This is a genomic window from Fimbriimonadaceae bacterium (assembly GCA_019638795.1).
Lineage (GTDB): Bacteria > Armatimonadota > Fimbriimonadia > Fimbriimonadales > Fimbriimonadaceae > JAHBTB01.
On the sequence record JAHBTB010000001.1, the window covers coordinates 339770 to 397440 of the forward strand.

Consider the following 57671-nt stretch of genomic DNA (forward strand, 5'->3'; position numbering starts at 1 on the left):
ACCCGACCCAGGGCGGTTACGAGTCCCTGTTGCTGGCTGGCGTCACGGACATCTCCTTTGAGTTCTGGGACGGGACGGAATGGACCGACACCTGGGACACCACCACCGGCGTCCGGCGCCTGCCCGCGGTCGTCCGCATCACATACACCCTTGACGGGGAGACGGACAGCCGCGTGATGACGGTGCGTCTGGAGCAGAGCGACGTCACCTCGACCAACCCGGTGGTGCAACTGTGAGGCCGCGGCGGAGCGGCGTGGCCTTCCTGATGGCCCTGCTCGTCGTCGTGGTCGCAGTGATCATCGTCTCGTCCGTCGGCGCCGCCGTCGGGTCGAAGATCTTGCGGGAGAGCACCCAGAACGAGGCGGCCGCGGCCGAAGCCGCCGCCCGGGGCGGCATTGAACGGGCCCTCGCCGCCCTCAGCAACCAGTCACTGACGGTGACGACCCAAGAGGACGACTGGTACACCCTGAGCCAGAACGGGGCCGTCGACTTCACTGTCGGCAGTGCCCACGTCCGCATCCAGATCGTCGACGCTTGCAGCAAGGTCGACATCAACACGGTGACGTCGGACTGGCTCCTGAACATGGGCCTGACCCAAGACCAGATCGACGCGATCATCGACTGGCGTTCGTCGGGGCCGACGCCCAGCGCCCAAGGGGCCAAAGACGAGTTCTACAACAGCCTGCCCGTCCCCTACAACACCAAGCTGCGCCGGTTCGACACCTTCGACGAACTCCTCTTGGTCAAGGGTGTCGACGCCCAGACCCTGTACGAACCGCCGACCAACGGCAGCAGCGCCCCGCTGGTCTCCGGGGTCGACACCGACCAACCGACCCTCTACGACCTTTGCACGTTTGAGAACCGGGCCACCGTCCAGAACCCGAGCGGGCAGTCGCGCACCAATGTCAACACGGCGAACGAACAACAGCTTGTCAGCCTCGGCCTACGCGCCCAAATCGCCACCGCCATCGTCCAGCGCCGCAACACGGTCAGCACGTTCACTAACTTGGGCGAGGTGTTCCAGGTGGCCGGGATCAACAACGCCGATGCCAAAGTCATCTTGGATAACCTCACGACCAACAACAGCCCGACGGCAGAGGGAAAGATCAACTTGAACACCGCCACCGAACCGGTGCTCAATTCCATCCCGAACATGCCCGCCGGGGTGGCCCAGGCGATCATCTCGCGCGGTGGGCAATTTAACTCACTTGGTGAACTTGCGGACCTCCCTGGCGTCACTCCCCAGACTTTGCGCGACATTGCGGACACGTTCACCGTCTCCAGCCAGTCGTTCCTTGTCCGGACCGTCGGCAGGGCCGGTTCGTCGCGCGTCGCCCTCGAGGCCCTCGTCGAATTCACCAACGGGCAACCCGTGGTCACCCGGGTCGTGCACCCGTGGTTCAGCGACGCTGAACGGCGGTGGGGGTGGGTCGACGAGACCACGTCCCAGACGACTCTGATGGAGGCGGCCCGATGAGCACGGTCGATGTCGTCCCCGTCCTTGAATGGTCAGGCGGCGCCGTGCGCGCCTTCGACCCGGTGCGCCACCAAACTTTCCTCGCCGAGAGCTTCGAAGACGCCATCACGACCTTGGGCAACCCCAAGACCGTCGGTCTGGCGATCGGCCGCCGGTCGTCGCTCGTCCGCCAACTCGTCCTGCCCGACGTCGGGGCCGAGCAAGCGCAGGCGATCGTCCGGGTACAACTTGACCAGCTCTTCCCTGTCTCGTCCGCCGAGCTCACCAGCGACTTCGCTTTCACCAACCGCCAGAACGGGACGGGAAAGAAGGTCGTCGTCTCCGCGATGCGTACCGAGCTGCTGAAGCAGGCCAAGGACGAACTGGCCCGCCTCGGCGTCCAGACCGCCTGGATCGCCCCGGTGAGCGCGGCGTCTGGCGGGATGGCCTTGGAGCACGGTCTTGACAGTGCGGTCATCATCGACGACTCTGTAGACGGCACCGGGATCGACATTGTTCAGAACGGCGACGTGTATTACTCCCGGTCCGCACCGGGCGGACTGGGCGAGCACGAACTGGAGATGGAGGTCCAGCGCACCTTGGCCAGCGCCAAGGTTCCGCCGAGCACACTTGTGCGGGCCGACCAGAACGGCAGTCTCGCCACCCTCGCCCGCCACCGGCCTGCCGTCAACCTTGAGTTGTGGGAGGACGTCAGCAAGCGCAGGGCCCAAGCGGTCAAGAGCCGCCGGACACTGGCCAGCTTGCTCGTCATGGTGTTCATTGTCTGTTGCGCGATGGTCTACTTCGATTTCGAAGACGCCGCCAAGCGGGTGAAGAAGAACACCGACTCGGGAGCCCGCCAGATCAAGACCTTGACCACGAACAAGGGGCTCCTGGACGGTCGCTTGCACCTGGTGAAAAACGCCGCCGACACCCTGGAGTCCTCGGCGCACCCCAAACAGCCCGTCTCCGACATCGTCTCCGTCGTCGCCGGCCACTGCCCCGCCGACCTCTGGCTGACGGGCCTGACCGTCGAGCGCGGACGCAACGTCCAGATCCGGGGGGACGCCAAGTCTAGTGCCGCGGTCTACGAGTTCATGCAGGCGCTGACCAGCGACCCGAGGTTCCGTGACGTCCGCCTTGTCTTTGCCAACGACGGCAAGATCGGCGAGACGCCGATCGTCCTCTTTGCCGCCACGGGACATGTGGTCGGCAACTATCCGACCTATATCCCGTCTGCCGTCAAGCCCAAGGCAGGAGCGAAGAAATGACCATCGGTGACAACATCCCGACCTGGAACTTTGTCTGCGGCCTCGCCATCGCCGGAGTGATCGGATGCGTCATCTTCGACCGTGTCGCCCCCCGGCCCAAGACCGGTCTTGCCCTCGCCAAGCAAGCCAAGCAGCAGGCCGACCTCACCAACCAGATCACGGGCCTCAAGGCTGACTTGGACAAAGCCCAGAAGGCGATGGGCAGTTACGCGTGGGCCAGCCCGGTGGCCGACGTCGGCCCCGCTGTGCTCGACCGGGTCAACCGAGCCGCGGCGGCGCGCAAGGTGAAGGTGAGCACGTTCCGGCCCCAGCGGGTGCAAGAAGTGACCCCGCTCAAGGCGGCTGAGTACTCCGTGAGCGTCCAGGGTCCGTTCTTGGCCGTGGTCTCGTTCGTCAAAGACTTGGAGGCACCCGGCACCAAGCTCGTCGTCTCGTCCGCCCAGGTCAGTTCGACCGACGCCTCGTCCAGCGCGGTCTCCGCTTCGGTCGGCGTCGTCGCCTTTGTCAACGAACCTGAGGTTCCCAAGGCCAAGGCAAAGGCACCGCAGGGGGTGAACAATGGCAAAGGGTAACCGTTTGTACTTGTATGGGGGTTTAGCCCTGGTGGTTGTCGCAGCCTTGATCCTGACTGAGCCTCAAAAGGTCCAGCGGCCGCCGCGCAAGTCGGCAGCCGTGACCCGGCCTGTCAAAACCGACAAGGCCTTGGAGGACTTCGACGAGCGGGACCAGAAGGCCACCTTCGAACCGGTCGCGCTCACAACCCGCGACGCGTTCAAGCCGCTTGTCGTCCGGGGCGAAGGCGTCGGCCCAGACAGTGCCGGACTCCCCAACCAGGTGCCGCCTTCCTTCGCCAGCGGCGAGGCCGGGTGGTTCTTCACCGGTGCCGCCGTCATCGACCAGGTGCCGACGGCGCTGATCGAGAACACCCAGACGGGCCAGGGACTTTATGTCAAGCAAGGCGACCTCTGGAAGAACTGCCGCGTCGAGCGCATCACCCCGACGAGCTTGTCCCTGGCGGCGGGCGACAGCGTCCGAACCCTGATGTTGCTCGCGGACGTCCCCCAACCGGAACCGAGCGGGGGGTCGACCCGGCCGCTGAACCCGTTGACCGGCCCGGTCGGGGTGCAGTCGCGACCGAACCCTCTGCCGGGGAACGTCCCGGCCCAACCGAACAACGGCCAGGTCAACGGCGGCCGGCCCACGGACCCACGCCGGTCCGGTCGGCGCGGCAACGGACAGCCCGCCGAGCCGTTCGGACCCCAAGGCGGGCCTCAGGGAGAGCCGGGCCCGTTCGACGAATTCGACCTGAACATCCCGACCCACGACGACCAGAACTTGAAGCACGAGGCAAACCTATGAGACTGAAGCGCACGTTGACCTGGACGGTTCTGATCGCCGCCGTCCTCCCGACCGCCGTATTCGCCCAGTTCAGCAACGGCGACGGGGTGGCCGCCAAGAAGGCTTGGGAGCAATTCAGCCTGCCCAAGACCAAAAAGGTGACCCTGAGCTTCCGCAACGCCAACGTCGACCTGGTGCTGGACCTCTTCATGAAGATCTCTGGCATCACGATCGTCAAAGACCCCGCGCTCAAGGACGCCATCACGGTCTCTTCGCCCAACCCGGTCTCGGTCAGCGACGCCTTCCGCATCCTCGACACCGCCCTCAGCCTGCGCAATTTCGAATTGCAGAAGGAGGGCAACCTCATGGTGATCCGTCAGAAGCGCCAACGCCAAGAGATGGACCGGGGCTCCGACTTTGGCCAGGGCAACTTCGACCCCAGCCAGTTCCAACAGCAACAAAACGAGGTCAAGGTCTACCGGATCAAGTACGCAAACGCCAGCGAGGTGGCCCGGGTGGTCAACGACGTCTTTGCCCCGACCCAGCAAGGTGGCTTTGGTGGTTTCAATCGGGGCAACTTCGGTCGCGGCGGCCTCACCCAGTTCGGCCGCCCTCAGGGCCGAGGCAACAACCGGTTTGGTGGGTTCAGCGGGTTCAACACGGGCCAGCAAGACTCCATGCGGGCGTCGTCGGACGATTACAGCAACACCGTCATCATCAACGGCCCGCGCAACATGTTCGATGAGATCGAGAAGCTGATCAAAGAAATCGACCAACAGACCGACGCGCCGCAGACCACCCAGGTCTACAAGCTGGAGTTCGCCTCGGCCAACGACATCCTGCCGACGATCCAAAACGTCTTGAGCACGAACGCGCCCAAGGGCCGGGGCGGCCAAGGCAACCAGACCATCGACCCCCGGCAGCAGTTCCGCCAGGCGTTTCGGACCGGGTCGTTCCAATCGGCCTTCGGCACCGTCACCGCGGACGTCCGGTCAAACAGCCTCGTCGTGACGGCGACGGCCGAAAACCACAAAGTCGTCGCCCAGGTGATCTCCGAGATCGACCAAAAGGTGCGGCTGGAAGACTCCACCGTCGTCATCCCCTTGATGAACGCCCGGGCGGACCAATTGGCGACGACCTTGCAGTCGGCGTTCGGCCAACGCACCGGCGTCAACACCTCGCGTAACACGACGGGCACCGGGTCGAACAGCAACCGCCGGACAAACAACAATAACAACCGGAACTCCAGCGGCCCGCCGAGCCTTGGCGGCAACAACCTGGGCAACGACTTGGCCGACGCGACAGCCCTCAACATCCCGCTTCAAGACCCTGACGCGGAAAGCGGTGAACTGCAAACGCAGATCCAGTTTGGAGGCGGCGGATTCGGCGGGGGCGGGTTCCGCGGCGGGCAGAACAACCAAAACCAGAACAACCAACTGGTGCGCGGCGCCGACGGGCGGCTCGTCAACATCCGTGACCTGACCAACCAAGTGTCGATCATCCCCGACACCAACACGAACAGTCTGATCGTCGTCGGTGCCCCCGACGCGGTGGACCTGGTCAAGAAAATCCTTCTCCAACTCGACTCGATCCCCGAGCAGGTGATGATCGAGACGATCATCATGGAGGCGACCCTGGACCGGACGAACAAGCTCGGTGTCGAGTGGAACTTGGTCCAAGCCAAGGCCTTCGGCCAAAACGGGGTCACCGGCAACGTCGGTGCCAACTTCGGCCTGCAGAACACCTCCCCGGCACTGCAAGGGTTCCGCTATACGATTGCGGGCGGCAACTTGGGTGGGTTCTTGAACGCCCTCCAGCAGGACGACAAGTTTGAAGTCCTCAGCACGCCGCGCATCTTCACGAGCAACAACGTGGAGGCCGAGATCAACATCAGCCAGAGCATCCCTTACGTCGTCAGCCAACGGGAAGACGCGAACGGCAACCTGACCTTCAACTATTCGTTCGTCGATGTGGGCATCATCCTGACCGTGACGCCTCGGATCACCGCAGGCGGCTACGTGACCCTGGACGTGACCCAGACCGCCAACGACCTCCAAGGCTACACGGAGTTCAACGCGCCGATCATCAACCAACGCGAAGCCCAGACCACCGTGAGCGTGAAGGACGGGGAGACGATGGTCCTCGGCGGCATCATGCGCAACACCGTCACCTCGTCGGTCCGCAAGGTGCCCTTGCTCGGCGACATCCCCATCCTCGGCCAGTTGTTCCGGTCGACAAGCCACGAAAAGCAGAAGACCGAGCTCCTTGTCATGCTGACGCCGCGCATCGTGCGCAGCCCCGACGACGCCGCCAAGATCCGCGAGAAAGCCCTCAAGGAGAACGGCAAGACGCTTCCCAACACGATCACGACCCCGGACCCCGCCCCCAAGAAGGACGAGGCCAAGAAAGACGGGGGAGGAAACTGAATGAAGACCAACCTAAAAACCCTCTTGACGATCGGTCTCGTCGTTGTTTCTGCCTATGCGATGGCACAAGGCGGAGGCGGCGGGCGGGGCCAGCGATTCGGCTTCGGATTCGGTGGCGGCATGCAGAACAACTCGTTCTTGCTGAGGCGTGAAGACGTCCAGAAGGACCTGAAGCTGACCACCGAGCAAAAGACCAAGCTGGACGAAATCCAGCAGGCCCAGCGCGAGAAGATGCGGGAGATGTTCCAGAACGGCGGCGGTGGCACAGACCGCCAGGCGATGATGGAAGCCATGCAGAAGATGCAGAAGGAGAACGACGAAGCCGTCAACAAGGTTCTCACCGCCGACCAGCAGAAGCGCCTGAAGCAGATCGGCATCCAGCTTGCTGGTGACCGGGCGATCCTGGACCCCGAGGTCCAGAAGGAACTTGGCATGACGGCGGAGCAGACCGACAAGATCAAGAAGCTCCAGTCGGACCAAATGACCGCCAACCAGGAACTGATGCGCAAGATGCGCGACCAAGAGATCGACCGTGACCAGTTCCAGGGCCTGATGGAGAAGAACAACAAGGCCCTCAACGACGAGATCGCCAAGATCATGACCGAGGAGCAAAAGGCGAAGCTGAAAGAGCTTGCCGGCCCGAAGTTTGAGGCCGACCCCAACATCCGCGGCGGATTTGGCGGTGGACGGCCCGGCGGCGGTGGTGGTCGCGGAGGCGGTGGCGGCGGCACCGGTGGTGGCACCGGCATCGGCGGCTGACCCCGCCCTTCACTAAGACCGGAGAGAGACCCCCCTGGGAACACCCGGGGGGGTCGGTCGTCTTAGGGGTTCATGATCCGAAAGATCGTGAACGCCACCACACCGAAAAAGGCGAGCCGGATGAAGCGCAGGGTCAAGAACACCTTGTTGCGTTCGGGTCCGCGGGCCGACAAAAACGCCAAGAACGAACCGGGCAAGTAGACGAACCCGCCGACAAAGACGAGGAGCGGCAACTCCCCGCGTTTGGTCAAGAGCAGACCCATCAACGCCACGGTCAACCCAGCCAAGCACAGGGTCACGCCGGTCTTGATCCTCAGGTCGGGGGACATCCACCTCAAGTTACCCCTCCTGGTACCCTAACCCCTGGCCATGGACTTCCCCGCCCTTCGCGCCGTCGCCATGCGGCTGGGCATTGGCTTGTCCCCTGACCAACTGGCGGCACTGCACCGCTACGTCGAGGCGTTGTACCAAGCCAACGAACGGGCCAACCTCACCCGGGTGCCGCGCGAAGCGGCTGACGTCTTCCACCTGGCGGACTCGTTGCTGGCCGCTGAGTTCGCCGCCCCCCACGCTCACGTCCTCGACCTCGGCCCCGGACCGGGCCTGCCCACTGTGCCCTTGGCCCTGTGCCGACCGGACATCCATGTCACCGCCGTCGAGGCCACCGAGAAGTTCGCCAAGTTCCTCGCCTCTCAAGCGCCAGCGAACGTCGAGGTTATCAACGGTCGCGCTGAGGAACTGGACGGACGAGAGACGACCGACCTTGTGACGGGGCGGGCCTGTGCGCCCCTTGGCGTCCAGCTCGAAATCAGCGCGGCATGGTGCCGGGTCGGCGGCCTCGTCGTTCCGTTTCGCACCCCCGCCGAGTTGGAGGAGTGCGAGTCTGTCCCGTGCGGCCAACTCGGCCTAGAACTTGTCGCCACCGAGCTCCGTGACATTCCCGGGACAGACGTCGTGCGCCTGTTTCCCGTGTACCGTAAGGTGCGGGCGACGCCGAACGAGTTTCCCCGCCCGTGGGCGCGGATCAAGGCTAAGCCTTTGCGGGGGCGTCCTTGTCGGCCGCCTGGATCATCTTGAGCATAGAAAGCGCCCGCGAGTTCTGCGGGTCGGCCTTCAGGGCGTTGGCCGCGCTCACCCGGGCCCCGTCGATGTCTTTCGCCTGGATTTGCACCGAGGCCTTGGTCACCAGGTAGCGCGGCTCAGTCGGGAAGAGCTTCAGGGCCTCGTCGACCTCCTTCCCACCCTCGACCCAACGCCCGTCGGAGACCGCCAGCCGCGCCAAGTCATGGTGCGCCTCCGCCTCCAACGCCGGGACGCTGGTGTGGTACTTCTGCTGGACCTCGATCGCCTTCTTCAGGTTGGCCTCCGCCTCGGCGTGATTGCCCAGCACCCATTCGGTGCGGGCGAGGAGCACATAGCTCTCGGGCTCGTTAGGGGAGAACTCAAGGACCTTCTTGACCAGAGGCAACGCCTTGGCCGCGTTCGCCCGGTCGGCGGCGTCCACCGGGTCGTCGGCGACCAGCTTGACAAAGGCCACCGTCGTCAGGGCCTTCACTTGGAGCACGGTCTGGTTGCGCTCGTCGAGGTTGCTGATCACCTCAGATTTACGCGGGGCCCCGCACCCCGAAAGGACGACAAGGCCAGCGACGAGAAGGATAGCGTTTTTCATGAGGCCACGATGTTGACGAGTTTGCCGGGCACGACGACGACCTTGCGGACCGTCTTGCCTTCAAGGAAGGGCTTGACCTTGTCCCGCGCCAGGGCGGCGTCCTCCAAGGAGTCGCCCGGGGCGTCGACGGCGGTTTCCATGGTGTCGCGCAGCTTGCCGTTGACTTGGATTGCGATCGTGACGGTGTCGTCGCGGGCGAGTTCGGGGTCATGCGCCGGCCAAGACAAGTTGTAGGTGAAGCCCTCCCCGCCCAGTCCTTCCCAGATCTCGTCGGCGGTGTGCGGCGCGACGGGAGCCAACACCTTGACCAAGCACTCCAGAGCCTCGCAAAAGGCAAGCCGTTCGGCCCCGACAGGCTCCTTGGTCGACTTGACCAAGTCGGTCAGCGTGTTGACCGTGATCATCGCCGACGAGATGTAGGTGTTGAAGGCAAAGCCCTCGATGTCGGCGGTGGCTTTGGCGACAAATTTGTGGGTGGCCCGCCGAACGGACTTGGAAACAACCGTGGGTGCCACGTCACCGATCCGCATCGACCAGAGGGGGTCCCAGTGCTCGGCCAGCTTGCCGGCGAGGTCAAGGACGCGGTTCAAGAACCGGACCGCCCCAGCCATCCCCTCGTTCGTCCATTGGACGTTCTGCTCAAAGGGGGCGACGAAGAGCTCGTACACACGCAGGGCGTCGGCACCGTAGTTCTCGACGGCCTCCTCGGGGGTGACGACATTGCCTTTGGACTTGCTCATGCGCACCCAACGCCACATCAGGTCGCTTTCGTCCATCTTGGCCGCTTCCTGGAAGCTGACCAAGACACCGTCCTCGCCCACCCCCAAGGTCTCGCCTTCTCTCGGCTGACGGTACGGCGTGTAGCCCAACACCTGGCCCTGGTTCATCAGGCGCTGGAACGGCTCCTTCACGCTCACCAGCCCGGCGTCATAAAAGACCTTTGTCCAGAACCGGGCGTAGAGGAGGTGCATGACGGCGTGTTCGGCGCCGCCGACGTAGCAGTCGACGGGCATCCAGTACTCGGCCCGTTTGAGATCCCATGCCTCCTTGTCGTTGTGGGGGTCGGCAAAGCGCAGGAAGTACCATGACGAGCAGGCAAACCCACCCATCGTGTCGGTCTCGCGCCGCCCCAGGGTGCCGTCCGGCGTCGTGCAGTTGACAAACTCGGCGATCCGCGAGAGCGGGCTGCTCCCGTCGTCGCTCGGTTCATAGTGGTCGACGTCGGGCAGTTCGACGGGGAGTTGGTTGTCGGGGACCAGGTCAAGGTCGCCGTCCTTGTCGTAGACGACCGGGATCGGACAACCCCAGTAACGCTGGCGGCTGATCAGCCAGTCTCTCAGCTTGTAATTGACCTTGCGCTCCCCGATGCCCTCGGCCTCGGCCCACTGCCCCAGCGAGGCGGCCGCCTCCGCCGGCGTCATGCCGTTGTGGCTTCCGCTGTTGACCAGGCGGGCGTCCTTGGAGACGAAGGGTGGGTAATAGCTGGTGGGTCCGGACAAGTACGCGGCCAAAGCCTGGCCATAGTCGAAGTCGCCGTCCTTGTGAAATCCGCGCAGGTACGCCTCGTCAGGCTGGATGACGGGGATCACGTCCAAGCCGTGCTTGACCGCAAAGTCAAAGTCGCGGTCGTCGTGGCCGGGGACGGCCATGATGGCCCCGGTGCCGTAGCCCATCAAGACGTAGTCGGCCACGTAGACGGGCACCCGCTTCTTGTTCACCGGATTGACGGCGTAGGCACCGGTGAAGACGCCGGTCTTCTCGCGGGTCGTCGCCTGCCGGTCGACGTCGCTCAAGGCTTTGGCCGAAGCCTGGTACTCGGCCACGGCCACCTGGTGGCCGGCGTCCACGTGCGCCTTGATCTTCTCCACCAGCGGGTGTTCGGGGGCAAGCACGCAGAACGTCATCCCGTAAACCGTGTCCATGCGGGTGGTGAAGACGCGGACCTTGGGAGCCCTTTCGACCACTTCGAACACCTCGGCCTGGTCGACGTCGGCGTCGAAGACGACGTCCATCTCGAACTCGACGCCTTCGCTACGGCCGATCCAGTTCCGCTGCATGTGCTTGATGCCTTCGGGCCAGTCGACGTCGTCGAGGTCGTCGATCAGCCGCTGGGCGTAGTCGGTGATCTTGAAGAACCATTGGGGGATGGCGCGCCTCTCCACCGGCGTGCCGCACCGTTCGCACAGGCCGCCGACGACCTCCTCGTTGGCCAACGCGGTCTTGTCCTTGGGGCACCAATTGACGTCGGCCAACCGCCGGTAGGCCAAGCCACGCTCGTAGAGAAGCTTGAAGCACCACTGCGTCCAGCGGTAATAGTCGGGGTCCGAGCTAAAGAACGACCGCGACCAATCGTAGCCGACGCCGATCAGTTCCATTTGGCGGCGGTAGGTGGCCCCGTATTCATGGACCATCGCCTCAGGCTTGCGCTTGTGCTTGATCGCCTCGTTCTCGGCGGGCAGGCCAAAGGCGTCAAAGCCCATCGGATGCAGAACGTTGTAGCCCTGCATCGCCTTCATGCGGCAGAGGACGTCGGTCGGGATGTAGTTGCGGCAATGCCCGACACTCAGGCCCGCCCCACTCGGATAGGGGAAGAAGTCGAGCCCGTAGAACTTGGGGCGCCCCGGCTCCTCGCGGGTCTTGAAGAGGTCGGCCGATTTCCACCGGTCGCGCCACTTCTGCTCAAAAGCCGCAGGTTCGTACCGTTCGCGCATGCGAGGGAGGTTGTACCCTTGGCGGTTGACTTACCGAGGGACGAACTCCCTCAGGGAGGCGGCACCCGGCCGGGCCTGCCCCGCTGCCGGACCTGGACGTTTTGACTCAGCTTCGCAAACGTCCGGTCATATTCGTCGCGGACGCCCTGGGGCAGGCCCTCGAAGGCCGTCACCTCGCTCCCGCCGATGGGCTCGTAGTCGGTCAGCAGGCGGGACATCGTGTATTGGCCCGCGAAGGAAAGGGTGACCATCACCCGACGCCTCGACATCAACTGGTACTTCGTGTCGGCCGAAGGCTTGTCGACGGCCCCTGGCCGTGTCTCGGCGACCGCCCTCGTCGCGGCGAGCTCTCGCGGCGAGTAGACCTGGGCGCGGTCCACCAACGGGTCCAGCACTCGCAAGACGTTCTCGGCGCTGTTCGTCACGAGGACCTGCGTCTGAGCGGGGACGGCACTAAAGACGTCGGTGCGTTCGAACGACCCGCCAGAGTTCGCCTGGAACTGCATGGCGTTGCCCGACCGGCCGGCCCGGAACGTCAGCTCCAGGGTCTGCGCCCGACGGGGCTGGCCGGACTTTTGCGGCCCGTCCGAACTCCAGAACAGGAGGTCGGCCACCGGCCCGACCGCACTGCCGACCGGGAAGGCGGCCCGAGGCTGGTTGCGCCCGTTCACCGGCAACGACCCATAGACTAACATCGCCTCGCGGTTGGAACCCCGTGTTTCAAGGAACTGTGACCGAAGCGTGTTGCCGCCAAGGGCCTGGGCATACGCGGTGTCCCACGAGTTCTCCGTGAGGGAGGGCGACGCCTGGGCATAGGGGACCAAGGCGTCCAAGGATGCGACACCCAAATGGCGTGACGAGTCCACCACCCGCTTGAACGCGGCCCGGTCGAGCCGGTGCCCCAAGTCACGGGTGATGTCCACCGGCCGCGCAGCGGCCCAACCGTCCTTCTCTTCCCACTCGTAACCGTCCCGCGACACGGCGTCTCGGACGGCGGCCACCGAGGCGTCTTTGTCGAACAGGACCTGCCGCACGGTCTCGAAGAGTTCGTCGCTCAGGAGGGCCACCGCCGGTTTGTCGGCCGGCATGGTCTGCCGCACCGCCTCCCCGACAAAGAAGCTGAGCGGGTCACGCGCCACCGGGTCGAGCATGAGGGAGGCGGCAGACTGGTCGACCTCCAGGTCGTCGGCCGGGAGCAACCTTGCCGACTCGAACCGCTGGAGACCAATGACGATCGCCTTGTCACCACCGCGGGCCTGGCGCCTCGTCCCCACCATCAGCCGCGCCTCGTCCGAAAGCTTGACCTTGGCCGCGGAGTCCCCCGCCCCCGATTCCGGAGCGGGTGTGGCCACGACTGCCGTGGACCCAAAGAGGAGCTGGTCGCCGGCCTGGTCAACCACCCGGACCGAGGCGGTGAGGACCGGGCTCCAGCCCGGTCGTTGGACCACAAGGTACGCCTTGGCATAGGTGCCCGTCCGCAGGCTCTCGTACCGCCGTTGGGCGGCACGGTCATTGGGCCGTGGCGCCGGGGTGGCCGCCAACTGGTCGGCCATCGCTTGGCGCACCGCGGTCAGGGCAGGTCCGGGCAAGGCGACCTGGACTCCGAAGGGCATGTTGGTGAAGACCACCCTGGCCCCCGGCGCGACCCTCGCCAGGGTGGCGGGAGGGACTTGGGACAGCACATGGGCGACGGCCCTTTGGGCGTCGCGCCAACGGGACGACCGCCCGCCTTGTTGGGGACTGGCCCCAGCTGGGGCCAACATCTTGTCGACCGCGTCCTTGAAGGCCGAGGTCTCCCGGGCGATCCTCGCGTTCACCGCGTTCTTTTGCTCGGTGTCCCGAAGCAGCAACTGGTACGACTCCCCGGACTTGGCCCATTCCGCGTGCATCACCCAGGCAAGTCGCGACATCAGTTCGTCGGCGGGGACTCCGTCGACGTCGACCAGCACGACTTCTTTGCCCAACTGGCTCGTGACACGGAGGTCGGTCTGGGTCAGGCCCCTCAGCTGTCGGACGACCTCGGCGACCGTCGTACCGTTGGTGTGCAGGCTCACCGGGGCCTTCAGGCCCGGGGCTGGGGCCACCGTCGCAACGAGCACCAGCGCGACTAATTGGATACCCATATCAATTCTGACGCCCGGGCGCACCACGCATTCCGTGGGGCACGGGCTCCCTTACCCATGGTGGACGTGTCCGCCGGGTCAAAGTTCAGAAGTCACCGCAACGACGGGTCAGGGTTGCGGTGGACGGACTCGCCCACCTGATTCGTCGAAGTGGACTTGGGCCTTGCTGTACATCTCCTTGGCGCGTTTGTACGAGGCGGCGATGCGGTCTTGGAGCTCCAGCGGAAGCTCGTTCCACGACACCAGCTTGGACTGGGCCTGCGGAGCGTAGTCGCTCAGGGAACGGGTCATCTGGTACCGCCCGCTGAAGTTGACCTGCATGTTCACCCGACGGCGCGAGAGGACCTGCACCTTCTTGCCTTCACCCACCGAGTCGCCCACGTACTGCCCCCATGACTGCTCGCTCATCGCCCGGTAGTCGCCGACTTGGTCGGGGCCCATGATCTGCGACTGGCCCGTCTTGGGGTCGTAGACGCGCAGGACGGTGTCTTCCTTCCCGTCCAACACCAATCCGGTGGGCGGGACGCCGACAAAGACGTCGGTCCGCTCGAAGGCGGGGCCAAACAGGTCCGAAGCGTCGGGTAGGTCCGGATTGGGGAACGAAGACGTCACCGAAACAGCCATGTTGACGTTTCGTGGGCCGCCCCGGCGGAACGGCTTCGGCCCGTCATGGCTACGGAAGACGAGGCTGGAAATGTCCCCGGTGTCCAGCCCACCCGGGGCCAATGTCCGCCCGTTGGCCCGCCGTTGCCCCTCGGGCAACCGAGCGTAGATCCGTAGGGCTTCGCGCAAGCGGCCACGGGTGTCCACGACTTCGTCGCCCGCCGCCGACCCGTATAGGGCGCTTGCGTAAGTCTGGTCCCACAAGGGCTCGTTGGTTTCCGGGGACGTCAAGGCGTACCGGGCCACAGAGTCCAGCGGTGCGGCCCCGATCGCCGCCGTCGCGTCGAGGAGGGCCTTGAACTCCTTCCGGTCGACGCGGTGCTTCTGGCACCGGTCAATGTCAAGCGGTTTCGCGACCTGCCACCCGTCCTTGTCGATGAACTCATAGCCGGCGTCGACAAGCGTCTTCGCCACCTGTCCTGTCGTGGCCGTCCCCCCCGCCACGACCGTGCGGATTTTTTCAAAGAGCTCGTCACTGAGGAGCGCGACCACCGGCCGGTCGGCGGGCATCACTTGCCGCACTGACTCACCGACAAAGTACGAAAGCGGCTCATGGGCGACAGGGTCGCGCATGAACCCCGCCGCCTTCCCGGCGGTGAGTTTGTTCGGGCCGGCGCTGGTGAAGGTCGCCCCGTCGTCGTCGCTCGTCCGGGCGACAAAGATGACGTCCATGACTTGCGCGCCTCCGTGCACCGGCGAGATGTCAGCGAGGTTCTTGGCGTCCTCGGAGAGCTCGACCTTCTTTCCCTCGGCCTCGGGCTTTTCGGCTTGTTGCACACCGTGGCCTGCCCCCGCCAAATCCAACCCCCGGGCCAAGGTGAACTCAGGCACACCGTCCGGGCCCAGCATCGTCGTCGCACTGACCATTCGTTCGCCTCGGGGGTCGACGACCGTGAACGTGGCGACAAAGTTTGGGTCCCATCCATTGCGGCGCACCACCAAGTACGCCTTGCCGTAGACCCCACGGCGGAGCGCCGCGAGCGACCGGTCGACCTTGTCGGGCCCGATGACGACCTGCGACCGTCCTCCTGTGCCCGCCTCGGCGGCCTTGAGCTCGTCAGCGATGGCCCTGCGGACCTCGGCGTCGGCGTTGCCCGGAATGGGCAGCTGCACCCCGGTCGGAGACGTGGCGAAGACGACCCGTCCTCCGGGGGCGATGGAGGCAAGGGTCAGCGGTGAAATGCCCGACAGGATGCGGGCCAGTTGTTTCTGGCCGGCCGTCGAACCGCCGGCGGACAGGAAGACTTGGGACACCCCTTCGTCCGAGACGATGCGGGGCCCCTCGCCCGGCGGTGGCGGCGTGAACGGCTCGTCGGGCTTGATCTGACCGACCATTTTGGCCAGTGCCTTCTTGACGGTGAGCGCGTCCGTGGCGGTCCGTTGGCTCACCGCCTTCCGGAGGGCCGTGTCACGGACGAGGAGTTGGTACATCGAGTCGGACTTCACCCACTCACCCCCCACCGCCGCGGCCAGCTTGGCCATCAGGTCGGACGCCTTGACGCCGTCGGCGTCGATCAAGACCACCTCCTTCCCTACGACTCCGGTGACGCGGAGGTCCGCTTTCGTCTCGGCGCGCAACTTGGCGACGACATCGGCGACCGACATACCCGTGGTCTTGAACGTGACCGCCTTGTCCAGATCCTGGGCCCAAGCCGCCGTCGTCGCCGCCAGGGCCACCAATGCAAGCGTCGTCGTCCTCATCTTCGTCTCCACTCCATCAACAATACCGACCCCGCCCCAAGTTCCGTCACCGCATCATCCATCGAGGCGTCTGCCAAACTGTCCACGTGCTCTTCGTCGCCGACAGCAAGGAACGGCTCGACACCTTCCTGGCCCGCATGATGCCGCACGAGAGCCGCACGCGCCTGGCCAAACTTGTCGAGGCGGGCGGAGTCCTCGTCGAGGGCGAGGCCGCCCCTAAGCCCGGAATGATGCTTCGGGCAGGCTGGTCGGTCCAATGCGACGAGGTGCCCGAGCCGAAGCCACACGATTTGACCCCGGTCGAGATACCGCTCGACGTGGTGTTTGAGGACGAGTCTTTGATCGTCGTCAACAAGCCCCGTGGCCTCGTTGTCCACCCGGGCCCCTCGGTGCGCGGGGCGACGCTGGTCCAGGCCCTGTTGGCCCGGGGGGGAGCCCTCTCGACGGGATCGGCGTCGTTCCGACCCGGAATCGTGCACCGGCTGGACAAGGAGACGACCGGTTTGATTGCCGTCGCCAAAGCGGACGCCGTCCACCGGTCCCTTGCCGAGCAACTGCGCGCCAAGACCGCCGAACGGCGCTACCTGACCGCGGTCAAGGGCGAACCCGCCCAGGCCCGGTTCACCGTCGAGGCCCCGATTGGCCGCGACCCTCGCCGGGCGACGAGAATGGCGGCGGTTGCGGGCGGCAAACCGGCGGTCACCCACTTCAAGGTGTTGGGCCGGATTGAGAAGGGCGCCTTGCTTGCTTGCCGCCTGGAAACGGGCCGCACCCACCAGGTGCGCGTCCACTTGTCGGCTGTCGGCTTCCCCGTCCTCGGAGACGACCTTTATGCCCCGCCGCCCTATGGCGACGGCCCCATGCAACTCCATGCCGGGTACCTCTCCTTCGTCCACCCCGTTACTGGTGCGACGATGGCGTTCTACGCCCCGCCGCCGCCCGACTTTGTCCAGTTGCCCGTCGACCCCCGCGAAGCGCTGGAGGCTTGGTGATGGCGGAAGAGTCGGCGTGGGACCGGGTTCAACGGCTCGGCGTCAAGGCGGCGAGCAACATCGACCTGCTCGCCATCGCCATGACGCGAGAACCGGGCGACCTGGAGAACGGTGAGGCCACTGCCCAAAGACTGGCCCGCCGCCTTGGGGCGGGCAGGCTGATCGATGTCAGCGCGGGTGACCTCAAGGACGCCGCCGGGCTGGAAGCCTATGAAGCCGCCCGCGTCCTATCGGCCATCGAGTTGGGCCGTCGACTGGCGGGCCAAGGCAAGGTGAAAACCGACGAGATCACCTCCAGCGAGGCGGCCTACGCCATGTTCGCCCATCTGGCCGACGAACCGGCCGAGAACTTCTGCGTGGGGTTCCTCGATGCCAAGGCCAAGCTCCTGAGTGTCGAGACGGTCCACAAGGGGACGCTGACCATGAGCGTCGTCGGGCCCCGCGAGGTGTTCCGCGCCGCGGTCCGCGAAAACGCGGCGATGATCGTATTGGCCCACAACCACCCCAGCGGTGACCCGACCCCCTCGCCCGAAGACGTGCGCGTGACCCACAAACTCGTGGAGGTCGGCGAGGCCCTGGAGATCACCGTCGTCGACCACATTGTCGTCGGTCACGACGGCAGGTACGTCAGCCTGCGCCAGAAAGGGATGATGTAGCATGGCCGGATGGGTTGGGACGAGATCGTCGGTTCCGTGAAAGCGGACATGGAGTTCAAGCACAAGGCGCGCGAGCAGGCGCTCCAACTGTGCCGGCAACTCATCCAATGTTGCAGCCGGTGCATCAAGCACGTCCACCGCGGTCAGTTCTCCGAAGCGGCCGCGATCCTAGCTGAAGCACGCGGCATCCGCGACACGTGCCGGGACGCCCTCCGACCGCACGGCGAACTGTTCTATGCGGGATACCTGCAAGACGCGGAGAAGGAGTTTGTCGAAGCCGCGGCCACGCTGGCCATCGTGACCGGTTGCCCCTGGCCCACGCCAGAGTCGCTTGAAGTGGGGTCGTCGGTCTATCTGAACGGTGCCGCCGAGGCGGCCAGCGAGTGTCGGCGCGCCGCACTTGACCGGATGCGGCACGGGCAGTTGGACGAGGCGGAGAGGTTGCTTGACGCCATGGTGACGGTGTACGAAGACTTGGCCACCTTCGACTTTCCGGACTCGCTGACCGGTGGCCTGCGCCGGACGAACGACGCGTTGCGGGCCGTGGTGGAGCGGACGCGGTCTGACCTGACGCTCACCCGGGTGCAGCACGACTTGATGGAAGAGTTGCGGGCGCGACGGCCAGACTGATTCTCCACGACCGAAGCTATGAAGGGTCTCGACCCGACCGGGTCCTGGTCATGACACCCTACCGCCAAAACCAAGGGGGCGAACACAAAATCTTGACGGCACCGCGACCGTCCCCCAGGTACGCTCCCCCTCACCATGGCCGTGATGACGGGGCTCAGCGGGAACGAGATCTATTGCCTCCACCAGAAGGGCTTCAAGCCCGGGGAGTTGACGATCGGCAACAGCGTCTACTCAATGGGGTTTGTCGGTGGCATCGGCGCGGGGATCAACACGTTCGTCGGCGGCGAAGTCAACCAGGTCACCGAGATCATCCACACGGGGCGGTTGCTCAGCTACAACCGCATGCTGGAGCACGCCGGACGCAACCAGGCGACCGGAATCACCGGCGTCAGCAGCGAGTTGATCCAGCACAGCGGAAACATCGAGTTCCTGAGCGTCGCCAGTTGCCTGCACCGCCAGAACGGCGACACCGCGTTTGAGTTCAGCACCAGCAGCGACGGTCAGGAGCTCTACTGCCTCATCGACGCCGGTTTCACGCCCAAGAAGTTCGTGTTTGGCAACGTCGCCTACTCGATCGGCATCGGCGGCGGCATCGGCGGCATGTTCCGCAGCCTCCAGCGGGGCGAGATACGCGAGTTCAGCGACATCTTCAACACGACCCGCCACATGGCGCTCCAACGCATCAAACACGAGGCGGCGGCGGCGGGGGCGAACGCCGTCGTCGGTATCCAGACGACCATCGTCCCGTTCCAGGGCATGCAAGAGATGCTCATGATCGGCACGGCCGCCCACCACCCTGCCGTCCCGCCCACCCCGGGAGGCGAACCCCTCACGAGCGACCTGACATGCGAGGAGATGTGGAACATGGTCAACCTCGGCTACATGCCCCTGGAGCTGGTGCTCGGCGTGTCCGTCTACTCCCTTGGCCTGGCCGGGGGCATCGCCGCCGCGATCAAGAGCTTCACCAAGGGTGAGATCAATGAAATGACGACGATGATCTACGAGGCCCGCGAGAACGCGGTCGCCCACCTCCAGCGCGACGCGGCCCGGGTCGGCGCCGACGACGTCGTCGGCATCAAGACGTATGTCTATGCCCTCGGGGGCGGCGTGATCGAGTTCATGGCCATCGGCACGGCGGTGAAGAGGTTCGACGGCCTGACCACGGTCAGTCCGACCCTGCCGCCGCAGGCGATCATCCGCGACAAAGACACCTTCTTCAACACCGCCGAACTGGCCCTCGGCAAGAACCTGAACGAAGGCAGTTGACGCCGGACGGAGAGAGCCTCCGACGGTCCCTCGCCGGACTCCCGGTCTGGGAATCGGCCCCGCTCTTGGTCGGCGCCGTGCTGGAGACTGCCGAGGTCCGGGCGCAGATCGTCGAGGTGGAGGCCTATGCCGGAAACATCGACCCCGGCAGTCACGCCTACCGTGGCCGGACACCACGCAACGCGGTGATGTACGGCCGGGCGGGGTCGGCCTACGTCTACTTCTGCTACGGGTGCCACTGGATGCTGAACGTGGTGGCCGGGCCGGAAGGAGTGCCTTGGGCCATCCTCGTGCGCGCCGCCATGCCCCTCGACGGGGTCGACCGGGTCCGGGCCCGACGCCCTAGGGCGCGCAACGACAAAGACTTGCTGTCGGGGCCTGGCAAACTCGCCCAAGGGTTGGCGGTCGGGCCAACCCTGAACGGGGCCGACCTCTTAAACGGTCGCTCGGCTCTCCGCCTCGTGCCTGGCGTCGAACGACGCGTCGTCTCCAGCACCCGGGTCGGCCTCGCCCCGGGCAAGGGAGAAGACCTCCCCTGGCGTTTCGTCGACGCCGAGCTGGGCGCGTGGGCCAGCCGTGGCTGACGACGGCTTGGTACGGCACGAGAGGATGTAGGCGACCCCCGCCACGGCGGTGACGGCGATGCTCACCGGGATCACGACCAACGTCGCCTTGCGCGTCCAAACCGGTCGAAGGGCGATGATGGAGACGGTGCTGAAAAACACGACGCAACTGACCGAGATCACCTTCACCCGGGCTGAAATCCACTTGTTCTCGTGCCAGTCACGAAGGATATGGCCGAAGAGGGGGTGGTTCAAAATCCACGCGACCTGCTTCTCGTTGGCTCCCTTCATGAACGCACCAAGGGCCAAGATCATGAAGACGGTCCCGGGCAGGCCAGGCACCCAGTAGCCCACGAGCCCCGCGCTCAAAAAGGTGAACCCGACCGCATTCCACATCCACCGCGGAACCATGATTCTCATGATGGGCGATCAGAAGCGCGAGTAGGCACAACGCCTGACGGCATCTTGACTTTTTTGATGATATTGACCGACAGGCCTAGGCACTCTCGGCTTCTTCGGGAGGCGGCAGGGCGGCGAGCACGTCCCGAGCGTCGGTCGGCGACTCGACCTTTTCGTCGCGCTGGACGCGACCGTCCCGGAACCGGATGATCCTTTTGCAGTGTCGGGCCACCTCTTCTTCGTGGGTGACAATGACGATGGTCTTCCCCGCTTGGTTGAGTTCCTGGAACAGGGCGAGGACCTCCTCGGTGGTCCGGGTGTCGAGGTTGCCGGTCGGCTCGTCGCCCAGGATGAGGACCGGGTTGTTGACGATCGCCCGGGCGATGGCGACCCTTTGTTGCTGGCCGCCCGAGAGCTCGTTGGGCTTATGCCCGATGCGTTGGGCCAGACCGACTTTGACCAAGGCTTCCTTGGCCTTCTCTGTGCGGTTCTTGGCCCCCGCGTACATGAGCGGAAGCTCAACGTTCTTCAGGGCGCTGGTCCGCGGCAAGAGGTTGTAGGACTGGAAAACGAACCCGATCGTCTTGTTCCGGACGTCGGCGAGTTGGTTGTCGGTCATCCGGCTGACGTCTTGGCCGTCCAAGATGTACTGGCCGTGCGACGGCCGGTCCAGGCACCCGATCAGGTTCATAAACGTGGACTTGCCCGAGCCCGACGGCCCCATGATCGCGACGAACTCGCCGGTGCCGATGGTGATGTCCACCTCACGCAAGGCATGGACGACCATCTCGCCCATCGTGTAGTCCTTGCTGAGCGCATGGGTCTGGATGACGTAGCTCATTCGTGTCTCAACGCCTCGATCGGGACGAGGTTACTGGCTCGGATCGCCGGGTACAGGCCAAAGAACACGCCGACCGCCACGGAAAAGCCGAAGGCCGCGGCGACTCCGGCCATGTTGAGGACCGGGGGCACCTGCAAGGCGGTGGCGACCAAGTTTGTGGCGAAGACACCGAGCACCATGCCGATCACCCCTCCCAAGAAGCACATCACGACGCTTTCATACAGAAACTGGGCGAGGATAGATTCACGCCTGGCCCCAATGGCCTTTCGCAACCCGATTTCGCGCGTCCGCTCGGTGACGCTGACCAGCATGATGTTCATGATGCCGATACCGCCGACTAGGAGCGATACCGAGGCGATGCCGGCAAGGAGCCAACTCAGAATCTGCGACTGGGTCTGGATCTGCTGCAACGTGTCGGCCTGGTTGAAGACGCGGAACAGTTCCTCACCAGTCGCGCTGACGCGGGTCTGCCACAAGACGTCTTCGACCTGGGACTGGGTCAACGGCAAGAACTCGCTGCTCATCGCCGTCATGGAGATCATCCGCACCCGGTCCTTGGTGCCCATCATGCGGTTTTGGGCGGTCTTCAGCGGGATGTACACCTGGTCGTCGGGGTTGTTCCACCCCGAGCCACCCTTGTAGTCCACGACGCCGACCACCGTGTAGTTTTGGGTGTCGATCTTCACCGTCGTGTCGATGGCGTTGTCGTTGCCGTAGAGTTCGGTGTAGACCTGGTAGCCCAAGACGACGACCCGGTTCTCCATGGCCTCGTCATTGTAGGTGTACCACTTGCCCTGGAGCATCTTGTTGGAGTTCATGATGTCCTTGATCACGGGCTCCGCTCCGGTGATGTTCGTCCGCTTGTCGTTGCCGCTGAAGCTCACCGTCCGGTTGCTGTTGACCATCCCGGTGATGTACTTGACCAGCGGCACGTTCTTGCGGATGCGCTCGACGTCGGACATGCGCAGGGTGCTGGCGTCGTCTTGGCCACGGCCGTGACCCCGGCCCCAGTTCGGCATGACGGTGATGCGGTTCGACCCCATGACCTCGAGTTCGGCGAGGGACTTCCGCTTCGTCCCCTCTCCGATGCCGATCATGGCGATGACCGAACCGACGCCGATGACGACGCCGAGCATCGTCAGGGCCGACCGAAGCTTGTTCGCACCGACGGCCCGGACCGCGCTATCGAAGCTGTCTCCAAAGTTCATGTCGTCTATCCTCCCGAACGGGCCCGTGGGGCCGCCGCACCAGCACGCGATCCGCTGGTCGCTTGGCTGCCTCCCCGGCTCGTGCTGGGGCCACCGCGTCGCTGCGTGCCAAACCCGCCGCCTTGCTCGGCCTGTTCGATGCGCTGCTGCCGGTCCCGAAGCTCGGCCAAGTTCAATTCGGCCACGACGACTTCGTCACCGTCTTTGATCCCGTCCGTGATCTCGACCATGTCGTTGCCGCGGTCGCCGACCTTCACCGACCGCCGTTCAGGTTTGAGCGGGTTGCTCGACCTGACGAGGACGTACGATCCTTGGTCGTCTTGCTTAAGCGCCTGTTGGGGCACCAGCATCACGTTCTCCTTCGCCAACTGGATGAACTCACAAGTGGCGTTCATGCCCGGGCGCAAGGGGGTCTTGGTCTGGTCGACCTGGTCGAGCCCGGTCAATTCGACGCGGACCTTGATCGACGTGATCGAATTGGCTGTCGTCGCGGCTGGGAAAATCTTGCGCACTTTGGCGGGGAACTTACGACCCGGATAGGCCTCGACGACGACGTTGACGTCCTGGTCTTCGTGGATGCTGGCGATGTCGGCCTCGTCGACCGCGCACTCGATAAAGAGTCTGGTGACGTCGCTCAACTGGACCAGGCTGGTGCCCTGGGAGAAGGTGCTCGTCCCCGGCGGGATGATCGTGCCCTCTTCGAGGTACTTGAGGGTCACCACGCCGTCACGCGGCGCGACGACCGTCGTGCTGTCGAGCTGGACTTTGGCGTTTTCGAGCGAGACGCGGCTGCGCACCATCGACGCCTTGGCGTTCTGGATGTCGATCCCTCGGGCCTTCACGGTGAGTTCCCGGTCTTGGGCCTGCTTGAGGGCGACCCGTGCCCCCGCGAGAGCCTGTTCGGCGTCGCGGACGGTCTGCTCGGCGAGGGCGACGTCCTTGCCGTTGGCCTGGGCTTGGCGTTGGGTCTGGACAGCCTGGCGCACACGGGCCTGGGCGGCGGCGGTCTCGCTGGTCAAGGCGGCCTCCAACGTCCGTTGGCGCTGGAGCGCCGAACCGTAGGCCGCCTGGGCCGAGGCGACTTCCGACTCGGCGGCTTCGACTGTGTTGAGGGCGGAGTACCCCTGGTCGACGAGAGCTTTTTGCCGGGTCAGGTTGGCTTTGGCGTTGTCCAGGTCGACCTTGGCCTTGTTGAGGGCGACCCGGGCGTCCTCACGCCGTTGGGGGGCGTCGACTTCGGTCAGTTGGCGCAACGCCTCCTGCTGGGTCCGCAAATTGGCGTCGGCGGCCCGTTGTTCGGCGTCGGTCAGGGTCGGCTGGACCCGGTTGTCGGTGCGGGCGCGCTCCAAGGCGATCTTCGCCTGGGCCAGACGGCGCTCGGCGTCCTGGACCCCCGTGACCATTCCCCTCTTTTCGATGGCGGCATTGGTCTCGGCGGTGGCGACCCTGGTCTGGGCGGAGGTCATGTCGGCGGAAGCCTGGTCGTAGGCGGCGCGGGTGTCGCGGGGGTCGATCTCGGCGATCTTGTCGCCCTTGTGGACGAAGTTGCCTTCCTCGACATACAGCCGGACGACCTCGCCGCCGGCCTTGGACTTGATATCGACTTGGGTCAGGGCGACGAGCGTGCCCGTGGACGATGTGGACCGGATCAGCTCACCCTTTTCGACCGGCGCGTACCGATATTCGACTTCTTGCCCTTTGTTCGTGCCCGCGAGCATCCACCAAACACCGGCCACGATCCCGACGACAACCGCCGTGATCCAGATCCACCTTCGATTCATCCTTCGTTCAGTCCTTTTCGCCCGGCATCGGTTGTCCGGTGGCGAGCCGGAACCGCACGTCGCTGGTCAAGAGATCATAGACCGCTTCGACGTAGTTCGACTCAGCCGTCGCCAAGCTGACCTGTGACGTCAAGAGGTCGATGAGCGTGGCGGCCTTCTCTTGGTAAGCCCCACGAGTCATCGTGTAGTTCTGGCGCGCCACCGTCCGAGCTTCCTCTGCCACCTTCAACCTGTCACGGTTCTGCTTGAGTTCCGCAAACGAGCCCTCGATGTCCGCCCGGGCGTCGAGCTCGCTCTGCCGCAGAGACGCCTCTGCGGACCGAAGGTTCAGTTCAGCCGACCGTAACAGGCTCTTTGACCTTTGGCCGTCATACAAGGGGACGGAAACTTGGAACTGCAGGAGGCGAGAGTCAAAGACGTCTTGCCCAAACGACTTCGTGAAGGAGGTCGACAGCGAAAGATTCGCCATTGAGTCGAGCTTGGCGGCCCGGACACGTTGCTTTTGCGCCTCGACCTGGCGGCGCGACGCCTGCAAGTCGGCACGGGCCTCAAGGCCTTCACGGATCGCTTGGTCGAGCTCTGGCTCGGCCCCGATGGCCGGCGGTTCGACCGCTTCCAGCTGAGGAGACGCGGCCTCGTCCCAGCCGATGATCGCCCGGAGGTTAGCGTCCGCGTTGGTCATGCGGTTCTTCGCCGCCAGAGAGCTTGCCTGCGCGTTGAGCATGTCGGTCTGGGCCTGGAGTTCCTCGCGCTTGGCCGCGTCACCCAGGCTGACCCGCACCTGGGTCGCCTTGAGCGACTCCGTCGCCCGGGAGTAGTTGGCTTCCTGCACCTTGAGCAATTCGCTGGCCCTCAGGGCCTCAAAGTAGCTCACATGGACGTTAGACAGCGTCACGCGGAGGGTTTGGAGAGCACTGAACTCGCTGGCGTCCAAGCCGTAGCGGGCGATGCGGTAACTCGTGTCGCGCCCCCCGTTGTCAAGGAGGAGCCAGCTCGCGGTGATCTCGGTCGAGGTGGACGAACTGTTCGTGCTCCCCCGGAACGGCCCCGTCGAGTTGTTGGTGCGCCCGTCACTGTAAAGGAAGCTCGGCGTCACGGTCGGGAGGAACGCGCTGTAGGCGGCGTCGACTCCTGCCTTGGCGTTCAAGTAGTCGAAGCGCGCCGCACGGACGAGGCCGTTGCGCTCCTTGGCCATTTTCAGCGCGTCAGCCAGCGATACCTGCTGGGCGCCTGCCCAACAGGCGAGCGCCAAGACTCCGGACATGATGACGGGTCGCCAGTTCTTCGTTCCCAAGGTGATTCCCCCACGGCTGTGGCCGGTCGGCCACGCCCAACCTTATACCAAGGTGACGCACTGCGCAGTTGCGCGGTGTCGCAATAGGCCCAGGCAGGTCTATCGGCCACAATCACGGTATGGCTTCGACCGCATCCAGCTCGATCGACCACATTGCCGCGACGTTGGGCAAAGAGGGCGAAGGGTTGCTCACCCACGTGTGCAAGACCGTCCCCAAGGAATCCTTGCACCTGCCTGGCGCCGACTTCGTCGACCGCGTCTGGGCCATGTCCGACCGGAACGTGCCGACCTTGCGCAGCATCCAGACCCTGTTCGGCCACGGCCGTCTGGCGGGCACGGGCTATCTGAGCATCCTCCCGGTGGACCAAGGCATCGAGCACTCGGCGGGAGCGAGCTTCGCCGCGAATCCAGCGTACTTTGACCCGGAGAACATCGTCAAACTCGCGATAGAGGGCGGGTGCAACGCGGTCGCTTCGACCCTCGGTGTCCTGGGTGCCTGCAGCCGGAAGTACGCCCACAAGATCCCGTTTGTCGTCAAGGTCAACCACAACGAGTTGCTCACCTACCCCAACAAGAGCGAACAGATCCTCTTCGGCCAGGTGGAACAGGCCTGGGAGATGGGCGCGGTCGCCATCGGCGCGACCATCTACTTTGGCAGTGACGACGCCACGCGGGAGATCGTCGAGGTCAGCCAGGCCTTTGCCCATGCCCACGAACTCGGGATGGCGACGATCCTTTGGTGCTACCTACGCAACAGCGCCTTCAAGAAGGGTTCGACCGACTACCACCTGAGCGCGGACCTCACCGGCCAGGCGAACCATTTGGGCGTCACGATCGAGGCCGACATCATCAAGCAGAAGATGCCCGAGTGCAATGGCGGGTTCACGGCGCTGAACTCGGGTTCGAGCAGCTACGGCAAGCTTGACGAACGGATCTACTCCCAGCTGACCAGCGACCACCCCATCGACCTGTGCCGGTATCAAGTCGCGAACTGCTACATGGGCCGAGCCGGGTTGATAAACAGCGGAGGCGCCAGCGGGGCCAACGACCTGCGAGACGCCGTGACGACCGCGGTCATCAACAAGCGGGCAGGTGGTATGGGCCTGATCTCGGGCCGCAAGGCGTTCCAAAAGCCGATGGCCGAAGGCGCCGCCCTGCTCCAGTCAATCCAAGACGTCTACCTCTGCGACGGCGTCACGATAGCTTGACCACTTCTTGTCATTGGTCCCCTGCCGTGGCCGGGGACTGATGACTGGTCGCCCGGCGAGATTTCCAGGTCAAATAGCGCCGTGAAAGCGCACCTGGTCGCCTTGGCCCTCCTTGCCCCTTGTTCGGCCCTGGCATGGCATGACACCGGCCACCGTCTGGTCGGGGAGATCGCCTGGAGGAGCCTGAGCGGCCCCGAACAGGCCAAGGTCCAGGCCATCCTCGACAAGCTGACTCCCAAATACCGGAGCCTTCAGGGCGCGTGTGTCCTGCCCGACGACGTCAAGCGGTTCCCCGAGTCCGAGACCGGCTACAAGCAGGACCGGTCGAAGTCGAACTGGCACTACTTTGACAAGTCGGTCTCACCGGGGCACGAAGTCACCGACGACGACGGTCAGTTGATGAGAAGGCTGCCCGAGCTCATCACCAGCTTGACCTTTGACCACGAGCCCACCGAAGCCAACGCCCTCAAGCTCGCCATGTTGGGGCACCTGGTCGGCGACATCCACCAACCCCTTCACACGAGCGCGTTCTATCTGCCCGAGACGGCCAAGTTCGACCGCGGCGGCAACGATTACAAGCTCCAAGACAACCAGCACAACCTCCACTACCTGTGGGACGCCCTGGCCACCGGTGACGTCGACCGGCTGGTCGAGAAGATCATGCGCGACCACCCGGAGAAGTCGTACTCCCACCGTCGACTGACGGTCGGCCCAGAGGTGTGGGCGGACGAGAGTTGGAAGATCAGCAAAAAGTTTGTGTACTCGACGCCCCGGGGTCAAAAGCCGAGCCAAGAGTATATGGACAAGGCCCAACGGATCGCTTATGACCAAATCGCCTTGGCGGGATACCGCTTGGCCGAAACGATCAAGACGATTCTGAAGGGTCGCTAAGGGCCAGACCTGGCAGCGCGTCGCCGATTAACTCCGCTGATTTCAGCACCCGGGTAGGTTTGTGGACGGGCCTGGGTTCGACGATAGGCTTCGTCGTCTGCACACCCGCGTCCTTGAACCGGCGGGCGGCAGGAAGGACGTTGCGCTCAAGCGAGCCGCCCAGCGCCTCGTAACTGTCGACCGCCTTCGACAGGTTCTTGCCCATGTCGTCGTAATAGGCGGTCATGTCGCCCAGGGACTTGTAGAGGCGTGCGGCGTCTTGTTGGATCTGCTTGGCCTCATTGGCCAACTTTTCCTGTTGCCAGCCATAGGAGACCGCGCGCAAGAGCGCCAAGAGGGTCGTCGGGGTCGCCACGACCACGTTGACCGCCATGCAGTCCTCGATCAGACTGGGCCGGGCCTCCACCGCCGAGCGGTACGAGGATTCCGAACTGACAAACATGACGCTGAAATCGACCGCCTCCGACTTGTGGGTGTAGTCCCTCTTTGCCAGCACCTTGGCATGCTCGTAGAGCTTGGCGGCGTGGTCGTTCACCAGCACCCGTGCCGATTCAGGGGAGTCGGCGTTCTGCGCCTCAAGGTAGGACTTCATCGGGGCCTTAGAGTCGACGACCAGTTCCCGCCCTCCCGGCATCTTGACGATGGCGTCGGGCCGCTTGCCGTCGTCGAGGGTCGGCTGGAGGACGTAGTCGACGTTCTCGGTCATGCCCGCCAGCTCGAACACGCGCTCCAGCACGAACTCGCCCCACTGACCGGCCTGACCCGAGTCTTGCAATGCCCGGACCAACCGCGTCGTCTCCGTCGAGAGCTTCACCTGGTTTTGGTCAAGTTCGGTGATCTTGTTGAACAGCGCGCCAAACGACGTGTTGCGGGCCTGTTCGAGTCGCTTCGTCTCTTCGTCCAACTTCGTCAGGCCGTCTTTGACCGGTTCAAGCAACCGTTCGATCCGCACGCGGCGTTGCTCGTCCTCCCCCTCCAAGGCCTTTTTGTAGCCGTCGAAGACGGCCTGGACGTCTTTCTGCAGGGCTTCGCGCGACTCGGTGAGGGCCTTGCCGGCAAGGTTGGCAAAGGAATCGGCCATGGCCTCGCGGGCCGTCTCATAGGCGGCGAGTTTCTCGCCGTGGGCCCTCTCCCGCTCGGCCAACTCGGTTTCCAAGCGGGTGACGGCGAACCCGTACTCGCTGAGTGAGTTTTGGGCTCCTTCCAAGTCTGCGGTCGCCTTCCGCAACTGCTCGTCCTGCTCGGCGGCCCGGCGACTGGCGGCGTCCAGCATGACTTGCAACGCGGACTGCCGGGCCCTCGCCAGAGTCCAGGCGAACGCCCCACCGACGACCAGACCGACGAACACGCCCACGACGATCCAGAGGCCGTCCATTTCAATTACAGTATATCCTTGTCTGGGTCTTTGCACGGGTAGGCTTCTCCCGTGATCCACGCCCCCCTCGACCGACCCGGGCAACAGCTGCGCGACATGATGGCCCGGGGCACCGTCGTGATGCCCGGAGCATTCAGCGCCCTGACCGCCTTGGCCGCCTACAAGCAAGGGGCAAAGGCCGTCTACCTGAGTGGCGGGGCGGTCACCAACAACCTGGTCGGCGTGCCCGACATTGCTCTGGTGACCTTGGAAGAGATGGCGGGCACCGCGGCCCGGGCCTGCCAGGTCGCCCCGGTGCCGGTGGTCTGCGACGCCGACACCGGCTTCGGCGAGGTCTGGAACGTCGTGCGAACGATCGTCGAGATGGAACGCGCCGGCTTGGCCGGGGTCCACCTGGAAGACCAGGTGAGCCCCAAGCGGTGCGGCCACTTGGACGGCAAGGACGTCGTGCCGCGCCAACAGATGGAAGCCAAACTACGGGCCGCCGCGTCGGCCAAGCGTGACCCGTCGTTCCTCGTCATCGCCCGCACCGACGCCCGGGGTGTCGAAGGGATGGACGGGGCGTTGGACCGCGCCAAAGCGTATGTCCAGGCCGGTGCGGACGCCGTGTTTCCTGAGGGCCTGACGAGCGAGGCAGAGTTCGCCGCGTTCCGCGAGGCCGTCGACGTGCCGTTGCTCGCCAACATGACCGAGTTCGGCAAGACGCCGTTGATCCCCGCGTCCCGGTTCGCCGAACTCGGCTACCAGATGGTCATCTTCCCGGTCACCGCGTTGCGAGTGATGTTGAAGGCGGTGGAGGACTTCTATGCGGAGTTGCTCGCCACCGGCACCCAGGCGGGGTGGATGGACAAGATGCGCACCCGGGCCGAACTGTACGACACGGTGGACTACGACGCCTTCACGCGGCAAGACGCTGAGTGGTCGCGACCGTAGGGGCCGGCTTCACCCAGCCCGAGACCGTGTTATAGAGCAGGTAGACGTTGAGCGCGATGATGACCGTCGCGACCGTCCAGCCCACCACTTTCGTGAGCGGCTTGTTCACAAAGGGCCCCATGAGCTTCTTGTCGCCGGTGAACTTGAGCAAGGGCACGATGGCAAACGGCAACTGGAGGCTCAGCACCACCTGGCTGAAGACGAGGAGGTCCATCGCCTTCCCTTCGCCATAGACGCCGATGATGAAGACGGTCGGCACAATGGCGACGACCCGGGTGATCAGCCTCCTCGCCCACCCCGGGATGCGGAGGTCGAGGAACCCTTCCATCACGATCTGCCCGGCCAACGTCCCCGTGATCGTCGCGTTCTGTCCGCTGGCGAGCAAGGCGACGGCAAAGAGCGTCGAGGCCGCCGTCACCCCCAGGACGGGGGCGAGGAGTTTGTACGCCTGGTCGATCTCGGTCACTTCGTGACGCCCGTGGAAGGCCGCCGCCGACACGATGAGGATCCCGGCGTTGACGAACAGGGCGAGAAGCAGCGCGATGTTCGAGTCCCACGTCGCGAACTTAAGGGCCTCACGTTTGGCGGGTTCGTCCTCGCCGACCGCGCGCGTCTGGACGATGCTCGAATGCAAGTACAGGTTGTGCGGCATCACTGTCGCGCCCAAGATGCCGATCGCGATGTACAGGGCGGTCGGGTTAGACACGATCTCGGGCGACGGGACGAACCCACGGGCGACCGCGGCCCAGTCGGGGTGCGCCCAGAAGACGACCAGGGCGAAGCACGCGCCGACGCCGAGCACCAGCAGGGTGACGAGCCCTTCTAGGACGCGGAACTTGCGCCCTTGCAGGAGCAGGACGACCAGCACGTCGGCAGCGGTCAAGACGACGCCCCACACCAGCGGGATGCCGAACAGCAATTTCAAGGCGATGGCCGAGCCCAGCAACTCGGCCAGGTCACAGGCGGTGATCGCCAGTTCGCACAGCACCCACAAGACCTTGGAGACCCACGGCGAGTATTGGTCGTGGCAAGCCTGGGCGAGGTCGCGGCCTGCGACGATCCCCAGCTTGGCGCACAGAGACTGCAGGAACATCGCCGCAAAGTTGCTGAGCAAGATGACGGCCAAGAGGAGATAGCCGAACTGGCTGCCACCGGCAAGGTCGGTCGCCCAGTTGCCCGGGTCCATGTAGCCGACCGCGACCAGGTAGCCCGGCCCGGCGAACGCCAAGAACCGCTTGAGGCCGCGGAGGCCGGAGACGCCGACCGTCCGGTGTGACTCGGGCAAAGACGGCATGGACGGCTTCCGCCGCCAACCGTCAAGTAGGCCCGAGTTCCATGTCATGGTTCGATCTTACCATTGGCTAAATCTCTTTGCCACACCTATTCTCGGAAATATGGGGCCAGGGACTCACATTTGGCCAGCAGGTAAGATCATTTCGATAAATGAGTGGTCCGGCGACCGGACCGCATGTGGAGCGGCACATGCCGCGATGTGGGGTCGCCCGGCCAGTTTCAACGGCGAATGGCCATGAGCGCGACGACATACCCGAATTACAGCCCCGGACTCGAAGGCGTGATCGGTGGCATCACCACCATCAGCGACATCATCAGCGAGACAAGCACCCTCGTCTACCGTGGTTACAACGTCCACGACTTGGCGAGTAACGGCTCGTTTGAGGAGACCGCTTACCTCCTGCTCTTCGGCCACCTGCCGAACCGGACCGAGCTTGACGGCTTCAAGGCGACCTTGGCCGCGGAGCGCGAGGTGCCCGCCCAGGTCTACACGGCCCTGCAGCAGCTGCCTCCCACCACCCACCCGATGGACATCGCCCGGCTTGGCTTCGCCGCGTATGCCCCGTTCGACCCCGACTATGCGGCACCGTCCACCGACCACGAGGCCAACCTCCGCAAGGCGGTCCGCATCGTCGCCAAGGCCAGCACCATCGTCGGCAACGGGCACCGCATCCGGACGGGCAAGGCTCCCCTGGCGCCCCAGGCCGGCCACAGCGTCGCCGAGAACTTCCTCTATCTGGCCAACGGCACAGAGCCGGACGCGGACACGGCCCACGTCATGGACTCGTCACTCACCCTCTATGCCGAGCACGGGTTCAACGCGTCCACCTTCGCCTGCCGGGTCTGCGTCGCGACCCTCAGCGACCTCTACAGCGGCGTCTGCGCCGGCATCGGCACCCTGCGCGGGCCTCTCCACGGCGGCGCCAACGAAGAGGCGATGAGGATGCTTCAGGAGATCGGCACCCCCGAGAACGCCGAACCCTGGATCCGCGACGCCCTGGCCAACAAGAAGAAGATCATGGGCTTCGGTCACCGCGAGTACAAGAAGCGTGACCCGCGCGCCATCTACATGACCAAGGTCGCCAAGGATCTCGGCGAGAAGACCGGCGACACCAAGTGGGGCAAGATCGCCGACACGCTGGAGCACATCATGGAGACGGAGAAGAACATCCACCCCAACGTGGACTTCCCCGCCGCCTACGCTTACTACCTGCTCGGCATCCCCGTCGACCTCTACACACCCATCTTCGTCATGGCCCGCGTGTCCGGCTGGACGGCGCATATGGTGGAACAGTTGGCCAACAACCGCCTGATCCGGCCGAAGTGCATCTATGAAGGCCCGACCCACGCGACGTGGGTCCCCGTGGACGAGCGCTGAACACCGTGAAGGGCCCCTGCGAAAAGCTAGGGCCCTTTTTGTGTCTGACCGGCCACAATGTCCGACATGAAGCCGATTCTGCTGGCCGCCGCGCTCATCGCCATCGCCCCGGCCGCCGAACAAGTCCCGCCCGCGAGTGCGGACTACCTGCGGGCCCACGAGAAGTTCCTTGCCAGCGACCTGCTCGAAGGCCGAGGGACGCCGAGTCGGGGGCTCGACATCGCCGCCCAGTACATCGCGAGCGAATTTGAGAAGTACGGCCTGAAGCCGGCCGTCGGCGACAGCTACTTTCAGGAGACGACCTACAAGAGCCGCCAAGGCGTCGAGGGCAAGGTCCGTAACGTCGTCGGCGTGCTACCGGGCAGCGACCCCAAACTCAAGGACACCTACGTCCTCGTCACCGCCCACTACGACCACCTGGGCGTCCGCAAGAAGGAGAACCCCGAGCCCGGTGAGGACCTCATCTTCAACGGGGCCAACGACGACGGGAGCGGCACCGCCGGGGTGATGGAGTGCGCCCGTATCCTCAGCCAGATGAAGACCCGGCCCAAGCGGTCGATCGTCTTCATGTGTTTCTGGGGGGAGGAGCAGGGTCTGCGCGGAAGCGCCTATTACGGCAAGAACCCCGTGTTCCCCCTGGCGGCGACGACCGCCCAGATCAACCTGGAACAGATCGGCCGGAGCGACAGCGACGAAGGAGTCAAGAAAGCCGGGTTCAATATCACCGGCGCGACCTACAGCGACCTCCCCCAGATGATCGCCAAGGCGGCCGCGACCGTAGGCGTCAAGTACATCGAAGACCCGCAGCACAGCGACCCCTACTTCATGGCGAGCGACAACGGCGCCCTCGCCATGGTCGGTGTCCCCGCCCACACCATCAGCGTCGCATACAGCTATTCCGACTACCACCGGGTCGGCGACCATTGGGACAAGCTGGACTATCCGAACTTCGCGTTGGTCGTCCGGGCGGCCGCGACCGCAGCCTACGCGGTGGCCGACTCCACTGCCGAGCCGAAGTGGAACACCGAAAACCCGAGGGCGAAGCGCTATGCCGAGGCCCGGGCAAAAGGCGGCGGCTAGGGTTCAATCGGCCCGTGCCCCGCGTCCTTGACTACCCGATCCGTAGCGGCTACTTTGCCCACCGCGTCCAAGTCGAGGAGACTGTCTGCGACGTCCAGACAGAGTTTCAGCGGGTCGAGGTCGTCGAGACGGTCGAGTTTGGGCGGATGCTCTTGCTTGACGGTCACATCCAACTGGCGACCCGCGACGAGCACGCCTACCACGAGGCCCTCGTCCAAGTGCCCCTTCTGAGCGTCAGGGAGCCGAAGACAGCCCTCGTGGTCGGCGGCGGTGACGGTGGGGTCGTCCGCGAGATCTGCCGCCACGACAGCGTCCACAGGGTTGACATGGTCGAAATCGACGGCCAAGTCGTCGAACTGGCCAAGAAGCATTTGCCCTCCCTCAGCGCCGGGGCGTTCGACGACCCCCGGGTGAACCTGGTCGTCGGCGACGCCTTCCCCTGGGTCGCGGCATGCGAGCACCAATACGACTTGGTCGTCGTCGACGCCACCGACACCTACGAGGACGAGGAGGGCGAGCTGAGCGAGATGCTCTTCACCCAGCCGTTCTACCGCGACTGCCTGCGCTTACTGGCACCGGGCGGATTCGTCGTCACTCAAGCCGACAACCCGATGTACTGCCCCTACAGCCTGGACGCGGTCGTCCGCTCGTTCGAGGAGGTCTTTCCCCGTGTCGGCCACTACTGGGGCCTCGTCCCCTCGTTCGGCGGCTTCTCGGCGTACTGCTGGGCCAGCAAGGGCGCATTGCCCGCCGACGACCTGCCGCCCCACTCCCTTGGGCTCCGCTACCTAGACCAGACCACGTACCGGCTTGGCCTTGGCCCGCTACCTTTCTAGCTAGGGACCGGACCAGTTTCGTCTCCGGCACGGTGCGCTTACCTGGCCCGCCGGACCGCTCGCACGGCACAAGCCCAACCAGGTGCGAGCATGAAGCGCGCGTTTGTTTGTTTAGCCCTCCTCGTCAGCGGTCTGGCCACCGCAGCCTCGACGGGCAGCGAAGCCCTGCCCTCGATGACCCACCCGTCGTGGGTCAAGTCGTTCGACCGCGCTTCGGAGGCGGTCGCCAAGAAGGAGTACAACAAGGCCCTCGCGTTCTTGACCGGCGCGGTCTATGAGCATGGGGTCACGGTCTCCCTGGACACTTCGTCCTGCCCGGGCGAGGTCGAGCGGGTGAGCAAAGCGGCCCGGCGCGCCCACGCCGCGTGGGAACGTGTCCTAGGGTCTGACTGTCCGATCCGCCTCCTGCCTAACGACCAGGCCGCCGACCTGACGATCGTCGTGGTCAGGTCGATCCCCCAAGAAGGGGACGCCTTGGGCCTGATCGACATGAAGAAGACTTATGCTTGGGGCGTCGGGAGCCACCGGTCCACCAGCACGGGCAAGATCAAGGTCATGACGTCCTTTCAGGGGAGCGGTTTGGACGACGACGAGCTCACCGAGGTCGTCTGCCACGAGATGGGCCACCTGCTCGGCTTGGCCGACCTTGACCACACCGGTTTCCTGATGGGCCCCCTGGTGCGCCACGACTCGGTGACCGCTCCGACCCCCGAGGAAGCGCGCGCCGTGCTCCAGATCCGCAAGAAGTTCCGGACGATGATCGACGACGTCCGGGAGACGGCGAGGCGGGCCGCGTGAACGAAGGCGGTGCGCCGAACCTCGCCAAGACGTTGGACAGCCTCCGGCGTCTGGAGGCACGGATCCTCAGCGCCATCGAAGCGGCTGAAGGCGGCCCGCCGGGTGAGGAGGGTGGAGGAGAAGACCGTCGGACCCTCGGGACCGCGCCATGGTCTCCGGCCCGGTCTGAAGGCCCCATCGACATCTCCGCATGATCTTCTTGCTTCCTAAGGATTTGGTAACCTGACCTCCATGCCCGAAACCCTGGGTCCACGCGTCGCCACGGTCTACGAACTGCAGTCCGCTTGGCTGAGCCCCCGCCTCAAGGCGAAGGGGATCAGCTGGACGACGTTCCAATTGATCGCCGCGGTCCACGCGGCAGGGGACGACGCTTCGCAAGTCGAAGTGTCGAGGCGCTTGGGCGTCTCGGCGGCGACCCTGAGCGAGTCCGTGCGCGACCATGTGGCGAAGGGGATCCTTGAACAGGTGCCGTCGCAGCAGGACCGACGGGTGAAAGTCTTGCGCCTGACGAGCCGGGCAACCGGATTCTACCGCGACATCTCTTCCCTGGTGAACGAGTGCGAGGCACTGATGAGCGCCGGACTGTCTGCAAAAGATGTGGAGAGTTGCGCGAAAACCTTAGATCAAATGATCCAAAAGCTCGAACGCGCCGTCGACGCTTGACCTACAATGGCTTTACCCCTGACGGCCCAGTGTTTTTATGAGTCTCATGGGGTTTTCCACACGTCTCTTTTCGTAGCAGGTCTGATCCTATGGTCCGAATCGTCGGTGTGCAAAGGTCCCAGGATGTCGCGCAGGAGTTCGTCCTCCTGCAGAACCAAGGCGCCATGCGTGTCTGCCTGAGAGGCCATGCGGTCGTCGCGGAAAGCGCCCACGGGGCTGCTTGTCCGTCGGCCGCGTTCGTGTTGCCCGACTGCGTCGATTTGATGCCCGGCCAGTACGCCCTGCTCCGTTCCGGCCGAGGGACGCCCCGCTGGTGCCACACCGAAGACGGCTTGCACATCTTCTACACCTATCTGGGTCGCGAGACGCCGGTCTGGGCGGACCAGACCGGGCCGTTCCACTTGCTCGCCCCCCAGCACTCCTACATCGAGTGCCAGCGCGAGGTCGTCGCGGTCTAGCCGCCTGGCTCGCCGGAATTGGCGACCAAGGCCGCCGCTTCGTATCCGTCGGCCAACCAGACCTCCACCGCCTTCACGCACTTGGCGACGGCGTCGTCGATCAGGGCGCGCTCGTCCTTGTGAAACCGGCTCAGCACATGGTCCACCGTGGCGTCGTCCGACCTTCCGATCCCGATCTTCAGGCGCGGGTACTCGGTGGTGCCCAGTGCCTCGATCATGGATTTGTGGCCGTTGTGGCCTCCTGAGCTACCCTTGGCCCGCATTCGGACCTTCCCGGTCGGCAGGTCCAAGTCATCGGCCACGACGAGGATGTCCTCCGGCTTGACGCCGTAGTGCCTTGCAACCGGGCCCACGGCCCGGCCACTCAGGTTCATGTAGGTGAGCGGCTTGAGCAGGGCGACGGCCACGCCAGCGACTTCGCCCAGGCCGATCTGGGCTTGGTGCCGCATCAGGTCCATCTTGACCTTGTGCCGGTCGGCCAGCGCCTCGACGACGTCAAAGCCGACATTGTGCCGGGTGCGCCGGTACTGCGGGCCAGGGTTCCCCAAGCCGACGACCAACCGCACGGGGTGGACGACCGGCTGCTTCTTCCTCAAGAACGACATGGTCCGCCTCGATTCCGTCAGGCCGGGGCCCGGAGCCACAGGAGGATCGCCACGCCCAGGGCGATCCGGTAGACGACGAAGACGTACATCGGCTGGGTGCGCACAAACTTCATAAGGAAGGACACCGCGAACCAACCGACGAAGAAGGACACCACGGTGGCGACGACTGTCTGCCCGACCCCGGCGGCGACCAGTTCATGTCGGGCGTCGAAGAGTTCGTAGAGCCCGGCGGCGGTCACGGCCGGGATCGACATGAGGAAGCTCAGCCGGGCGGCGGCGTCCCGCTCGAACCCTTGGAACAAGCCGCCGCTGATCGACGTGCCGCTCCGGCTTCCTCCGGGCACCAGGGCGATGGCCTGCCACACGCCCATGACGAGGCCGTCGAGGGGCTTCACGTCGGCGAGGGCGCGCCGGCGCTTGCCCAAGAGCTCGGCGACGCCCAGGACGACAGCGAAGGCGATCAGCATCCACGCGGTCAAGGTCAGGTCGCGGGCTTGGCCCTTGATGAAGTGCTTGCACGCCCAGCCGATGGCGATGATCGGGAACGTCGCGACGAACGTGGCCCACCCGGCCCGGGCTTCCGGAGTGTCGCGGAGCGCTTTGTCCTTGAGCGACCGGGCCCAACCGGTGAACGAAGACTTGATGTCCGACCAGAAATAGAGGAACGTCGCGACGACGGTACCGAGTTGGATGACCGCCGTGAACCCCGCGCCGGGGTCGTTCCAGTGGAAGAGGTGCGGCAGGATGTTGAGATGTCCGCTGCTACTGACAGGGAGAAACTCGGTCAGCCCTTGGACGATGCCATAGACTATCGCCTGAATCCAGTCCACATGCCCTCTTCGGGGGAGTCCACCCCCAGTTCGCGGAGGGCAAGGTACCTGATCCTCAGGGCTGCCTTGCCGTCACCGTAGGGACTGGTCGGGTGCGGGTCCCGGGCGCCGGACAGGGCGACGGCAGCTTCCCTGACGATGGTCTGCGGGTCGGTACCGACCAACTTGGCCGCCCCAGCCTCTACACCTTCGGGCCGTTCGGTCGTGTGCCGCAACACCAAGACGGGCACCCCGAAGGCGGGGGCCTCCTCTTGCACGCCGCCGGAGTCGGTCAAGATGAGAGCGCTTCTTTGCATCAATTTGACGAAGTCGGCGTAGTCGGGGGGCTCGACCAAATCGACCCGTGGTTGCCCGCCGAGGACTTTGACGAGCGTCTCGCGCACGGCCGGGTTGCGGTGCATCGGCACGACAAGCATGACGTCAGGATGGGTTCGGGCGACCTCAAGGGCCGCCCGGGCGATGTCGGCCTGGGGCTCGCCCAGGTTCTCGCGGCGGTGGGTCGTCAGGACGACGACCCGGCCCGGCCACTCGGCGTAGCAGGTCAGGGTGGTCTGCTCGGCCACGTGCCGCACCGCGTCGATGCCGGTGTTGCCGGTCACAAAGACGGTGTGCCCGAGGTGCCCTTCCCGGATCAGGTTCTCCGCCGCCCACGGGGTCGGGGCGTAGTGCTGGGCGGCGACCAAGGCGGTGGCCCGGCGGTTGAACTCCTCGGGAAACGGCTCGGCGACCGACTCGGTACGCAGGCCGGCCTCGATGTGCCCGAACTTCACCCGGCGGTAGAACGCAGCCAACGAGGCGACGAAGGTCGTCGTCGTGTCCCCCTGGGCGAGCACCAGGTCGGGGCGCAGGCGTTCGACCAAGGGGTCGAGCCCCTCCAAGACCCGACGGGACATGTCGGCCAGGGTCTGGCCATGCTGCATGATCCCCAGGTCGTGGTCGGGCGCCAGGTCGAAGGCCGCCAGGGCCTGGGCGAGCATCTCGCGGTGCTGGCCCGTGCTGACCAGGATGGTCTCGACTTCGTCGTACCGCCGGAGTTCACGGACGACCGGCGCGGTCTTGATCGCGTCGGGGCGGGTGCCGACGACCGCGACGACCTTAGGCTTTGCCACGGCTCCTCACCAGGACCAAGAGGGTACCGCTCAGAGCCATCGCGACAAGGTAAAGGATCCATACGGTCTGCTTTTGGGTGAACCCCCGGCTGAGCAAAGTGTGATGGACATGCCGCTTGTCCGCCTTGGCGATGGGTTGGCGGTTCTTGATCCGGCGGAACACGACAAAGAAAGCGTCGAAGAGGGGCACGGCGAAGGGCAGCACGGGCAGCAGCATGGAGAGGGTCGCCGCCGTCTTCACCGTGGCCACGACGCTGAGGCTGGCGAGCAGGAACCCGATCACCTGGGCCCCGCCGGCCAAGAAGATCCGCGCCGGATTGTAGTTGTAGCGAAGGAAACCGAGGCAGGCGCCGCCGACGGCCCCCGCCGCCAGGGCCACCCACCGGTGCCCGCCAAAAATGGCCAGGGTCATGATGGTGCCGGCGGCGATCGCGGCGATGCCGCTGGCCAGGCCGTCGACCCCGTCGATCGTGTCCATCGTCTTGGTGACGACGAAGATGTAGACCGCCGTCAGGCTGACCGCCACCCAGGCGGGAAAGCTCACCCAACCGACGCCGGGAAGGGTCATGCCGAGCACCTGGACGTGCCCTAAAGCGTCGCTGAAGAACTGCACGGCGACACCCGCGGCGAGGAGGTACAGCAGCTGCATCTTCGCCGACAACTGCTTGACGTCGTCCACCATGCCCATGACGAGCAAGCCGACCCCGCACACCAGCATGCCGACGAGGAACATCGGGAACGAGCCCCGTGGCCAAGCGAAGGCGACGGACACGAGGACGGCGGCGAGGAAGCCGGGGAAGACCGCCAGCCCACCCCATCGGGGGGTCGGTTCCGTGTGGACGCGCCGGTCGTCGCGGGTCGGGTCGTCCATCGCCCCCTTGTTCTTGGCAAACTGGATGACCCAGGGTGTCACCGCGATCGTCGAGACAAAGGCGACGAACGCGGACGCCAGGGGCGCGCGAAAACCAGCCAGGGCCTGCCAGGGGTTCATGCGGTCTCCTCCACCGGCACGAGGGCCCCGTCACGATAGATGTCGACGGTGACGTGGGAGAGGCCGAACAGTTCAAGGGAGAACGGGTCGGGGTAGTCGCCTTCGTACACCACGTGCCGCACTCCGGCGTTGATGATCATTTTCGCGCAGGTGTTGCACGGCTGGCACGTGACGTACATCGTGGAGCCCTCGCAGGGGACGCCGATCATCGCGGCCTGGAGCAGGGCGTTTTGCTCCGCGTGGAGGGAGCGGGCGCAGTGGCCCGCCATGAGACAACCGTCGGGCCAGGGCAGGTTCTCGCCGTCGGGCGGACAGTGGGGGAGGCCTCGCGGCGCCCCGTTGTAGCCGGTGGCAAGGATGCGACGGTCACGGACGATGACGGCCCCCACCTGCCGGCGCGGGCAAGTGGCCCGCGTCTTCACCAGATGCGCGATCTGCATGAAGTAGGCGTCCCAACTGGGGCGTTCCGTCATCGGGCCTGATTATGGAGCCTGTCTGCCCTCGCACAACTACCGATCAGCCCAGATCGGCCCAAACACCCTCAGACGCGCGCCACTGCTGTCCGCTTGCGCCCAGGCACCAGGCCGTTGACCCACGTCTGGACCGGGCCCTCGACGACAAACGAGACGATAAAGAGGACGGCGGCATAAGCCGGCAAGGCGACCGCCGCGGGGAGAAAATCGAGGTAGGCCGCGTGGACGACCAGGGGCATGTGAAGGACGTAGATGGCGTACGACGCCGGAGCCAGCTTCGTGAAGGGTCTTAGGACACGGTCGAGGCCGGCCTTCCCCTTCGCCGACACCATGCTGGCGACCACCACGATGGCCAAGGCGCTGCCGAAGTGCCGGGCCTCAAGAAACGGATGGAACCCGAGCTTGATCGGTTGGCCCTGGCCCTTGGCGACGGCCGTCCAAACCAGGAACACCGCGCTCGAGGCCGCGAGCATCGCGACACCGGGCCACTGGCGGGCCAGACTCAGCCGCTCGCCCCGCCGGTTGGCCCGGGCGATCTCGACACCGGTCCACCAGATCGCGAAGTAGGCGAGAAACAGGCTGATCTGGTTGGGCACCACGACGTAGAGCGCGAGCCCCGCCGCGGCCAACGAATAGGCGACGACCCGTTGCTTCGCGTCGGGGACGAAGCGGTAGATCGGGAAGAACAGCATGTAGAACCACCACTCGTAGGACAACGACCACAGGGCGCTGTTACCGCCGAGGGTGGCGAACCACACCCCAGGCTTGGCGGTCTTGAAGTCCTGGAGCATGAGGAGGTTCGCCCATAGCTCGCCGTTCTTTGGGGTCAGGAACAGGGTCAGGACAAGGGCAAGGACATAGATCGGATAGATCCGCAAGAACCGTTTGCGAAAATATTCGCCAAAAGCGATCTTGGGCTTGTTCGCCACTGAGTAGTAAATGACAAACCCCGAAAGCAGGAAGAAGACCATGACGGCCTCCTGCCCGAACTGGAAAAGCGGGGCGAACTTTGTGTCGCGGAATCCAAACCGCTCCAAGAAGAGGTGGCCGATGAAGACATAGACCGCCGCCAAGCCCCGCATGCCTTCCAGCAATTGGATCTTCGCGCTTCCCTTGGGCTTAGCCGCTTCGGACGGTTTGTCCATTCCCCGTGATTCTTCCCGGTCCCGGCCTCAGGCCGGGGACTCCTGCAATTTTCGGTTCGACCTTGACACATAGTCAGCCCCCGGCCGACGATCGTCTGCCGGGGGCTGGTCACTCATGGAGCCCGTCTCAGTGCTTTTTCCACCACGACGGTGCGCTGAAGAACTCGCACCCGTCCCCGTCCTGCGGGGCGACGAGATCGTCGATCCCAAGCCGGACGACGTTTGTCGCCGGGGCGGGCGGGGGCTCGGGATGGTCGAACGCCGACTGGATGACCTGGTTCAGATCGTCCAAGTGGGCCCTCGTCACCGCGTCGGCGGCCCTCAGCGACGCCTTCTTGAGGAATTCCTGGGCAAGGTGCAGTTCGCCGCTCGCATAGGCCCGGATGTCCGAACTGGTCTGGGGCAGTTTGGCGATCAGGGCGGTGACATACGCCCTCTGCAGACTGCGCCGGTAGACGTCGACGCTCACCTTCGGGGCGAACAACTCGCGCCAAACGTTGCCGCGCACGTCGGCCATCAGCTGGCCGACGCTATAGGCGTTGGAGCCGTTGACCGCCTCGTTCTCCAGCATCCGCGCGAGACGCCCAGAGTTCAGGAGCGTGTTGACGCCTTGGCCTTGGAGGCTCTGGACGCCAGTCAGGACCGTCGACGGGCCCAGCTTCTGGGTGATCGAGGCGGGCAGGTACCAAGTCGGCGTCTCGAACACCGTGTCCATGATCCATTTGGCCGCCCTTCGCTGTTGGTCCTTGGGCACATGGGTGTACTGCTCCTTGCCTCGTCCGCCCAGATAGTTGGTCTCCACGATGCCGCCGACAAGAGCGCCGACATGACCCACGTACTGACGGAGCTGGCCGCCGACCGCGCCGTACATGTCGCCCAAGACATCGTATTCCTCGCCGAGGCGGACGGTCGCAGGCTCCAGGTAACCCATCACGCGCTTGAGGTTGAGCACACCGAGCCGTGACGCCTCGACCGCGTCGTCGCCGAGGGCCTCGGAAAGGGCAGTGGGGTCATAGCCAGCGAAGCCGTTCCGTGCCCTGAGCATCGGCTCGTCCACCTGGCGGGCCGCCCACAGGTCCAGGGTCGCCTTCTCCATCCACGGGTTGGTGGCGAAGGGGATCGGCGTGTAAGCCCACATGCAAGCGAACTTGTCGTAGATCGAGACTTGGGGGATCAGGGCCGCGCCGTCGCCAGGTTGGGCGACGTAGTTGAACCGGGCATAGTCCATGATGCTGGGGCACGTCCCGTTCTCTTTCGTCCACTTGGCGTCACGCAGGAGGCGGATCGGCACCGTCGACGACGACTTGCCGTTGTGGACGAAGCCTAGGGTGTGGCCGACCTCGTGGGCGGCGACGAACTCCAAGCAACGTTCCATCACGTCGTCGGGCAACGGCAGGTTCTGGCTCCGAGGGTCGTTGGGCGACGCCTGGACGAAGTACCACTCGGTCTGGAGCTTGAGGATGTCGTGCCAGAAAATGATGTGGTTGGACATCACCTCGCCGCTCCGTGGGTCGACCGTGCTGGGGCCAAGCGCGTTGGCGATGGGGAGGGCGGCCCACCGGATCACGTTGGTGTTGGCGTCCTCGGCACTCCAGTTCGGGTCTTCCTCGGGTGTCGGGGCGTCTAGGCACTTGACCGCGTTGGTGAAGCCCGCCGCCTCAAAGGCGACGTTCCAGTCTTCGACGCCCCGGCGGATCGATTCGCGCCACTTCTTGGGTATTTCCCGCCCCAGGTAGTAGATGATCGGCTGGACGGGGTCGGACATTTTCGCGTCGGGATCCTTCTTCTCCAGCCGGTGGCGGCTGACGAAGGAATACTCCTTGACCCCCAATTTGGAGATGCCAAAGTCTTGGAACCCGGTCGAGAAGAGGGGCACCCGCGAGTCGTAGAGCCGGCCCATCATCGGCTTTTCGGGCAAGAGGACAAGGCTGTGGCTGATGACCGCGCTGTTTGACGGGCCACCAGACACGGCCCCGAACCCGCCGCGTCGGCCGCCCGCCGCCTGGGCCGCGCCGACATAGGTGGCGAAGACCTCGACGTTGACGTTCGACTTAAAGACGTTGACCTTGTCAAGGAACGTCCGGCTCGCGTCCATGCTGCCCCCGCCGAGGCTGCCGCGGGCGCTCAGCTCGGGCACGTCGGTCTTGTAGAGCCTGGTCACATCGACAAGGAGTCCGCCGTCTTTCGACTTGGCCTTGACATCAAGCGCCGCGATCACCGGCATGACATTGCCCTGCCGCACCGCGACCTCGGCGTCGGCCCCTTCTCCCGTGGCGGTGACGGTGTAGTCGACGAGCCGGAGCAGGACCTTGTCGCCACGCTGTTCAAAGCGGACGACCCGCTCACCCGCCGCAGAGCCGTTGTAGCCACCGTTGGGGCTCTCCTTGATGTTCGTCACCCACAGAAAGTCACGCCCCAAGAGCTTGGGCGGTATCTCAAACTGGAGGGTCTCGTCTTTGACGTAGGCATTGAGGACACCCGACTTCTTCTTGAAGTCCTTGACCGATGAATCAAAGTCGGCTGGCTTGGCCGGTTGCTGGGCCTGGTTGGGGCCGCCGGCCTGGCCCCCGGGCCCACGTTGGGCACGCTGCCCCTGGGCCTGTTGGAGTGCTGTGACAGCCGTTTCCAGGCTGGTGGCGACTCCAGTCCCCGGGACGACGGCTGCTGAGACAAGCAGGGTGGTGATGAATGACATAGAGTGTAGGTCTCCCTCAGTTCCACGGGCGTCGAAGCATGCCCGGTTCGTCAATCTTGACCGACTACGGGACTTTCTCGCCCGTTTTGACCGCAGAATCTGTCCGTCCTTGGACCGCCGGACGCCACAGGTATCCTGACCGAAGCGTCAAGACCCTTGGCTGACGCTTTGCACAAGGAACCATCTATGGCCGCGCCCCAGACCCTCGAAAAGCCGCTTTCCAACGACAATTTCGACGCTGATGTCGTCGTCATTGGGGCCGGGCCCGGCGGTTATGTCACGGCGATCCGGTGCGCCCAGCTTGGGGCGCGGGTCACCTGCATCGAGAAGGAGTACCTCGGTGGCACCTGCCTCAACTGGGGGTGTATCCCGAGCAAGGCGATGATCGCCAGTGTCGAGCGGATGCACGACGTCAACCACGCCGGCGACTTCGGCGTCAACCTTCCCAAGGGCGACGTCACGATGGACTTCGAGAAGATGATGGCCCGCAAGGAGAAGATCGTCCAGACCCAGCGCGGAGGGGTCGGCTATCTCTTCAAGAAGAACAAGGTCACCCACGTCGAGGGCTTCGCCAAGTTCCTCGACCAGCACACTGTGGAGGTCGAGAAGGACGGCAAGAAGACCAAGGTCCGGGGGAAGAACTTCATCCTCGCCATGGGCTCGTCGGTCATCTACCTGCCGATCAACGGCCTCAAGGGCGGGCGCGACGAGGGCGTCTGGACCAGTGACGACGCCGTCACCGCCCCGTTTGTGCCGAAGCGGATGCTCGTCGTCGGCGGGGGTGCCGTCGGCGTCGAGTTCAGCTACGTATTCAATGGACTTGGCACCAAGGTCACCCTCGTCGAGATGCTCCCCAACCTCATCCCGATGATGGACGAAGAGCTGGGCAAGGAACTCGGCAAGCTTTTGGCCCGGCAGGGCGTCGACGTCCGCACCGGGGCGATGACCGAAAAGGTCGAGAAAACCAAGAACGGGTGGAAGTGCACGGTCAACCAGTCCGGCAAGGTCGAAGAGATCGAGGTGGACGTCATCTTGCTCGGCGTCGGCCGCAAGGCGAACACCGACGGGATGAACCTGGAAAAGGTCGGCGTCAAGCTGCACAAGCGCGGGGTCGAGGTCGTCGACGACACCTTGAAGACCCACGCCCCCAACGTCTGGGCGATCGGCGACGTGACCGGCCGGATCCAACTCGCCCACACCGCCATGTACGAGGGACAGGTCGTCGCCGCCAACATCGTGCAGGGCAAGAGCGAGAAGGCCGACTACAAGGCGGTGCCCAACTGCGTCTACACCGTGCCCGAGGTGGCGGGGGTCGGGTTGACCGAGTCGGAGGCGATCGGCAAAGGATACGAGGTGAAGATCGGCAAGGCCCAGTTCCGCCCGTTCGGCAAGCCGATGGCGACGGGCCACCAAGACGGCTTCGTCAAGGTCGTCATCGACAAGAAGTACGGCGAAGTGCTCGGCCTGCACATGATCGGCGCCCACGTGACCGACATGGTCCACGAGGGGGTCGTCGCCCTCAACCTCGAAGCCACTCTTGAGTCCATGGTGACCAGCATCCATGCCCACCCGACGATGTCGGAGGCGATCCTCGAGGCCTTTGAGGACGCCCATGGGCTGGCGATCCACAAGGCGTAAGTCCCGGGCCGCTTGGCCCTGGACCGAGGTTGAGTTAAGGTACAAGGCACTTAGGTTCCCTTGATGCAGAGCGACACGCGCCTTGTGCTCATGCCCGGTCTTGGTGCCGACCACCGTCTGTTCGTCGAGCAGACCCGCCGGTTTCCGGACGCTCACACGTGCGAGTGGATCACTCCGCATCCGGACGAAAACTTGCGGACCTATGCGGCCCGGTGGGCTGCCACGCAGGATTGGGAAAAGCCGACACTTTTGGTCGGCTTTGCTTTTGGCGCGATGGTCGCCCTTGAGGCCTTGGAACACTGCCCGCAGGCCCGTGCCTCGGCCCGTGGCGTCGTCATCATCTCCGGTTGCCGGAGCGGCGCGGCCGTCTCCGAGGCGTTCCGCCGCCAAGTGGCCATGTCGCGGATGGTCCCCCACGCGATCCTCCGCCAGGGGCTCCTTTGCTTTGCCGAGCGGTTCTCTGAACGAGACGACTTGGCCGACGGCCATCGCCGCCTCCTCAAGGACATGGCCACCGAGATTGACATCGACCTGTTCCGCTGGTCGACGGCGGCCTGCGCCGAGTGGGACTACCGTGGGCCTGTCGAACTGAGCAAAGAGGTACCGGTGTTCCAAATCCACGGCGAGCGCGACCAAGTTGTCCCGCTCGTGCCGGGCGACCCCGACACCGTTTTGCCCAATGCCGGCCACCTGATCCAATTCACCCACGCAGGCGAGGTGAACGCCTACATCGCCCGATGCGCGAAGCAGGTCGGTGCGCGGGTCGCCGTGAAGTCGGTCGTCTGACCGCTCTATCGTTCCGTCAGTTCGCGGCCATAGCCGTCGTACTTCACACCGCCGCCCATGATGTAGAGGCCGTCAATGAACGACCATATCCAGCCGACGCCACAGAACACGGCGGTCATCAGTTGCAAGGCGCCGTGGGCCGAGTACCCCAAATAAAACCGGCCGAAACCTGGCAGGATGTTCAGCAGACCGGCGACCATGCGCTTCTTGTCGCTCTTGGGAACGTTGAAGGGCGTCAGCTGCACGGGAGGGACGCCGGGGCCGAATCCCCACAGGCCTTGGACGGGATCGACGACCGGCGGCTGGTAGCCAGAGTTGACCGGGGCCGTCGGCGCCTGGGGCGGCAGGGTCTGGCCGAACACGGGCGGAGTGAGGTGCGTCTGGGGGGGCAGTTGGGGAGCCAACTGCGGGAGGAACTGCTGCAACTCCGCCGTTGTCTGCGCCATCTGCCACGCGGACATCCCCGCCTTCCAGACGTAGGTGTCGCGGTCGATGACCCCGTCCCGGCACAACTCACCCATTTGGTCAAGCGTCAAGGGACCGAGCTGGCCGTAGTGGCCAACGTAAAACCATTCTGCAGTCTCTGGTGTGCTGCCCATGCCTTCCAAATCCTGCCGGGGTCTTAAGATTCTAAACGGTAGCGCCCGCCCAAGGATGCAGGGACCCAGCGAATTCCACCCTATTCCACCCGCACAAGAGCGTCTCGGGCATGTCCCGGGAACCCTTCGGCGTTGGCCAGGGCCGTGATCGTGGGGGCCAGCTTGTGGATGTCTTCGCTGGTCAGCATGGTCACGGACTGGACCTTGAGAAAATCGAGCACGTTCACGGGGGACCCGAACCGGGCCGCCCCCGACGTCGGCAAGGTGTGGGAGGGGCCGCTGCAGTAGTCGCCCGCGCTCTGAGGCGTGTTCGGGCCGACTAGGACACAACCGCAATTGACGACCTGCTGGGCCACCGACCCCGCGTTGGCGACCATCAACGTGCAATGCTCGGGGGCGAACCGGTTGATGATCTCCACCGCCTCGGACTCCGTGGCCGCGACCACCGCGCAAGACCGCTCCGAGAGCGACCGTCTCAGCACGTCTTGCCGAGGTGAGTCGGCGACCAGGGCCTCGACCTGATTGGTGACGGCGTCGAGCGTCGTCCGGTCTCGGGCCACCAAGAGCCCGACGTTGTCGGGCGCGTGCTCCAGCTGGCACAGCAGGCTCGCCGCCGCCCACCTAGGGTCGGCGCTGGCGTCGGCGTACACCGCCACTTCGCTTGGGCCGGCATATCCGTCCAAGCCGACCGTCCCCCACACCTGACGCTTCGCCTCGTTGACGTAGGCGTTGCCCGGCCCCACGACCTTGTCGACGCGGGTCATCCCCTCGATTCCGAAGGCCATCGCCGCCACCGCGCTGGCGCCTCCCGCTTTGAGGACCAGGTCGACGTCCAGTTCCCGGCACGCCACAAGCACTTCCGGGCAGACTGTGCCGTCCTTCCGGACCGGCGTCGCGACGACGACGAACGGGACGCCGGCGACCTGCGCCGGCACGACGTTCATGACGACCGAACTGGGATATGAGGCCAAGCCCCCGGGGACGTAGACCCCGACCCGGGCGAGGGGGAGATACCTCTGGCCCTCGAAACCGGTGTCATCGGCGTCGGTCGCGTCAGTACGCCAACCCCAGCCCGGTTCAAGCTCGTCCATGTCCTCGGTGAGCACTTGCAACTGCAGTTCATGGAAGTCCTGCACGCGCTGGATTGCGGTTTTGATCGCAAAGTGGACTTCCGGGTCTACCGTGGCTTCCGCGAGTTCCTCGTCGGTGACATAGAGGCTCTTGATGTCGGGTGAGTCGAACGCCACTGCCGACGACAGCACCGCCTCGGCTCCCCGCGAGCGCACGTCGGCGACGATCGCCGCCACCGTCGCGACCAGGCCGGGGTCAAATGAGGGCGACCGGTCGAGGAACCGCACCATCTCCGGATGGCCGTACTCGACGACGGGGAGAAGGCTCACCGAAGCATCCCCTTGGCCCGTTGGAGCCGGGCCGACATGCGCGCCGGGCCGAGGACACTCATCAGTTCGAAGAGCCCAGGGCCGGCCGTCTTGCCCGTCAGGGCGACGCGGGTGGGGTGGACGACCGGCCCGAGCTTCTCGATGGCGTTGGCCGCCGCGTAGCCTCGGACGAGGTTTTCGCACCAGTCCGGGCTTACGGCCGACTCTCCGGACAAGGCCGTCAAGAAGGAGTCGAACATCGGGCCGACGTGCGCCTCACCAAACCACTTCTCCACCGCCTTGGGGTCGAACTGGACTTCGTCCACCATGAAGAACTCGCAGGCCGGGCCGAAGTCCGCGAGCGTGGTCACGCGCTCCTGCTCCAGCACCACGGCGGCGAGGGCGTACTCACGGTCTGCGCGCGCCCGGTCGGCAAGGGCCACGAGAGCGTTCCACGTCTTTTCGGGAGTCGTCTTGCCCAATTCTTCGTCCACCTCGGACCAGTACTGTTGGGCGTGCACCGACTCGGTCAAAGAGACGATCGCGTCCAAGAGTTCCGGTGGGGACATCGACCGGATCGCGACACCGTTCATCCAGGTCAACTTGGCCATATCAAACCGGCCGGGGGACGCCTGAAGGCCCTTGACGTCGAACGTCTCGACAAGTTCGGTCGGCGTCATCACTTCCCTGTCCTCGCCCGGGGCCCAACCGATCAGGGCGACAAAGTTTTTGAGCGGGTCGGGCAGGATGCCCATGGCGGCGTAGTCCAGGACGCGCGTCGCCCCGTGCCGCTTGCTCAGCTTCTTTCCGTCCGCCCCGGTGATGACGCTGCAGTGGACCCATACCGGTTGCTCCCAGCCAAAGGCCGCGATCAGGGCGGCGTGCTTCGGTGCGCTGGGAATCCATTCCTCGCCCCGGAAGACGTGGGTGATCCCCATCAGGTGGTCGTCGACGATCGCGGCGAAATGGTAGGTGGGCATACCGTCGGCCTTGATGAGCACGGGGTCGTCGACGACGTCGGAGTCCCATTCCAGCCTGCCCCGGACGGCGTCCTCGACGGCGATCTTCTGCCCGCGGGGCACCCGGAGGCGGAGCACCGACCTCCGCCCCTCGGCTTCCGCCTGGGCGACCTTCTCCGGCGATGCGTCGCGCCAGTCACCGCCAAAGTAGCCTGTCGGTAGCTTGTTCACTTGCTGGAACGTCCGCATCTCGTCCAGTTCCTCGGGGGTGTCGTAGGCTCGGTAGGCGTGCCCGGACTCAAGGAGGCGGTCGATCCACGGTTGGTAAAGCCCGGCGGCCTGTCGCTCGCTCTGTCGGTACGGGCCGTGGGGTCCGCCCACATGGGGGCCCTCGTCGAACTCGATGCCGACCCACGCGAGGGTGCTGACGAACTCCTCCTCCGACTCGGGGTTATAGCGCGTCCGGTCGGTGTCTTCGATCCGCAGGATGTTCTGGCCCCCGTGCCGCCGACTGAACAGGTGGTCGAAGAGCGCCGTCCTCAGGGCACCGACGTGGAGAAGGCCGGTGGGCGAGGGAGCAAATCGGACGCGGACGGACATCGGCAGTGATTGTAGCGGTTCTGGCGTTGCGTCCCGGCGACGAGGGCTGTAAGATAGACCCATGGACTGGATCCGCACCGGCGCGGTGGCGACGGCGGCCTTCGCCGCGGGCACATACGTCACTCTCCTACAGGCCGAGCAAAGTCCGGCCCTGGACATCGCTGGGCTGAAGACGATGGTGCAAGGCCTGGGTTACGAGACCAAGGACATCAACAAGGAGCCCGGCAAAGAGAAGTTCGAGTTTGTGACCAAGTCCGCCAACTTCAACGTGCCGATCGGGGTGGAGATCAGCCCCAGCAAGAACTACGTGTGGCTGACCGTCTTTCTCGGGGCCAATTCACCGACCAAGAAGCATGAGGCCCTCTTGAAGGAAAACGCCAATATCCAACCCAGTTTCTTCTACATCACATCAAGCGGGAACTTGATGATGGCGGAAGCGATGGACAACCGCGGGATCACCGCCCCCATCATGAAGCGGTGCGTTGAGAAGCTCATCAAGGACGTCGACCGGACATCGACGTCATGGAAGGACTGAGTCGGGCAGTTCGCCGATCATTTGGCCCCGCCGCTTGGAGACCGTGCGGCGGGGCCAAAATTCGTTGCTTGGGTGACTTCTATTTCTTGCGGCGACGCAAGAGGGCCAGCCCACCGACCGCCATGACCGACAGACTGGCGGGCTCGGGAACCGACTCGACACCGTATTCAAAGTTGTCGAGCCCCCAACCACCGACACCCGACCCATCGAATTGGATCTTCGTGAAGTTCAGGCCGTTCTCGGCGACCAAACCGAAGAACTCCGCTGAGTCACCCGAGGCCCCGGTCGATTCGGTTGAGAACACGTGCGTCGAGCCGTCCGAAAAGGTGACCTTGATGTCGGTTCCCGAGGAGTCAATGTCATACGCCCCGAAGTAGAGGGCGGGGGTTGCAAAGTTCAAATCCACGTACGACGATTCGTTATGGAAAAGCCCGCGGTCACCGATGGGGTTGGAACCACCAAAGGCGCCAGCACCCTTGATCAGGAGGCCTCCCGTACCCGAGTTGTGCAGGGTCGCCCCACCTCCGATTGCCGCCCCTTCCATATCCGTGTCCAAGTCGTAGGACTCAAAGTCCTGCAGATACTGCCCGTTGGCCACTCCGGCCGCAGCCAAAAAGGCGGTGCGACTGGAGGCATTGTTGGCAGGTTCAATGGCGTTGAAGAACTGCGTGGCGTTGGCCGACGCACAGACGACTAAGGTTATTCCCGTTAATGTTAGTTTTGCTTGCATCATCGCTCTCCCGAACTGACAAAGCAAGGTTAATTTACTACAAGAATCGTCTCGGGATGGCCCGCAAATTCACTGGGTCTGCCGCCGCCGTCGGCGCTCGCTCGCGCCGGGCGTCCGACCGGGTAAAAAACGCAGACCATATGGCGCGGGTCGGCTTTGTCGGATTGGGGGTGATGGGCGGGCCGATGGCCGCCCACCTGGCACGGGCCGGACACCAGGTGACGGTATGGAACCGCACCGCCGGCAAAGCGTCTTTGGCCATCGAAGCGGGTGCCCGTGAGTCCGAAAGCCTGGCCAAGTTGCCGAAGGACTGCGACATCGTCTGCATCTGCGTGGGCCGGACCGAGGACGTCCAGGAGGTCTTGGCCCAGATGCTCCCCGCCTCCGCACCCGGCACGCTGTTCATCGACCATTCCACGATCTCGCCGAAGGGCGCCCAGCAGATCCACTCCCACCTCGCCGCCCGGGAGCGCAGGTTCCTCGACGCTCCGATCACGGGCGGCTCGATGGGAGCCCAGAAGGGTCAACTGACCATCTTTGTCGGTGGGGCCCAAAAGGACTTCGACGAAGCGGCCCCGGTCCTTGACGCTTATGCCAGGCGGGCCGCCTTGGTCGGCGGGCCCGGGGCCGGCCAAATGATGAAAGCGGCCAACCAGATCGCTGTCGGAGGGGCGTTGCTCGCCCTGTGCGAGAGCCTTGCCTTTGCCCAAAAGGCCGGGCTCGACCTTGCGACGACCCGGGAGCTGCTTGCCACCGGGGCGGCCGGGTCTTGGGCGTTCGAAAACTACGGGCCCAAGATCCTTGCCCGCGACTGGTCACCCGGCTTCTCTGTCGACAACCAACTCAAGGACTTCGGTTACTGCCATGAGGCGGCGGCCCTGACCGGCGCGGCACTGCCGGGCATGACGGCGGTGGAGGACTACCTCAAGCAGTTGCAGGCCGAGGGACGCGGAGCCGACACGACCGCCGCCGTCTTTGAAGTCCTCGAACGAGAAGGCCGGCAGTGACCGAGGGCCGACACCTCCCGCCGGGAGGACCGCGCGTGGAAATGCGGGGGGTGACCCAAGACTTCGGCCCGGTGAGGGCTTTGGACGCGGTCGACCTGACGGTCGAAAAGGGCACCGTCCACGCCTTGCTCGGCGAGAACGGCGCGGGCAAGACGACCCTGATGCGCGTTCTCTACGGGGCATTGCGGCCGACTGCCGGAGAGGTGAGGCTGGACGGGGTGGCGGTGCGCTTTCGCAACCCGGCCGAAGCCATCGCCGCCGGAGTCGGTATGGTCAGCCAGCATTACGCGATCATTCCTGAACTTTCCGCCATCGACAACTTGATGCTGGGCGCCGAGCCAGGTGCCTTGCTCAACCGGCCTGAGGCAGTGTTGCGGGCCGACCAACTGGCCCAAGACATGGGCTTTTCGTTTGAGTGGGACGCCCCGGCGGCCGGGCTGGGGCCGGCCGGCGCCCAGAAACTAGAGATCCTCAAGCTCTTGTGGCGACAGGCCGACATCATGGTCCTCGACGAACCGACCGCGATGCTGTCGCCCGAGGACGCCGACTCCTTGTACGGCAGCTTGCGCAAACTGGCCGGCCAAGGCCGCAGCGTCATCGTCGTCACCCATCGACTCGCCGAAGTCACCCAGTACTGCGACCATGTCACCGTCCTGCGCCAGGGCAAGAACGTCGCGTCGTTCCCGGTCGGGGAGAAGACACAAGACGAGACCGCCGAGTTGATCGTCGGGAAAGCGCTCACTCAAACCACCCGACCCGACGTGTCCGCAGGCACCCCCGTCCTCGTCGCCCACGACCTGCGGGTCCGTGGTGACCGGGGCGACATGGCCGTCAACGGCACGTCGCTGACCCTCGCGGCCGGTGAGGTCGTCGGGCTGGCCGGTGTCGACGGCAGCGGTCAACGAGAGCTGGTCCAGGCCCTGGTCGGAGTCCGTCCGCTCGTGACCGGGCAAGTGACCTTGGGCGGACACGACGTCAGCCGTGCCACGGCACGGGCGCGCATCGAAAGCGGCCTCCGCTGCATCCCGGAAGACCGCCACGAAGAGGGGGTCGTCGACGACTTCGACCTGGTCGCGAACGCCCTGCTGGGTCACCAACGGCTCGCCGCGTTCCGACGCGGCCCGGTCCTGGACAAGGCGGCGTCGCTGGCCCTGGCCACGCGGGTGGCCAGCCGCTTCGAGACCAAGCATTCCAGCCTTGGTCAAAAGATGAGCGAACTGAGCGGCGGCAACCAGCAGCGGTTTGTGAACGCCCGCGCCATGGCCCACGAGGCCAGGGCCCTTGTCGCGTTCCAACCTGTCCGCGGTCTCGACATCGAAGCGACCCGGCGGGTCTACGCTGCCTTCAGGGAGTTTGTCAGTGCGGGCGGCACGGTGCTGGTGGTCTCGTTCGACCTTGACGAGCTCCTTGAGTTTTGCGACCGGATGCTGGTGATGCACCACGGTCGATTGGCCAGCCCGCCCGAGGGTAAGGGACGTGACCGGGTCACGATCGGCGCGATGATGGTGGGGACGGCATGAACGCCCGACTTGGGTGGCTTGTCCTCGCCGGGGCGGGACTCGTGTGGGCGGTGGTCGCGAGCACGGGGACTCCCGTACCGGACGCCTTGCGCGAGATGTTCACGGGTGCGTTCGGTACCCCCGCCGGTTGGCGCGAGACCTTCAAGGAGTCCACCCCGTTGCTGGTCCTTGGCGCTTCAGTCTTCTGGGCCCTAAAGGCCGGTTTGTTTAACATTGGGGCCGACGGCCAGTACGTAGTCGGTGGACTGGCCGCCGCCGTCGTGGGGCTCCGCGTCCCCGGGCCGGCCGGCGTCTTGACCGGCACTTTGGCCGGGGTAGGTGCCGGGGCGGCATGGGCGTTCCTGCCCGGATGGATCAAGGCTTACCGGGGCGGGCACGAGGTCATCACCACGATCATGATGAACAACATCGGCCGCCTGATGGCGACGGCCTTGGCCGCTGGCGTCCTCAAGGCCCCGGGCCAGCAGAACGCGGAGACGCCCCTCCTACCCGACGCCACGACCCTCCCTAACCTTGTCCACAACGGGGCGTTCCGGCTCAGTTGGGCGTTCCCCATCGGCCTCTTGGTCGTCGTCGGCATGGCTTTCTACTTTGGCCGGACGGTCGGCGGATTCGAGGCTTCGGCGACCGGCGCCAACCCGCGGGCGTCGCGCTTCGCCGGGATCGACGTGCGCACCGCCACGTTGCGGGCGATGCTGGCCAGCGGCGCGGTGGCCGGATTGGCCGGGGCTCTCCAGGTCTTTGCGGTCAAGCACCAGTTCAACGCCGACTTCAGTCCAGGGTACGGGTTCGACGCCTTGGGCGTCGCCCTCCTCGCCGCCGGACAGGCTTGGATCGTGATCCCGAGCGCCCTCCTCTTCGGCGCGCTCGCGCGAGGCACGTCCGCCCTGTCGATTTTGGGCGTCCCCAAGGGGCTTAACGGGGTGCTGCTCGGCATCGTCGTGCTTGTCTTTGCCGCGGTGCGGTACCGGAAGGAGGTGGCGGCCCGTGGTTAGCCCGATCGTCCAACTCGCCGTGAGCACGGCGATCTTTAGCGCCCCGTTGGTGCTGGGCGGTCTCGGCGCCCTGGCCAGTGAGCGGTCCGGGGTCATCAACATCGGCATCGAGGGCAAGATGCTCTTCGCCGCTTGGGCGGCGGCGTTCGGCGGCCTCGTCTCGGGCAACCCGGTGGTCGGGCTGGTGTGCGCCATCTTGGCCGCGACGGTGGTCAGCCAGGCCCACTGGGCGCTCACCCAACTCTTTGGTATCGACCATGTCATCAGCGGCATGGGCCTCAACGCGGTGGCGGCCGGGGCGACCTCGTTGCTCAGCAAGACCTTGCTGGCGCCATACGCCGGGGCCAAGGCGGCGGCACTACCCTTACCGTTCTTCTGGGTGGCCGCCGTCCTCGCCGCCCTGGGGGCGGCCTTTGTCCTCCATCGGACGCGGGGCGGCCTGCACCTTTTGGCGGTGGGTCACGACCCCGACAAGGCCCGCCAAGCCGGATTGCGACCGGTCGCCGTCCGGTTCAAGGCCCTCTTATTCACCGGCCTCCTCGCCGGACTGGCGGGGGCCTTGCTGATCAGCAACGCGAGGGGCTTCACCGACAACATGACCTCCGGCAGAGGCTATATCGCCCTTGCCGCGCTCATCCTGGGCGGGTGGCGGCCCTGGCCGACGTTCGCCGCCTGCCTCCTCTTTGGGTTCGCCGACGCCTTACAACTCCAGTTCCAAGGCACGCCCTTGTGGGGGGCGTCGATCCCCGTGGAGGCTTGGCAGTGCCTCCCCTATGTCGCGACGGTCGTCGCCCTGGCCGCCAAGTGGGGTGGCACGAAGGCCCCTGCCGGCCTCGGTCGCCCCTAGATTTCCACCGAACGGCTTATAATCAGGTCAAGATGGTGATCGGACTGCTGCTCTTGGCGACCAAGGGCGACACGGTGGACCAGACGTTGCTCCGGGTCGCGGCGGTGCACGAGGCGCTGGGCACGGCCGTCTTCCGGGCCGACTCCAAGTCCGTCGTCGACGGGGTTGCCCAGTCGGTGCGCTACGAAGTCAGCTACATGCGGCCCGGCGACTTCACGATCAAGCAGACGACCCTCGGCTCCGCCGACCCGGTCCGCATCCTGAGCAAGTCCGGGAACAGGCTTCTCGTCTTTGACCCGCGCACCAAACAGTACGCCCGCCGCATCTTCAAGGGCGAGGTGGGCATCGTCGACGCCGTCGGGGCTTCGGGGTTCCAAATCGACCCCTTGGTCATCGAGATGATCAAGCCGGGCGGGATGGGCGAATGGGTCGAGCAGTTCAAGCAACTCCGCAACTGGAAGCTTCAACCCACCGGGCCGAACTGGAAACTGACCCTGACGGGCGGCGCCGGAGAAGCCACCATCGACGTCCAAGCCGCGACAGGACGGCTCGCCGGACTGCACGCCAAGGTGGGCAGTAAGACGACCGACTGGACCATCACCTACCCGTCGGGCAAACACGCCGCGTTCCGCACGCCGAGCGGTTCATACGAGGTCGCCGAAATCGACCCGTCGCTGCTCAATCCTACTTACGCCGACTCGGAAGCCCGTCGTGCGATTGAGAAGGTCTTCAGAGCATTTGACCGACCGAAGGCCTTGGCCGTCAAAGTCTCCTCTGGCGAGCGCCAGTACAGCGTCTGGTATCGGCCCGGCGGCATCCGACAGAGCGACGGGAACACCGACTGGAGCCTGGTGAAAGGCGAACTGACCGTGGTCGACCACGCCACCACGTACCGCGGCAAGAGCAGCGTCCGCGAGACCATCGACCGGCTGCCCCAGACCCGGAGCCGGGTCGAACCCTTGACCAGGGCGCTCATGAAGGGCCAGAACTATTTCCGACTTCTACTCGGTTCGGGTGAGCGCGTGAAGACTTCGGGCAAAACCCAGATCGAGGGGTCTGAGTGCACCATCCTCACCGCCAACGGGAGGGTCGCCGAGACCACCTTGATCGTCCGCGACCGCGACGGGTACGTCCTCAGTCTTTCCACCCGGCCGCTGGGTAGCGGCAATGTGACGGGCACAGACACCTCGTTTTCTTATTTGCCAACGTCCGACGCCGGTGCCCTGAGGGTCTCGGGGACGGGCCGGGAACGTCCGATCAGCGACCTGCGGCTTTCTCGGGACTGATCGTCGCCAGCCAAGACTTGGCGTCGACCAGGGCCACGTCCGGCTCGCCGTAGCGAGGGGTCGGGGCGACCTTGTCGGGCACGAGCCCGTGCCCTTCCAGGCGGAGTCCGCTGATCGTCACGTAGTCGGTGAGGGGGTACTGCAGCCAGAACCCTTTGCCACGAGGGATCTCGGTGAGGATGGAGGCCAAGACCGCACCGGCCGTCTTGGTGCCGAAGAGCTCGGAACCCTTGATCTCCTTGAACGCCGCGGCGAGCATCTCGGAAGCGCTGCCCGTGCCGC

General features: G+C 65.1%; 55 protein-coding genes (2 of these 55 running past the window's edge). 32 read left to right on the forward strand and 23 right to left on the reverse strand.

The window, feature by feature from the left end; all coding sequences use genetic code 11:
* The 7 genes in view from KF857_01680 to KF857_01710 are tightly spaced (at most 31 nt apart) and all read left to right on the forward strand, a layout consistent with a single transcriptional unit that may run on beyond the window.
* Positions 1–236 carry the end of a hypothetical protein gene (locus KF857_01680; protein ID MBX3110692.1) on the forward strand. 463 nt of this gene lie to the left of the window's left edge, so the window shows 236 of its 699 coding nt (coding positions 464–699); its start codon lies beyond the left edge, outside the window; the stop codon is at positions 234–236.
* Positions 233–1477: a general secretion pathway protein GspK gene (locus tag KF857_01685; protein MBX3110693.1), complete on the forward strand. Its 1245-nt coding sequence runs from the start codon at positions 233–235 to the stop codon at positions 1475–1477. The genes KF857_01680 and KF857_01685 overlap by 4 nt, the downstream gene beginning before the upstream one ends.
* The gene (locus tag KF857_01690) at positions 1474–2727 is read left to right on the forward strand and encodes a PilN domain-containing protein (GenBank protein MBX3110694.1); all 1254 of its coding nucleotides are present in this window, start codon (positions 1474–1476) and stop codon (positions 2725–2727) included. The genes KF857_01685 and KF857_01690 overlap by 4 nt, the downstream gene beginning before the upstream one ends.
* Positions 2724–3299 carry a type 4a pilus biogenesis protein PilO gene (gene pilO / locus KF857_01695; protein MBX3110695.1) on the forward strand — a complete coding sequence of 192 codons (576 nt, stop codon included), beginning with the start codon at positions 2724–2726 and terminating at the stop codon, positions 3297–3299. Before KF857_01690 ends, pilO begins: the two co-directional genes overlap by 4 nt.
* Before the next feature lie 31 nt (positions 3300–3330).
* Positions 3331–4086 carry a hypothetical protein gene (locus tag KF857_01700; GenBank protein ID MBX3110696.1) on the forward strand — a complete coding sequence of 252 codons (756 nt, stop codon included), beginning with the start codon at positions 3331–3333 and terminating at the stop codon, positions 4084–4086.
* Positions 4083–6491, forward strand: coding sequence for a hypothetical protein (locus KF857_01705; protein ID MBX3110697.1), 2409 nt, complete (start codon positions 4083–4085; stop codon positions 6489–6491). Before KF857_01700 ends, KF857_01705 begins: the two co-directional genes overlap by 4 nt.
* Positions 6492–7250: a hypothetical protein gene (locus tag KF857_01710; GenBank protein MBX3110698.1), complete on the forward strand. Its 759-nt coding sequence runs from the start codon at positions 6492–6494 to the stop codon at positions 7248–7250.
* Between the two features lie 62 nt (positions 7251–7312).
* Here KF857_01710 and KF857_01715 read toward each other — a convergent pair whose 3' ends face one another.
* Entirely contained in the window at positions 7313–7579 is a 267-nt protein-coding gene (locus KF857_01715) for a hypothetical protein (protein MBX3110699.1), read from the reverse strand.
* 40 nt (positions 7580–7619) lie between these two features.
* Here KF857_01715 and KF857_01720 point away from each other — a divergent pair, with 40 nt between their 5' ends.
* The gene (locus KF857_01720; protein ID MBX3110700.1) at positions 7620–8327 is read left to right on the forward strand and encodes a 16S rRNA (guanine(527)-N(7))-methyltransferase RsmG; all 708 of its coding nucleotides are present in this window, start codon (positions 7620–7622) and stop codon (positions 8325–8327) included.
* Here KF857_01720 and KF857_01725 read toward each other — a convergent pair.
* The 4 genes from KF857_01725 to KF857_01740 form a co-directional block, all read right to left on the reverse strand.
* Positions 8281–8919, reverse strand: a complete 639-nt coding sequence (locus KF857_01725; GenBank protein ID MBX3110701.1) for a tetratricopeptide repeat protein — start codon at positions 8917–8919, stop codon at positions 8281–8283. The two genes, KF857_01720 and KF857_01725, sit on opposite strands and share 47 nt — an antisense overlap.
* Positions 8916–11630 (reverse strand): leucine--tRNA ligase, encoded by a 2715-nt coding sequence (gene leuS, locus KF857_01730; GenBank protein ID MBX3110702.1) that lies wholly within the window; start codon positions 11628–11630, stop codon positions 8916–8918. The genes KF857_01725 and leuS overlap by 4 nt, the downstream gene beginning before the upstream one ends.
* Positions 11631–11680: 50 nt before the next feature.
* The gene (locus KF857_01735) at positions 11681–13753 is read right to left on the reverse strand and encodes a hypothetical protein (GenBank protein MBX3110703.1); all 2073 of its coding nucleotides are present in this window, start codon (positions 13751–13753) and stop codon (positions 11681–11683) included.
* A gap of 108 nt (positions 13754–13861) precedes the next feature.
* Positions 13862–16117, reverse strand: a complete 2256-nt coding sequence (locus KF857_01740; protein MBX3110704.1) for a hypothetical protein — start codon at positions 16115–16117, stop codon at positions 13862–13864.
* Between the two features lie 86 nt (positions 16118–16203).
* Between KF857_01740 and KF857_01745 the strand changes: the two genes are divergently transcribed.
* From KF857_01745 to KF857_01770, 6 genes are all read left to right on the forward strand, one after another.
* Entirely contained in the window at positions 16204–17109 is a 906-nt protein-coding gene (locus KF857_01745; protein MBX3110705.1) for an RluA family pseudouridine synthase, read from the forward strand.
* Complete coding sequence (radC, locus tag KF857_01750) at positions 17109–17765, forward strand: DNA repair protein RadC (protein ID MBX3110706.1); 657 nt, start codon at positions 17109–17111, stop codon at positions 17763–17765. Before KF857_01745 ends, radC begins: the two co-directional genes overlap by 1 nt.
* 9 nt (positions 17766–17774) lie before the next feature.
* Positions 17775–18395 carry a hypothetical protein gene (locus KF857_01755; GenBank protein ID MBX3110707.1) on the forward strand — a complete coding sequence of 207 codons (621 nt, stop codon included), beginning with the start codon at positions 17775–17777 and terminating at the stop codon, positions 18393–18395.
* A gap of 135 nt (positions 18396–18530) precedes the next feature.
* Complete coding sequence (locus KF857_01760) at positions 18531–19661, forward strand: heavy metal-binding domain-containing protein (protein ID MBX3110708.1); 1131 nt, start codon at positions 18531–18533, stop codon at positions 19659–19661.
* Positions 19658–20245, forward strand: coding sequence for a DNA-3-methyladenine glycosylase (locus KF857_01765; protein ID MBX3110709.1), 588 nt, complete (start codon positions 19658–19660; stop codon positions 20243–20245). Before KF857_01760 ends, KF857_01765 begins: the two co-directional genes overlap by 4 nt.
* A gap of 58 nt (positions 20246–20303) precedes the next feature.
* A complete protein-coding gene (locus tag KF857_01770; protein ID MBX3110710.1) occupies positions 20304–20573 on the forward strand; it encodes a hypothetical protein in 270 nt (89 codons plus the stop codon).
* 147 nt (positions 20574–20720) lie between these two features.
* Here the strand turns inward: KF857_01770 and KF857_01775 are convergent, their stop codons facing one another.
* The 4 genes from KF857_01775 to KF857_01790 are packed head-to-tail and all read right to left on the reverse strand — an operon-like array spanning position 20721 to position 25747.
* Positions 20721–21464 carry an ABC transporter ATP-binding protein gene (locus KF857_01775; protein ID MBX3110711.1) on the reverse strand — a complete coding sequence of 248 codons (744 nt, stop codon included), beginning with the start codon at positions 21462–21464 and terminating at the stop codon, positions 20721–20723.
* The gene (locus KF857_01780) at positions 21461–22672 is read right to left on the reverse strand and encodes an ABC transporter permease (GenBank protein ID MBX3110712.1); all 1212 of its coding nucleotides are present in this window, start codon (positions 22670–22672) and stop codon (positions 21461–21463) included. Before KF857_01780 ends, KF857_01775 begins: the two co-directional genes overlap by 4 nt.
* Before the next feature lie 5 nt (positions 22673–22677).
* Positions 22678–24453, reverse strand: coding sequence for an efflux RND transporter periplasmic adaptor subunit (locus KF857_01785; GenBank protein ID MBX3110713.1), 1776 nt, complete (start codon positions 24451–24453; stop codon positions 22678–22680).
* A gap of 7 nt (positions 24454–24460) precedes the next feature.
* On the reverse strand, positions 24461–25747 hold the full coding sequence (locus KF857_01790) for a TolC family protein (protein MBX3110714.1): 1287 nt from the start codon (positions 25745–25747) through the stop codon (positions 24461–24463).
* 119 nt (positions 25748–25866) lie between these two features.
* On the opposite strand from KF857_01790, the gene KF857_01795 reads away from it, so the two are divergent.
* Both KF857_01795 and KF857_01800 read left to right on the forward strand, forming a co-directional pair.
* Positions 25867–26955 carry a class I fructose-bisphosphate aldolase gene (locus KF857_01795; protein MBX3110715.1) on the forward strand — a complete coding sequence of 363 codons (1089 nt, stop codon included), beginning with the start codon at positions 25867–25869 and terminating at the stop codon, positions 26953–26955.
* Between the two features lie 81 nt (positions 26956–27036).
* The gene (locus tag KF857_01800) at positions 27037–27846 is read left to right on the forward strand and encodes a S1/P1 nuclease (GenBank protein ID MBX3110716.1); all 810 of its coding nucleotides are present in this window, start codon (positions 27037–27039) and stop codon (positions 27844–27846) included.
* Here the strand turns inward: KF857_01800 and rmuC are convergent.
* Positions 27821–29221 carry a DNA recombination protein RmuC gene (gene rmuC / locus KF857_01805; protein MBX3110717.1) on the reverse strand — a complete coding sequence of 467 codons (1401 nt, stop codon included), beginning with the start codon at positions 29219–29221 and terminating at the stop codon, positions 27821–27823. The two genes, KF857_01800 and rmuC, sit on opposite strands and share 26 nt — an antisense overlap.
* Before the next feature lie 51 nt (positions 29222–29272).
* On the opposite strand from rmuC, the gene prpB reads away from it, so the two are divergent.
* Positions 29273–30154, forward strand: a complete 882-nt coding sequence (prpB, locus tag KF857_01810) for a methylisocitrate lyase (GenBank protein ID MBX3110718.1) — start codon at positions 29273–29275, stop codon at positions 30152–30154.
* Here the strand turns inward: prpB and KF857_01815 are convergent.
* Complete coding sequence (locus KF857_01815; protein ID MBX3110719.1) at positions 30120–31496, reverse strand: Nramp family divalent metal transporter; 1377 nt, start codon at positions 31494–31496, stop codon at positions 30120–30122. The two genes, prpB and KF857_01815, sit on opposite strands and share 35 nt — an antisense overlap.
* Positions 31497–31682: 186 nt before the next feature.
* On the opposite strand from KF857_01815, the gene KF857_01820 reads away from it, so the two are divergent.
* The 7 genes from KF857_01820 (at position 31683) to KF857_01850 (ending at position 36660) form a co-directional block, all read left to right on the forward strand.
* Positions 31683–32825 carry a citrate synthase gene (locus tag KF857_01820; protein ID MBX3110720.1) on the forward strand — a complete coding sequence of 381 codons (1143 nt, stop codon included), beginning with the start codon at positions 31683–31685 and terminating at the stop codon, positions 32823–32825.
* Between the two features lie 66 nt (positions 32826–32891).
* On the forward strand, positions 32892–33905 hold the full coding sequence (locus tag KF857_01825; protein MBX3110721.1) for a M28 family peptidase: 1014 nt from the start codon (positions 32892–32894) through the stop codon (positions 33903–33905).
* Positions 33906–33919: 14 nt separating this feature from the next.
* Positions 33920–34741, forward strand: coding sequence for a hypothetical protein (locus KF857_01830; GenBank protein ID MBX3110722.1), 822 nt, complete (start codon positions 33920–33922; stop codon positions 34739–34741).
* 90 nt (positions 34742–34831) lie between these two features.
* Positions 34832–35539 carry a hypothetical protein gene (locus KF857_01835; protein MBX3110723.1) on the forward strand — a complete coding sequence of 236 codons (708 nt, stop codon included), beginning with the start codon at positions 34832–34834 and terminating at the stop codon, positions 35537–35539.
* Entirely contained in the window at positions 35536–35733 is a 198-nt protein-coding gene (locus KF857_01840) for a hypothetical protein (GenBank protein ID MBX3110724.1), read from the forward strand. Before KF857_01835 ends, KF857_01840 begins: the two co-directional genes overlap by 4 nt.
* A 37-nt stretch (positions 35734–35770) precedes the next feature.
* Positions 35771–36202 carry a winged helix-turn-helix transcriptional regulator gene (locus KF857_01845; protein MBX3110725.1) on the forward strand — a complete coding sequence of 144 codons (432 nt, stop codon included), beginning with the start codon at positions 35771–35773 and terminating at the stop codon, positions 36200–36202.
* 89 nt (positions 36203–36291) lie between these two features.
* The gene (locus KF857_01850; protein ID MBX3110726.1) at positions 36292–36660 is read left to right on the forward strand and encodes a hypothetical protein; all 369 of its coding nucleotides are present in this window, start codon (positions 36292–36294) and stop codon (positions 36658–36660) included.
* Here the strand turns inward: KF857_01850 and pth are convergent.
* The 7 genes from pth to KF857_01885 form a co-directional block, all read right to left on the reverse strand.
* Positions 36657–37265, reverse strand: coding sequence for an aminoacyl-tRNA hydrolase (pth, locus tag KF857_01855; GenBank protein ID MBX3110727.1), 609 nt, complete (start codon positions 37263–37265; stop codon positions 36657–36659). The genes KF857_01850 and pth overlap by 4 nt on opposite strands.
* Before the next feature lie 17 nt (positions 37266–37282).
* Positions 37283–38095, reverse strand: a complete 813-nt coding sequence (gene uppP / locus KF857_01860) for an undecaprenyl-diphosphatase UppP (protein MBX3110728.1) — start codon at positions 38093–38095, stop codon at positions 37283–37285.
* Positions 38074–39204, reverse strand: a complete 1131-nt coding sequence (gene wecB / locus KF857_01865) for a UDP-N-acetylglucosamine 2-epimerase (non-hydrolyzing) (GenBank protein MBX3110729.1) — start codon at positions 39202–39204, stop codon at positions 38074–38076. Before wecB ends, uppP begins: the two co-directional genes overlap by 22 nt.
* On the reverse strand, positions 39191–40195 hold the full coding sequence (locus KF857_01870) for an undecaprenyl/decaprenyl-phosphate alpha-N-acetylglucosaminyl 1-phosphate transferase (protein MBX3110730.1): 1005 nt from the start codon (positions 40193–40195) through the stop codon (positions 39191–39193). The genes wecB and KF857_01870 overlap by 14 nt, the downstream gene beginning before the upstream one ends.
* Entirely contained in the window at positions 40192–40668 is a 477-nt protein-coding gene (locus KF857_01875) for a dCMP deaminase family protein (protein ID MBX3110731.1), read from the reverse strand. Before KF857_01875 ends, KF857_01870 begins: the two co-directional genes overlap by 4 nt.
* A gap of 68 nt (positions 40669–40736) precedes the next feature.
* Positions 40737–41813, reverse strand: a complete 1077-nt coding sequence (locus KF857_01880) for an acyltransferase (GenBank protein ID MBX3110732.1) — start codon at positions 41811–41813, stop codon at positions 40737–40739.
* Between the two features lie 127 nt (positions 41814–41940).
* Positions 41941–44508, reverse strand: coding sequence for a zinc-dependent metalloprotease (locus KF857_01885; GenBank protein ID MBX3110733.1), 2568 nt, complete (start codon positions 44506–44508; stop codon positions 41941–41943).
* 186 nt (positions 44509–44694) lie between these two features.
* Here KF857_01885 and lpdA point away from each other — a divergent pair, with 186 nt between their 5' ends.
* A complete protein-coding gene (gene lpdA / locus KF857_01890; protein ID MBX3110734.1) occupies positions 44695–46146 on the forward strand; it encodes a dihydrolipoyl dehydrogenase in 1452 nt (483 codons plus the stop codon).
* 63 nt (positions 46147–46209) lie between these two features.
* The gene (locus KF857_01895; protein MBX3110735.1) at positions 46210–46932 is read left to right on the forward strand and encodes an alpha/beta hydrolase; all 723 of its coding nucleotides are present in this window, start codon (positions 46210–46212) and stop codon (positions 46930–46932) included.
* Between the two features lie 5 nt (positions 46933–46937).
* On the opposite strand, the gene KF857_01900 is transcribed toward KF857_01895, so the two are convergent.
* From KF857_01900 to KF857_01910, 3 genes are all read right to left on the reverse strand, one after another.
* Positions 46938–47468 carry a DUF4339 domain-containing protein gene (locus KF857_01900; protein MBX3110736.1) on the reverse strand — a complete coding sequence of 177 codons (531 nt, stop codon included), beginning with the start codon at positions 47466–47468 and terminating at the stop codon, positions 46938–46940.
* A 143-nt stretch (positions 47469–47611) separates the two neighbouring features.
* Positions 47612–48931 carry a histidinol dehydrogenase gene (hisD, locus tag KF857_01905; protein MBX3110737.1) on the reverse strand — a complete coding sequence of 440 codons (1320 nt, stop codon included), beginning with the start codon at positions 48929–48931 and terminating at the stop codon, positions 47612–47614.
* Complete coding sequence (locus KF857_01910) at positions 48928–50469, reverse strand: glutamate--tRNA ligase (protein ID MBX3110738.1); 1542 nt, start codon at positions 50467–50469, stop codon at positions 48928–48930. The genes hisD and KF857_01910 overlap by 4 nt, the downstream gene beginning before the upstream one ends.
* Positions 50470–50530: 61 nt before the next feature.
* Here KF857_01910 and KF857_01915 point away from each other — a divergent pair, with 61 nt between their 5' ends.
* The gene (locus tag KF857_01915) at positions 50531–51004 is read left to right on the forward strand and encodes a hypothetical protein (protein ID MBX3110739.1); all 474 of its coding nucleotides are present in this window, start codon (positions 50531–50533) and stop codon (positions 51002–51004) included.
* Positions 51005–51083: 79 nt separating this feature from the next.
* Here KF857_01915 and KF857_01920 read toward each other — a convergent pair whose 3' ends face one another.
* Positions 51084–51617 carry a PEP-CTERM sorting domain-containing protein gene (locus KF857_01920; GenBank protein ID MBX3110740.1) on the reverse strand — a complete coding sequence of 178 codons (534 nt, stop codon included), beginning with the start codon at positions 51615–51617 and terminating at the stop codon, positions 51084–51086.
* 257 nt (positions 51618–51874) lie between these two features.
* On the opposite strand from KF857_01920, the gene KF857_01925 reads away from it, so the two are divergent.
* The 5 genes from KF857_01925 to KF857_01945 are packed head-to-tail and all read left to right on the forward strand — an operon-like array spanning position 51875 to position 57389.
* Complete coding sequence (locus tag KF857_01925; GenBank protein MBX3110741.1) at positions 51875–52741, forward strand: NAD(P)-dependent oxidoreductase; 867 nt, start codon at positions 51875–51877, stop codon at positions 52739–52741.
* 41 nt (positions 52742–52782) lie between these two features.
* The gene (locus KF857_01930) at positions 52783–54261 is read left to right on the forward strand and encodes an ABC transporter ATP-binding protein (GenBank protein ID MBX3110742.1); all 1479 of its coding nucleotides are present in this window, start codon (positions 52783–52785) and stop codon (positions 54259–54261) included.
* Positions 54258–55256, forward strand: a complete 999-nt coding sequence (locus KF857_01935) for an ABC transporter permease (protein ID MBX3110743.1) — start codon at positions 54258–54260, stop codon at positions 55254–55256. Before KF857_01930 ends, KF857_01935 begins: the two co-directional genes overlap by 4 nt.
* Positions 55249–56103: an ABC transporter permease gene (locus KF857_01940; GenBank protein MBX3110744.1), complete on the forward strand. Its 855-nt coding sequence runs from the start codon at positions 55249–55251 to the stop codon at positions 56101–56103. Before KF857_01935 ends, KF857_01940 begins: the two co-directional genes overlap by 8 nt.
* Positions 56104–56135: 32 nt before the next feature.
* Positions 56136–57389 (forward strand): hypothetical protein, encoded by a 1254-nt coding sequence (locus KF857_01945; GenBank protein MBX3110745.1) that lies wholly within the window; start codon positions 56136–56138, stop codon positions 57387–57389.
* Here KF857_01945 and KF857_01950 read toward each other — a convergent pair.
* Positions 57361–57671 carry the 3' end of a PDZ domain-containing protein gene (locus KF857_01950; GenBank protein MBX3110746.1) on the reverse strand. The gene runs 967 nt beyond the window's last position, so only the last 311 of its 1278 coding nucleotides appear in the window; the start codon falls outside the window, past its right edge; its stop codon occupies positions 57361–57363. The two genes, KF857_01945 and KF857_01950, sit on opposite strands and share 29 nt — an antisense overlap.

What these genes read in the sequence shown, in the direction of transcription:
- KF857_01690 (MBX3110694.1), top strand. Translation starts at nt 1,474, where the DNA reads ATGAGCACGGTCGATGTCGTCCCCGTCCTTGAATGGTCAGGCGGCGCC.
- pilO (MBX3110695.1), top strand. Translation starts at nt 2,724, where the DNA reads ATGACCATCGGTGACAACATCCCGACCTGGAACTTTGTCTGCGGCCTC.
- KF857_01705 (MBX3110697.1), top strand. Translation starts at nt 4,083, where the DNA reads ATGAGACTGAAGCGCACGTTGACCTGGACGGTTCTGATCGCCGCCGTC.
- KF857_01710 (MBX3110698.1), top strand. Translation starts at nt 6,492, where the DNA reads ATGAAGACCAACCTAAAAACCCTCTTGACGATCGGTCTCGTCGTTGTT.
- KF857_01715 (MBX3110699.1), bottom strand. Translation starts at nt 7,579, where the DNA reads ATGTCCCCCGACCTGAGGATCAAGACCGGCGTGACCCTGTGCTTGGCT.
- KF857_01720 (MBX3110700.1), top strand. Translation starts at nt 7,620, where the DNA reads ATGGACTTCCCCGCCCTTCGCGCCGTCGCCATGCGGCTGGGCATTGGC.
- KF857_01725 (MBX3110701.1), bottom strand. Translation starts at nt 8,919, where the DNA reads ATGAAAAACGCTATCCTTCTCGTCGCTGGCCTTGTCGTCCTTTCGGGG.
- leuS (MBX3110702.1), bottom strand. Translation starts at nt 11,630, where the DNA reads ATGCGCGAACGGTACGAACCTGCGGCTTTTGAGCAGAAGTGGCGCGAC.
- KF857_01735 (MBX3110703.1), bottom strand. Translation starts at nt 13,753, where the DNA reads ATGGGTATCCAATTAGTCGCGCTGGTGCTCGTTGCGACGGTGGCCCCA.
- KF857_01740 (MBX3110704.1), bottom strand. Translation starts at nt 16,117, where the DNA reads ATGAGGACGACGACGCTTGCATTGGTGGCCCTGGCGGCGACGACGGCG.
- radC (MBX3110706.1), top strand. Translation starts at nt 17,109, where the DNA reads ATGGCGGAAGAGTCGGCGTGGGACCGGGTTCAACGGCTCGGCGTCAAG.
- KF857_01755 (MBX3110707.1), top strand. Translation starts at nt 17,775, where the DNA reads ATGGGTTGGGACGAGATCGTCGGTTCCGTGAAAGCGGACATGGAGTTC.
- KF857_01760 (MBX3110708.1), top strand. Translation starts at nt 18,531, where the DNA reads ATGGCCGTGATGACGGGGCTCAGCGGGAACGAGATCTATTGCCTCCAC.
- KF857_01770 (MBX3110710.1), top strand. Translation starts at nt 20,304, where the DNA reads ATGCTCACCGGGATCACGACCAACGTCGCCTTGCGCGTCCAAACCGGT.
- KF857_01775 (MBX3110711.1), bottom strand. Translation starts at nt 21,464, where the DNA reads ATGAGCTACGTCATCCAGACCCATGCGCTCAGCAAGGACTACACGATG.
- KF857_01780 (MBX3110712.1), bottom strand. Translation starts at nt 22,672, where the DNA reads ATGAACTTTGGAGACAGCTTCGATAGCGCGGTCCGGGCCGTCGGTGCG.
- KF857_01785 (MBX3110713.1), bottom strand. Translation starts at nt 24,453, where the DNA reads ATGAATCGAAGGTGGATCTGGATCACGGCGGTTGTCGTCGGGATCGTG.
- KF857_01795 (MBX3110715.1), top strand. Translation starts at nt 25,867, where the DNA reads ATGGCTTCGACCGCATCCAGCTCGATCGACCACATTGCCGCGACGTTG.
- rmuC (MBX3110717.1), bottom strand. Translation starts at nt 29,221, where the DNA reads ATGGACGGCCTCTGGATCGTCGTGGGCGTGTTCGTCGGTCTGGTCGTC.
- KF857_01815 (MBX3110719.1), bottom strand. Translation starts at nt 31,496, where the DNA reads ATGACATGGAACTCGGGCCTACTTGACGGTTGGCGGCGGAAGCCGTCC.
- KF857_01820 (MBX3110720.1), top strand. Translation starts at nt 31,683, where the DNA reads ATGAGCGCGACGACATACCCGAATTACAGCCCCGGACTCGAAGGCGTG.
- KF857_01825 (MBX3110721.1), top strand. Translation starts at nt 32,892, where the DNA reads ATGAAGCCGATTCTGCTGGCCGCCGCGCTCATCGCCATCGCCCCGGCC.
- KF857_01835 (MBX3110723.1), top strand. Translation starts at nt 34,832, where the DNA reads ATGAAGCGCGCGTTTGTTTGTTTAGCCCTCCTCGTCAGCGGTCTGGCC.
- KF857_01845 (MBX3110725.1), top strand. Translation starts at nt 35,771, where the DNA reads ATGCCCGAAACCCTGGGTCCACGCGTCGCCACGGTCTACGAACTGCAG.
- KF857_01850 (MBX3110726.1), top strand. Translation starts at nt 36,292, where the DNA reads ATGGTCCGAATCGTCGGTGTGCAAAGGTCCCAGGATGTCGCGCAGGAG.
- pth (MBX3110727.1), bottom strand. Translation starts at nt 37,265, where the DNA reads ATGTCGTTCTTGAGGAAGAAGCAGCCGGTCGTCCACCCCGTGCGGTTG.
- KF857_01870 (MBX3110730.1), bottom strand. Translation starts at nt 40,195, where the DNA reads ATGAACCCCTGGCAGGCCCTGGCTGGTTTTCGCGCGCCCCTGGCGTCC.
- KF857_01875 (MBX3110731.1), bottom strand. Translation starts at nt 40,668, where the DNA reads ATGACGGAACGCCCCAGTTGGGACGCCTACTTCATGCAGATCGCGCAT.
- KF857_01880 (MBX3110732.1), bottom strand. Translation starts at nt 41,813, where the DNA reads ATGGACAAACCGTCCGAAGCGGCTAAGCCCAAGGGAAGCGCGAAGATC.
- KF857_01885 (MBX3110733.1), bottom strand. Translation starts at nt 44,508, where the DNA reads ATGTCATTCATCACCACCCTGCTTGTCTCAGCAGCCGTCGTCCCGGGG.
- lpdA (MBX3110734.1), top strand. Translation starts at nt 44,695, where the DNA reads ATGGCCGCGCCCCAGACCCTCGAAAAGCCGCTTTCCAACGACAATTTC.
- KF857_01895 (MBX3110735.1), top strand. Translation starts at nt 46,210, where the DNA reads ATGCAGAGCGACACGCGCCTTGTGCTCATGCCCGGTCTTGGTGCCGAC.
- KF857_01910 (MBX3110738.1), bottom strand. Translation starts at nt 50,469, where the DNA reads ATGTCCGTCCGCGTCCGATTTGCTCCCTCGCCCACCGGCCTTCTCCAC.
- KF857_01915 (MBX3110739.1), top strand. Translation starts at nt 50,531, where the DNA reads ATGGACTGGATCCGCACCGGCGCGGTGGCGACGGCGGCCTTCGCCGCG.
- KF857_01925 (MBX3110741.1), top strand. Translation starts at nt 51,875, where the DNA reads ATGGCGCGGGTCGGCTTTGTCGGATTGGGGGTGATGGGCGGGCCGATG.
- KF857_01930 (MBX3110742.1), top strand. Translation starts at nt 52,783, where the DNA reads ATGCGGGGGGTGACCCAAGACTTCGGCCCGGTGAGGGCTTTGGACGCG.
- KF857_01935 (MBX3110743.1), top strand. Translation starts at nt 54,258, where the DNA reads ATGAACGCCCGACTTGGGTGGCTTGTCCTCGCCGGGGCGGGACTCGTG.
- KF857_01945 (MBX3110745.1), top strand. Translation starts at nt 56,136, where the DNA reads ATGGTGATCGGACTGCTGCTCTTGGCGACCAAGGGCGACACGGTGGAC.